Source organism: Pseudoclavibacter sp. RFBA6, assembly GCF_002931575.1.
Taxonomy (GTDB): domain Bacteria; phylum Actinomycetota; class Actinomycetes; order Actinomycetales; family Microbacteriaceae; genus Pseudoclavibacter; species Pseudoclavibacter terrae.
The window spans coordinates 227,093-284,763 of the sequence record NZ_PSUA01000011.1; the positions used below are offsets into that span (position 1 = coordinate 227,093).

General features: G+C 68.8%; 47 protein-coding genes and 1 riboswitch (2 of these 48 running past the window's edge). Of the genes, 16 read left to right on the forward strand and 31 right to left on the reverse strand.

Annotated features, from left to right (window positions below; all coding sequences use genetic code 11):
* The 5 genes from C5C17_RS09575 to C5C17_RS09595 all read right to left on the reverse strand — a co-directional run.
* Positions 1-104, reverse strand: partial view of an ATP-binding protein gene (locus C5C17_RS09575; RefSeq protein WP_258066127.1) — the 5' end (the start) only. It extends 448 nt beyond the left edge of the window; the window shows 104 of its 552 coding nt (coding positions 1-104); it begins with the start codon at positions 102-104; its stop codon lies beyond the left edge, outside the window.
* Positions 101-955 (reverse strand): energy-coupling factor transporter transmembrane protein EcfT, encoded by an 855-nt coding sequence (locus C5C17_RS09580; RefSeq protein ID WP_104253154.1) that lies wholly within the window; start codon positions 953-955, stop codon positions 101-103. The genes C5C17_RS09575 and C5C17_RS09580 overlap by 4 nt, the downstream gene beginning before the upstream one ends.
* Positions 952-2,478 (reverse strand): ABC transporter ATP-binding protein, encoded by a 1,527-nt coding sequence (locus C5C17_RS09585; RefSeq protein ID WP_104253155.1) that lies wholly within the window; start codon positions 2,476-2,478, stop codon positions 952-954. The genes C5C17_RS09580 and C5C17_RS09585 overlap by 4 nt, the downstream gene beginning before the upstream one ends.
* 5 nt (positions 2,479-2,483) lie before the next feature.
* Positions 2,484-3,137 carry an ECF transporter S component gene (locus tag C5C17_RS09590; protein ID WP_104253156.1) on the reverse strand — a complete coding sequence of 218 codons (654 nt, stop codon included), beginning with the start codon at positions 3,135-3,137 and terminating at the stop codon, positions 2,484-2,486.
* A gap of 51 nt (positions 3,138-3,188) precedes the next feature.
* A riboswitch (TPP riboswitch) is annotated at positions 3,189-3,298 on the reverse strand.
* A 24-nt stretch (positions 3,299-3,322) separates the two neighbouring features.
* Complete coding sequence (locus C5C17_RS09595; RefSeq protein ID WP_104253225.1) at positions 3,323-3,655, reverse strand: spore germination protein GerW family protein; 333 nt, start codon at positions 3,653-3,655, stop codon at positions 3,323-3,325.
* Positions 3,656-3,804: 149 nt separating this feature from the next.
* Here C5C17_RS09595 and glgX (C5C17_RS09600) point away from each other — a divergent pair, with 149 nt between their 5' ends.
* The 5 genes from glgX (C5C17_RS09600) to C5C17_RS09620 all read left to right on the forward strand — a co-directional run bounded on the left by glgX (C5C17_RS09600) (position 3,805) and on the right by C5C17_RS09620 (position 11,309).
* Positions 3,805-6,000: a glycogen debranching protein GlgX gene (gene glgX, locus C5C17_RS09600; protein ID WP_104253157.1), complete on the forward strand. Its 2,196-nt coding sequence runs from the start codon at positions 3,805-3,807 to the stop codon at positions 5,998-6,000.
* A 31-nt stretch (positions 6,001-6,031) separates the two neighbouring features.
* On the forward strand, positions 6,032-8,368 hold the full coding sequence (gene treY, locus C5C17_RS09605) for a malto-oligosyltrehalose synthase (RefSeq protein ID WP_308471310.1): 2,337 nt from the start codon (positions 6,032-6,034) through the stop codon (positions 8,366-8,368).
* Between the two features lie 43 nt (positions 8,369-8,411).
* On the forward strand, positions 8,412-10,208 hold the full coding sequence (treZ, locus tag C5C17_RS09610; protein ID WP_104253158.1) for a malto-oligosyltrehalose trehalohydrolase: 1,797 nt from the start codon (positions 8,412-8,414) through the stop codon (positions 10,206-10,208).
* Positions 10,209-10,358: 150 nt separating this feature from the next.
* Complete coding sequence (locus tag C5C17_RS09615; RefSeq protein ID WP_104253159.1) at positions 10,359-10,949, forward strand: dihydrofolate reductase family protein; 591 nt, start codon at positions 10,359-10,361, stop codon at positions 10,947-10,949.
* A 72-nt stretch (positions 10,950-11,021) separates the two neighbouring features.
* A complete protein-coding gene (locus C5C17_RS09620) occupies positions 11,022-11,309 on the forward strand; it encodes a DUF2277 domain-containing protein (RefSeq protein ID WP_104253160.1) in 288 nt (95 codons plus the stop codon).
* Between the two features lie 8 nt (positions 11,310-11,317).
* Here the strand turns inward: C5C17_RS09620 and dinB are convergent, their stop codons facing one another.
* Entirely contained in the window at positions 11,318-12,613 is a 1,296-nt protein-coding gene (dinB, locus tag C5C17_RS09625) for a DNA polymerase IV (protein WP_104253161.1), read from the reverse strand.
* An 83-nt stretch (positions 12,614-12,696) separates the two neighbouring features.
* Between dinB and C5C17_RS09630 the strand changes: the two genes are divergently transcribed.
* Positions 12,697-14,451: a long-chain-fatty-acid--CoA ligase gene (locus C5C17_RS09630; RefSeq protein ID WP_104253162.1), complete on the forward strand. Its 1,755-nt coding sequence runs from the start codon at positions 12,697-12,699 to the stop codon at positions 14,449-14,451.
* 69 nt (positions 14,452-14,520) lie between these two features.
* Here the strand turns inward: C5C17_RS09630 and C5C17_RS09635 are convergent, their stop codons facing one another.
* From C5C17_RS09635 to mnmA, 8 genes are all read right to left on the reverse strand, one after another.
* The gene (locus C5C17_RS09635) at positions 14,521-15,912 is read right to left on the reverse strand and encodes a hypothetical protein (protein ID WP_146079126.1); all 1,392 of its coding nucleotides are present in this window, start codon (positions 15,910-15,912) and stop codon (positions 14,521-14,523) included.
* Between the two features lie 108 nt (positions 15,913-16,020).
* The gene (gene gatB / locus C5C17_RS09640) at positions 16,021-17,535 is read right to left on the reverse strand and encodes an Asp-tRNA(Asn)/Glu-tRNA(Gln) amidotransferase subunit GatB (protein ID WP_104253164.1); all 1,515 of its coding nucleotides are present in this window, start codon (positions 17,533-17,535) and stop codon (positions 16,021-16,023) included.
* Positions 17,535-19,061 (reverse strand): Asp-tRNA(Asn)/Glu-tRNA(Gln) amidotransferase subunit GatA, encoded by a 1,527-nt coding sequence (gene gatA, locus C5C17_RS09645; RefSeq protein WP_104253165.1) that lies wholly within the window; start codon positions 19,059-19,061, stop codon positions 17,535-17,537. The genes gatB and gatA overlap by 1 nt, the downstream gene beginning before the upstream one ends.
* Positions 19,058-19,357: an Asp-tRNA(Asn)/Glu-tRNA(Gln) amidotransferase subunit GatC gene (gene gatC, locus C5C17_RS09650; protein WP_104253166.1), complete on the reverse strand. Its 300-nt coding sequence runs from the start codon at positions 19,355-19,357 to the stop codon at positions 19,058-19,060. The genes gatA and gatC overlap by 4 nt, the downstream gene beginning before the upstream one ends.
* Before the next feature lie 75 nt (positions 19,358-19,432).
* Entirely contained in the window at positions 19,433-21,529 is a 2,097-nt protein-coding gene (locus C5C17_RS09655) for a DUF6882 domain-containing protein (RefSeq protein ID WP_146079127.1), read from the reverse strand.
* A 118-nt stretch (positions 21,530-21,647) separates the two neighbouring features.
* A complete protein-coding gene (gene ligA / locus C5C17_RS09660) occupies positions 21,648-24,026 on the reverse strand; it encodes an NAD-dependent DNA ligase LigA (RefSeq protein ID WP_104253168.1) in 2,379 nt (792 codons plus the stop codon).
* Positions 24,023-24,499 (reverse strand): hypothetical protein, encoded by a 477-nt coding sequence (locus C5C17_RS09665; protein WP_104253169.1) that lies wholly within the window; start codon positions 24,497-24,499, stop codon positions 24,023-24,025. The genes ligA and C5C17_RS09665 overlap by 4 nt, the downstream gene beginning before the upstream one ends.
* On the reverse strand, positions 24,496-25,692 hold the full coding sequence (mnmA, locus tag C5C17_RS09670) for a tRNA 2-thiouridine(34) synthase MnmA (protein WP_258066132.1): 1,197 nt from the start codon (positions 25,690-25,692) through the stop codon (positions 24,496-24,498). Before mnmA ends, C5C17_RS09665 begins: the two co-directional genes overlap by 4 nt.
* 111 nt (positions 25,693-25,803) lie before the next feature.
* Between mnmA and C5C17_RS09675 the strand changes: the two genes are divergently transcribed.
* Positions 25,804-26,655 carry a DUF2690 domain-containing protein gene (locus C5C17_RS09675; protein ID WP_104253171.1) on the forward strand — a complete coding sequence of 284 codons (852 nt, stop codon included), beginning with the start codon at positions 25,804-25,806 and terminating at the stop codon, positions 26,653-26,655.
* Between the two features lie 32 nt (positions 26,656-26,687).
* Here C5C17_RS09675 and C5C17_RS09680 read toward each other — a convergent pair whose 3' ends face one another.
* Together C5C17_RS09680 and C5C17_RS09685 are read right to left on the reverse strand one after the other, a co-directional pair.
* Entirely contained in the window at positions 26,688-28,328 is a 1,641-nt protein-coding gene (locus C5C17_RS09680; RefSeq protein ID WP_104253172.1) for an MDR family MFS transporter, read from the reverse strand.
* Positions 28,325-28,939: a TetR family transcriptional regulator gene (locus C5C17_RS09685; RefSeq protein ID WP_104253173.1), complete on the reverse strand. Its 615-nt coding sequence runs from the start codon at positions 28,937-28,939 to the stop codon at positions 28,325-28,327. The genes C5C17_RS09680 and C5C17_RS09685 overlap by 4 nt, the downstream gene beginning before the upstream one ends.
* A gap of 76 nt (positions 28,940-29,015) precedes the next feature.
* Between C5C17_RS09685 and C5C17_RS09690 the strand changes: the two genes are divergently transcribed.
* Positions 29,016-30,284 (forward strand): CynX/NimT family MFS transporter, encoded by a 1,269-nt coding sequence (locus C5C17_RS09690; RefSeq protein ID WP_181028539.1) that lies wholly within the window; start codon positions 29,016-29,018, stop codon positions 30,282-30,284.
* Positions 30,285-30,309: 25 nt separating this feature from the next.
* Here C5C17_RS09690 and C5C17_RS09695 read toward each other — a convergent pair whose 3' ends face one another.
* Together C5C17_RS09695 and C5C17_RS09700 are read right to left on the reverse strand one after the other, a co-directional pair.
* Positions 30,310-32,181, reverse strand: coding sequence for an ABC transporter ATP-binding protein (locus C5C17_RS09695; RefSeq protein ID WP_104253227.1), 1,872 nt, complete (start codon positions 32,179-32,181; stop codon positions 30,310-30,312).
* An 87-nt stretch (positions 32,182-32,268) separates the two neighbouring features.
* On the reverse strand, positions 32,269-33,480 hold the full coding sequence (locus C5C17_RS09700) for a cysteine desulfurase family protein (protein WP_104253175.1): 1,212 nt from the start codon (positions 33,478-33,480) through the stop codon (positions 32,269-32,271).
* 137 nt (positions 33,481-33,617) lie between these two features.
* Between C5C17_RS09700 and glgX (C5C17_RS09705) the strand changes: the two genes are divergently transcribed.
* The 3 genes from glgX (C5C17_RS09705) (at position 33,618) to glgB (ending at position 40,372) form a co-directional block, all read left to right on the forward strand.
* The gene (gene glgX / locus C5C17_RS09705) at positions 33,618-35,750 is read left to right on the forward strand and encodes a glycogen debranching protein GlgX (protein WP_104253176.1); all 2,133 of its coding nucleotides are present in this window, start codon (positions 33,618-33,620) and stop codon (positions 35,748-35,750) included.
* Between the two features lie 81 nt (positions 35,751-35,831).
* Positions 35,832-38,111, forward strand: a complete 2,280-nt coding sequence (locus tag C5C17_RS09710; RefSeq protein ID WP_258066134.1) for an alpha-1,4-glucan--maltose-1-phosphate maltosyltransferase — start codon at positions 35,832-35,834, stop codon at positions 38,109-38,111.
* 56 nt (positions 38,112-38,167) lie between these two features.
* Complete coding sequence (glgB, locus tag C5C17_RS09715) at positions 38,168-40,372, forward strand: 1,4-alpha-glucan branching protein GlgB (protein ID WP_104253177.1); 2,205 nt, start codon at positions 38,168-38,170, stop codon at positions 40,370-40,372.
* A 77-nt stretch (positions 40,373-40,449) separates the two neighbouring features.
* On the opposite strand, the gene C5C17_RS09720 is transcribed toward glgB, so the two are convergent.
* Both C5C17_RS09720 and C5C17_RS09725 read right to left on the reverse strand, forming a co-directional pair.
* On the reverse strand, positions 40,450-41,430 hold the full coding sequence (locus tag C5C17_RS09720; RefSeq protein ID WP_104253178.1) for a tetratricopeptide repeat protein: 981 nt from the start codon (positions 41,428-41,430) through the stop codon (positions 40,450-40,452).
* Entirely contained in the window at positions 41,423-43,828 is a 2,406-nt protein-coding gene (locus C5C17_RS09725) for a hypothetical protein (protein ID WP_104253179.1), read from the reverse strand. The genes C5C17_RS09720 and C5C17_RS09725 overlap by 8 nt, the downstream gene beginning before the upstream one ends.
* Before the next feature lie 333 nt (positions 43,829-44,161).
* On the opposite strand from C5C17_RS09725, the gene C5C17_RS09730 reads away from it, so the two are divergent.
* From C5C17_RS09730 to C5C17_RS09740, 3 genes are all read left to right on the forward strand, one after another.
* Positions 44,162-45,655 carry a DivIVA domain-containing protein gene (locus tag C5C17_RS09730; protein ID WP_104253180.1) on the forward strand — a complete coding sequence of 498 codons (1,494 nt, stop codon included), beginning with the start codon at positions 44,162-44,164 and terminating at the stop codon, positions 45,653-45,655.
* A gap of 87 nt (positions 45,656-45,742) precedes the next feature.
* Positions 45,743-46,789 (forward strand): AI-2E family transporter, encoded by a 1,047-nt coding sequence (locus tag C5C17_RS09735; RefSeq protein ID WP_104253181.1) that lies wholly within the window; start codon positions 45,743-45,745, stop codon positions 46,787-46,789.
* A gap of 63 nt (positions 46,790-46,852) precedes the next feature.
* Positions 46,853-47,878, forward strand: a complete 1,026-nt coding sequence (locus tag C5C17_RS09740; protein WP_258066137.1) for a putative zinc-binding metallopeptidase — start codon at positions 46,853-46,855, stop codon at positions 47,876-47,878.
* On the opposite strand, the gene C5C17_RS09745 is transcribed toward C5C17_RS09740, so the two are convergent.
* The 11 genes from C5C17_RS09745 to rpsB all read right to left on the reverse strand — a co-directional run bounded on the left by C5C17_RS09745 (position 47,850) and on the right by rpsB (position 56,509).
* Positions 47,850-48,608 (reverse strand): alpha/beta hydrolase, encoded by a 759-nt coding sequence (locus C5C17_RS09745; RefSeq protein WP_104253183.1) that lies wholly within the window; start codon positions 48,606-48,608, stop codon positions 47,850-47,852. The genes C5C17_RS09740 and C5C17_RS09745 overlap by 29 nt on opposite strands.
* The gene (locus C5C17_RS18930; RefSeq protein ID WP_258066139.1) at positions 48,605-48,961 is read right to left on the reverse strand and encodes a hypothetical protein; all 357 of its coding nucleotides are present in this window, start codon (positions 48,959-48,961) and stop codon (positions 48,605-48,607) included. The genes C5C17_RS09745 and C5C17_RS18930 overlap by 4 nt, the downstream gene beginning before the upstream one ends.
* 104 nt (positions 48,962-49,065) lie before the next feature.
* Positions 49,066-49,824 carry a transglycosylase SLT domain-containing protein gene (locus tag C5C17_RS18770; RefSeq protein WP_219820497.1) on the reverse strand — a complete coding sequence of 253 codons (759 nt, stop codon included), beginning with the start codon at positions 49,822-49,824 and terminating at the stop codon, positions 49,066-49,068.
* Positions 49,825-49,964: 140 nt separating this feature from the next.
* Positions 49,965-50,618, reverse strand: a complete 654-nt coding sequence (locus C5C17_RS09760; protein ID WP_104253184.1) for a transglycosylase family protein — start codon at positions 50,616-50,618, stop codon at positions 49,965-49,967.
* Positions 50,619-50,699: 81 nt separating this feature from the next.
* On the reverse strand, positions 50,700-51,308 hold the full coding sequence (locus tag C5C17_RS09765; protein WP_104253185.1) for a hypothetical protein: 609 nt from the start codon (positions 51,306-51,308) through the stop codon (positions 50,700-50,702).
* A 94-nt stretch (positions 51,309-51,402) separates the two neighbouring features.
* A complete protein-coding gene (locus C5C17_RS09770; RefSeq protein ID WP_244296327.1) occupies positions 51,403-51,963 on the reverse strand; it encodes a DivIVA domain-containing protein in 561 nt (186 codons plus the stop codon).
* Between the two features lie 55 nt (positions 51,964-52,018).
* Positions 52,019-53,179, reverse strand: a complete 1,161-nt coding sequence (locus C5C17_RS09775; RefSeq protein ID WP_258066143.1) for a phosphatidate cytidylyltransferase — start codon at positions 53,177-53,179, stop codon at positions 52,019-52,021.
* 30 nt (positions 53,180-53,209) lie between these two features.
* Positions 53,210-53,764, reverse strand: a complete 555-nt coding sequence (frr, locus tag C5C17_RS09780) for a ribosome recycling factor (RefSeq protein ID WP_104253187.1) — start codon at positions 53,762-53,764, stop codon at positions 53,210-53,212.
* A gap of 120 nt (positions 53,765-53,884) precedes the next feature.
* Positions 53,885-54,610 (reverse strand): UMP kinase, encoded by a 726-nt coding sequence (gene pyrH, locus C5C17_RS09785; protein WP_104253188.1) that lies wholly within the window; start codon positions 54,608-54,610, stop codon positions 53,885-53,887.
* A gap of 150 nt (positions 54,611-54,760) precedes the next feature.
* Entirely contained in the window at positions 54,761-55,591 is an 831-nt protein-coding gene (gene tsf, locus C5C17_RS09790) for a translation elongation factor Ts (protein ID WP_104253189.1), read from the reverse strand.
* A 27-nt stretch (positions 55,592-55,618) separates the two neighbouring features.
* Complete coding sequence (gene rpsB / locus C5C17_RS09795; RefSeq protein WP_104253190.1) at positions 55,619-56,509, reverse strand: 30S ribosomal protein S2; 891 nt, start codon at positions 56,507-56,509, stop codon at positions 55,619-55,621.
* A gap of 309 nt (positions 56,510-56,818) precedes the next feature.
* On the opposite strand from rpsB, the gene C5C17_RS09800 reads away from it, so the two are divergent.
* Both C5C17_RS09800 and C5C17_RS09805 read left to right on the forward strand, forming a co-directional pair.
* Positions 56,819-57,361 (forward strand): murein hydrolase activator EnvC, encoded by a 543-nt coding sequence (locus C5C17_RS09800; RefSeq protein WP_104253231.1) that lies wholly within the window; start codon positions 56,819-56,821, stop codon positions 57,359-57,361.
* 54 nt (positions 57,362-57,415) lie between these two features.
* Positions 57,416-57,671, forward strand: the 5' end (the start) of a protein-coding gene (locus tag C5C17_RS09805; protein WP_146079128.1) for a hypothetical protein. 1,301 nt of this gene lie beyond the right edge of the window; the window shows 256 of its 1,557 coding nt (coding positions 1-256); the start codon lies at positions 57,416-57,418; the stop codon falls past the right edge of the window.

The window sequence follows — 57,671 nt, forward strand, 5'->3', positions numbered from 1 at the left end:
GCGAGCGTCGTCTTCCCCGAGCCCGAACCGCCGTCGATGAGGACCACCGGCCGCCTGCCACCCGCGTCGGCGAGCACCCGGTCGAGCAGCGCTGCCGCCCTCACGCGCTCCCCACCAGCCGGTACGAGCCCAGCGCGACTGCCACCGCGACGGCGACCCCGGCAATGCCCACGGCGGCGAGCACCAGCACGAGGTCACGCCAGCCGAGCCTCGATGGCCGCGCCCAGGTGCGTGCCACGTCTTCTGCCCCAAAACCGCGCGCCTCCATGACGGTGGCGAGCGTCCCCGCCCGCCTGATCGCGAGCGCGAGCAGGGCGAAGGCCATCGTCATCAGCCGGCGGACGGCCCCCGAGTCGCCCAGTCCGCGAGCGCGCCTGGCCTGGCTCATGGCCGTCCAGTCGTCACGGAACACCGCGAACAGGCGAATTCCGGCGAGCGCTGAGACGACGAACCTCGCTGGCAGGTGCGCGACCTGGGCGAGCCCGTCGGCAAGCCGCGTCGGGTCGATGCGGCTCAACGCGACGAGGGTCGGCACGCCGATCGCGAGGACGCGCACGCCGACGGCGATGGCGAGCTGGATGGAGTTGTCGGTGATGTTGGCGTACAGGAACTGCCCGTAGCTCTCGCCTCCCGGCTTCGCGTACAGCAGCATGCTCGTGGCCGAGACGGGCGCCGCGATGAGCAGGATCCAGCTCGAGCGCAGGATCTCCACGGGTCGCACGCCGGCGACCCCGAAGGCGATCATCGCGAGCACGAGGGCGACCAGCGCCGAGACGATGTCCAGCGTCGTGAGCAGCGGAATCGAGTACAGCACGGCGGCGAGGAATGGCGTGACGGGGTTGACGCGGTCGAGGAACCTGCCGCCGACGGGCAGCACCTCGAGCGGCACGCCGTCGCTGTCAACCGGCACCGACCTCGCCGGCTGAGCGCCCGCCGGGGCGATGCCGCCGCTCATGCAGGCACCTTCGCGTCCTTGCGGTCGTGCGCGCCGATGCGGATGCACTGGTCGCCGAGCACGCGCACGAGCTGTTCGTCGTGGGTCACGGAGACCAGCGCGTGCCCTTCGGCGACGAGGCGAGCCATGATGGCGACGAGTTCCGTCCACGTCCTGCGGTCCTGCCCGAAGGTGGGCTCGTCGAAGATGAGGATCCGAGGCGCCGTCGCGAGCACCGTCGCGACCGAGAGGCGGCGCTGCTCGCCGCCGGAGAGCGTGAAGGGGTGCGCTTCCGCGAGGTGGGTGAGGCGCAGCGCGGCGAGGAGCTCGTCGACGCGCTGGCTCGTCTCGCGCTTGCCTCGGCCCGCCGCATCCGGGCCGACTTCCAGCTCGCGGCGCACGGTCCCCGCGACGAACTGGTGCTCGGGCTGCTGGAAGACGGTGCCGATGCGCGTCAGGAGCTGCCGTGAACGCCAGGCGGACGGATGCGGGCCCGCCGGAGGAGCCGTACGGAAGCGGCCGAGCCCCCAGCCGCCGCGGCGCGCACCCGCGTCATCGCCCGCATCCCGGAGCGCCTGCGTCGCTCGCACCTCGCCCTCCACGGGCGTGAGCAGTCCGGCGAGCGTGAGCGCGAGCGTCGTCTTCCCCGCCCCATTGGGGCCCAGCACAACCGTCGACTCCCCCGCGCGCAGGGTCGCCGACAACTGCGTGTGCAGGGCATGGTCAGCCCGACCGAAGCCGAGCCCGTCGGCGATCAGCAGCTCCTCCCCAGGCGAGAGAAGGGCACGCGGCACGTGCGGTTCGTGGCCGCCGATCCACACGCCGGCGGCGAGCAGCGACTCGCGGTGCTGCTCGAGGACCAGGTCAGGGGTACCGTCGGCGAGGAGATGCTGCTCGCCCCCGAGCACGACGACCCGGTCGACGCTCGAGCGCCACACGTCCACCCGGTGCTCGATGACGATGAGCGTCGCGCCGGACGCCTCCGCGGCGCGGACCACCGCCTCGCGCACCTCGTCCACGCCGGCCGGGTCGAGGTTCGCGGTCGGCTCGTCCAGCAGGATGAGGTCGGGGCGCATGGCGAGGACCCCCGCGATCGCGAGCCGCTGACGCTCGCCGCCGGACAGCTGAGCCGTCGACCGATCGAGGGGCATCCGCAGCCCGACGGCATCGAGCGCCTCGCGCACCCGCGCCCACGTCTCCGCCCGTGGGACGCCGAGGTTCTCGCAGCCGAACGCGACGTCGTCGCCGATACGGGCGAGCACCGTGTTCGCCTGCGGGTCCTGCAGGACAAGACCGACCGTGCCGCGTGCATCGCTCGGGTGCTTGCCATCGACAAGCAGTGAGCCGAGCTCCTGCCCGTCATCCTCGTGATCGCCGAGCACCCCCGCCAGGGCGGCCAGGAGCGTGGACTTGCCAGCCCCCGACGGCCCAAGCAGCAGCACAGCCTCGCCGGGCTCGATCGTCAGGTCGAGCTCGGCGACGGCCAGCTTCGCCCGGTCGGCGTGGCGCCAGCCCCACCCCCTCGCCTCGACTCTCGCGCCCACGAGCGCTAGCCGATTCGCTTCGAGCTTCTACCCGCACCGAAGCGGTTCAGTGCACCGGTCGCCGCGAGCGCGCGCGTCAGGAGCCAACCGACGACGCCAGCGAGCACGGCACCCGAGAGGACGATCGAGACGAGGTAGATGGTGAGGAACTCCGGACCCTTCTCGATGTTCGCGCTGAGAAAGAGTTCGAGCGTCCACGCCGCGACCGCAGCCCCAGCCCCTGCCAGCATCGCGACGCCGAGGCCGAAGCGCTTGTAGAAGAACAGCAGGAAGATGAGCTCGGCGCCGAGACCCTGCGCGATACCCGAGTACACGGTCTCGATCGACCACTGGCTGCCGAGCAGCATCGAGACGCTCGCCGCGAGCACCTCGACGAAGAGCGCAGCGCCGGGCTTGCGAATGATCAGCCCGCCCAGCACTCCGCCGAGCAGCCAGATACCGACGGCGATACCGCCGACACCCGGCGTGAACGCATCCATGACCGTGAACCACGCGTAGCCCACGCTGTTCCAGACGATGAAGATGAGCCCCGTCGCGACGCCGAGAACGGCCGCCGTGACGATGTCGATGACCCGCCAGCGGAAGCGGCTCTTCGGCGACCTCGCCTGAGCCGGCCCCTGCGTCGAGGAGGTTCGAGATGGAGTTGAAGAAGTTGTCATGCGGTGTGCCCTTTCGAGTGAAAGTGCACGGGCGCAGAACCTGGGGTGGCTCTGCTCGGAGATGTGCCTCCCTGCGCTGGCATTACCCAGATCAGGTTTGACGGTCGAAGGCTTGTGCCTTCCTCTCAGCCCGGACTACCGGACTCCCGTGAACACCTCGAGTATAGGCCGAACCGCGCCCCGAGCTACTTCTTGAGCGCCTTGATGAGACGCGGAAGCGCGTGCCCGACCGTCCACACCAGTGGAATCGAGACGACGAGCAGCGTGATGATGTTCGGGCGGAAGCTCGTGCCGAACTCGTCATCGACGTACGCGCCGACGGGGACCGCCATGCCGCCACCGCCACCGCCGGACGAGTTCTCCTGTCCCTCCTCGTTGCTCTCGCCGCCGCCGTAGCCGTACGAGACGAGGGCGACGGGAAGGATGGTGGCCTTGCCAAGCTCCACCTTCTCGCCGTAGGCGAGCGTGACGCCGAGCTTCTTGACGGAATCGGTGAGGTTCTGCGTGAGGTTCGTCATGCGGCCAGCGTAGGTCGTCGACATGCCTGCCAACCAGGAGAACTCCTGTGTGCTGGCGGGCGAGAGCGCTCCCACCCTTTGGTAGCTTTAGTGCCTGCATCCACACGCGATGTTCTTCGGCGAAGCAAGATGAAGCAATAGGAGCGTGCATGAAAACGTGGCCCGGAAATGCCTACCCCCTCGGAGCGACGTTCGACGGAAGTGGCACGAACTTCGCGATCTTCAGCGAAGCCGCCCACAAGGTCGAGCTCTGCCTCTTCGACGACGACGGCAACGAGGAGCGAGTGAGGCTCCACGAGCGGGACGCGCACGTCTGGCACGCCTACCTGCCCCACGTCCAGCCGGGCCAGCAGTACGGCTACCGCATGCACGGCGACTACGACCCCGCGAGCGGCAGCCGCTGCAACCCCGCGAAGCTCCTCCTCGACCCCTACGCGAAGGCCACGACCGGAGACATCGACTGGGACCAGTCGCTGTTCAGCTACAACTTCGGTGACCCCGACTCGTTCAACGACCTCGACTCCGCGCCCCACATGATGAAGGGCGTCGTCATCAACCCCTACTTCGACTGGGCTGGCGACCGGAAGCCGGGCATCCCCTACAACGAGTCCCTCATCTACGAAGCCCACGTGAAGGGCCTCACCCAGCTGCACCCGGATGTGCCCGAGGAGATCCGGGGCACATACGCCGGCATCGCGCACCCCGCGATCGTCGAGCACCTCAAGCGGCTCGGCGTCACCGCCATCGAGCTGATGCCCGTGCACCAGTTCGTGCAGGACAGCACCCTCATCGAGAAGGGCCTCCGCAACTACTGGGGCTACAACACCATCTCGTTCCTCGCCCCGCACGCCGACTACGCCTCCCAGGGGACGGCAGGGCAGCAGGTGCAGGAATTCAAGTCCATGGTGCGCACCCTGCACGCCAACGGCATCGAGGTCATCCTCGACGTGGTCTACAACCACACGGCAGAGGGCAACCACCTCGGCCCGACGCTCAGCTTCCGCGGCATCGACAACGCCGCCTACTACCGCCTCGAAGAAGACGACAAGCGGTACTACACGGACTACACGGGCACCGGCAACTCGCTCAACATGCGCCACCCGCACTCGCTGCAGCTCATCATGGACTCGCTGCGCTACTGGGTCACCGAGATGCACGTCGACGGCTTCCGCTTCGACCTCGCCTCCACCCTCGCCCGCGAACTCCACGACGTGGACAAGCTCTCCACCTTCTTCGACCTCGTGCAGCAGGACCCGGTGGTCTCGCAGGTGAAGCTCATCGCCGAGCCGTGGGACGTCGGCCCCGGTGGCTACCAGGTCGGCAACTTCCCGCCGCAGTGGACGGAGTGGAACGGCAAGTACCGCGACACCGTGCGCGACTTCTGGCGCGGCGAGCCCTCCACGCTCGGTGAGTTCGCGAGCCGCATCACGGGCTCCGCGGACCTCTACGAGCACTCCGGACGGCGCCCGTTCGCATCCATCAACTTCGTCACGGCGCACGACGGCTTCACACTGCGCGACCTCGTCTCCTACAACGAGAAGCACAACGACGCCAACGGCGAGGACGGGAACGACGGCGAGAGCCACAACCGCTCGTACAACCTCGGCGTCGAAGGCCCGACGGACGACCCCGAGATCAACGCCATGCGCGCGCGCCAACAGCGCAACATCATCGCGACGATGCTGCTCAGCCAGGGTGTCCCGATGCTCCTCCACGGTGACGAGCTGGGCCGCACCCAGCTCGGCAACAACAACACGTACGCACAGGACAGCGAGCTCAGCTGGGTGCACTGGGAGAACGCAGACGAGCCCCTCGTCGAGTTCACGCGGGCCGTCGCCCAGCTGCGCGCCGACCACCCCACGTTCCGACGCCGCCGGTTCTTCAACGGCCGCGTCGAGAAGCGCGCCGAGGGCTCGGCACTGCCCGACATCGTGTGGCTCTCCACCGACGGCACGCAGATGGCCTCCGAAGACTGGAACGCCGAGTTCGTGAAGTCGATGGGCATGTTCCTGAACGGCAACGCCATCGCCGGCCGCGACGAGCGCGGCGAGGAGATCACCGATGTGAGCTTCATGGTCTACTTCAACGCCAGCGAGACCGTCGTCGAGGCGACGATCCCGAGCGTCGAGATCACCTCGCACTGGGACATCGTCATCGACACGTCCGGCATGCACACCGACCTCGAGGGCATCGAGCCGGGCGCGACCATCCCCCTCGAACCGCGCTCGCTGGTCGTGCTACGAGAGGCTGAGCTCAAGGAGAAGCCGGACCACTCCGTCGCCGCCTCGGTCGCCGCGATGACGACGCCCATCCCGATCATCACGCGGCCACCGCTCGGCAGCTGACGCCGCCCGCCCCCTCTCAGTAGCACCCGCCGTGACGGAGACCATGATGCGCATCCCATCCAGCACCTACCGCTTCCAGCTGACGTCGGAGTTCGACCTCGACGTGGCCGCCGAGCAGCTCCCCTACCTGGAGCGGCTCGGCGTCGGGTGGGTGTACCTCTCCCCCATCCTGCAGGCCGCGCCCGGCAGCACCCACGGCTACGACGTCGTCGACCCCTCGAAGGTGGACGACGAGCGGGGCGGGCGGGAAGCGCTCGAGCGCTTCTCCGCGAAGGCGCGCGAGCTGGGCCTCGGTGTGCTCGTCGACATCGTCCCGAACCACATGGGGGTCGACACGCCGCGAGACAACCCGTGGTGGTGGGACGTGCTCGCCCACGGCCGGGATGCGGCCCACGCCGAGTCGTTCGACATCGACTGGGAGGCCGGTGACGGCAAGCTGCTCATCCCAACCGTCGGCGATGACGACATGCCGCGCGAGCGCGGCGACGCGATCGCCAACGTCACCGTCGACCGCGAGGCAGGCGTGCTGCGGTACCACTCGACCGAGTACCCACTCGCCGAGGGCTCTGCGCCCGAAGGCGCGTCGGTTCGCGAGGTGCTCGACAACCAGCACTACCAGCTCATCCACTGGCGCCAGGGTGACAGCCGCCTCAACTACCGTCGCTTCTTCACCATCACCTCGCTCGCGGGCATCCGCGTCGAGGACGACGAGGTCTTCGAGGAGGCGCACGCCGAGATCCTCGACTGGATGCGGCACCGCCTCGTCGACGGCCTCCGCATCGACCACCCGGACGGGCTGCGCGACCCCGGCGGCTACCTTCGACACCTCGCCGATCGGACGCGCGGCGCGTACGTGCTCGTCGAGAAGATCCTGGAAGGCGACGAGTCGCTGCCCGCAGACTGGCGCACGGCCGGCACCACCGGCTACGACGCGCTCGGCCAGATCGACCGGGTGCTCGTGGATGCGGACTCCGAGGAGTTCCTCGACGAGCTCGCCGGAGTCGACGGCACCCCCGTCGACTGGGAACAGCTGATCCACGAGGCGAAGCGCGCCGTCGCGGACGTCTCGCTCAACGCCGAGATCCGCCGGATCGCGCGCGAACTGCGGTCGACGGGCCTCGAGGACGATCTCATCGAGGACTCGGTCGCCGAGATCGCCGCGCACTTCAGCGTGTACCGGAGCTACCTGCCCACCGGCTCCAACCACCTCGCCGACGCGGCAGATGCGGCGAAGGAGCAGCGACCCGACCTCGCCGCGTCGATCGCACGCATCCTGCCGTTCCTCGAAGCCCCTGAAGCTGAAGCCGCGCTGCGGCTGCAGCAGACGACCGGCATGATCATGGCGAAGGCCGTCGAGGACCGCTCGTTCTACCGGTACGCGCGCCTCACCTCGCTCAACGAGGTCGGCGGCGACCCCAACGTCTTCTCGATCACGCCCGAGCGGTTCCACGAGCTGCAGACCGCCCGCGCCCGCGACTGGCCGGACGCCATGACCACGCTGTCGACCCACGACACGAAGCGCGGCGAGGACACGAGAGCCCGCATCACGGCGCTCAGCGAGGTCGCGGAGTTCTGGGCCGAGAGCGTCGCCGAGCTGCAGAACGTAGCCCCCATCGATGACAACGCCTTCGCCCAGTTGACCTGGCAGGCGATCATCGGAGCCTGGCCGGCGTCCCGCGAGCGCCTCAACGCCTACCTCGAGAAGGCTGCCCGCGAGGCCGACCTGCACACGAGCTGGACCAACCCGAACGAGACCTTCGAGGAGCAGCTGAGCTCGGCTGTCGACGCGGTCTTCGACAATCCCGTCGCGTCGAACATCGTGCAGAACGTCGTCGCCGAGACGCAGGCGGCCGGCTGGTCCAACTCGCTCACCGCCAAGGTCGTGCAGCTCACGATGCCGGGCGTCCCCGACGTCTACCAGGGCACCGAGCTGTGGACCCGCACACTCGTCGACCCCGACAACCGGCAGAGCGTCGACTACTCGTCGCGCACCGCGGCGCTCGACGCGATCCTCCACGGCGCCGTCCCCGAGATCGACGACTCCGGCGCCGCCAAGCTGCTCGTCACGGCAGCCTGCCTTCGCCTGCGTCGCAGCCGCCCCGAGCTCTTCACCGAGTACGAGGGCATCACGGCCAACGGCCCGGCCGCCGAGCACGCCCTCGCCTTCTCGCGAGGCGGCGCGATCACCATCGGAACGCGCCTGCCCATCGGGCTCGAGCAGGGCGGCGGCTGGATCGGCACCACCATCCCCCTCCCCGAAGGCGAGTGGATCGACCAGCTCACCGCCGCCGTCTACACGGGCGGCAAGGACGTGCCACTCGCGGCGATCCTGCAGCAGTACCCCGTGGCCCTCCTCGCCAAGTCCTGACCAGCACCCGAATCCACCCTCGCCTGTCACCAAGGAGTTCACCGTGCGCGATTCCCGCTTCGACGTCTGGGCACCACACGCCGAGACGCTGACCTTGCACCTCGACGGGTCCGAGCTGCCCATGCGCCGCACCGACGGCGACTGGTGGGTGCCGGATGCCGCGCTCGAGCTCGACGAGGAGACGCACGACTACGGGTACCTCGTCGACGGCGCCACGACTCCGATTCCCGACCCCCGCTCGCGCTGGCAGCCCGATGGCGCGCACGGCCTCTCCCGCACGTTCGACCCGGCCAGGCAGCCGTGGACGGACGGCGACTGGACCGGCCGAACGCTCGCCGGCTCGGTCATCATCGAGCTGCACGTCGGCACCTTCACGCCAGAGGGCACCCTCGACTCCGCCATCGAGCGCCTCGACCACCTCCAGTCGCTCGGCGTCGACTTCGTCGAGGTCATGCCAGTCAACGCGTTCAGCGGCACCCACGGCTGGGGCTACGACGGCGTCGACTGGTTCGCGGTACACGAAGGCTACGGCGGCCCTTCGGCCTACCAGCGCTTCGTCGAGGCCTGCCACGAGCGCGGCATCGGCGTCATCCAGGACGTCGTCTACAACCACCTCGGCCCGTCCGGCAACTACCTCGGCAAGTTCGGACCGTACCTCTCCGACCACCACGCCACGGCGTGGGGCGACACCGTCAACCTGGACGGGGAGAACTCCGACGAGGTGCGCGCCTACATCCGCGACAACGTCGCCATGTGGCTGCGAGACTTCCACGTCGACGGCCTGCGACTGGACGCCGTGCACGCCCTCATCGACGACCGTGCCGTGCACATCCTCGAGGAGCTGGCACGCGACGTCGACGAGCTCGAGGCGCATGTGGGCCGTCCGCTCACGCTGATCGCCGAGTCCGACCTCAACAATCCCCGCCTCATCACCTCCGATGAGGCCGGTGGGTACGGGCTCGACGCGCAGTGGTCCGACGACTTCCACCACGCCGTGCACGTCAACCTCACGGGCGAGACAAGCGGCTACTACGCCGACTTCGTAGGCCTCGACGCACTCGCGAAGGTACTCACGAACGGCTTCTTCCACGACGGCACTGTCTCCACGTTCCGGGGCCGTCACCACGGGCGAGCGCTGCCCGCGCAGACCCGCACCTGGCGGCTCGTCGTCTCGTCGCAGAACCACGACCAGATCGGCAACCGCGCCATCGGCGACCGGATCACGGCGACGCTCTCCCCCGGCCAGCTCGCCATCGCCGCGACGCTCGAGCTCACCTCGCCCTTCACTCCAATGCTCTTCATGGGCGAGGAATGGGGTGCGACGACGCCGTTCCAGTTCTTCTCCTCCCACCCGGAGCCCGAACTGGCGAAGGCGACGACGGAAGGCCGCATCGGCGAGTTCGCGCGCATGGGGTGGGACGCGGCCGTGGTCCCGAATCCGCAGGACGTGGAGACGTTCACTCGATCGAAGCTCGACTGGACCGAGCTCGAGAAGCCCGAGCACGCGCGCCTCCTCGAGATCTACCGTGAGCTCATCGCGCTGCGCCGCCGCGAGGCCGACATCACCCTGCCGTGGCTCGACGCGAGCCGCGTCGATGTCTCCGAGGAGCACGGCACGCTGGTCATCACGCGCGGCAGCCTCGCAATTGCGGTGAACTTCTCCTCGCAGGAGCGCGAGCTGCGCGTCGAGCGCGCCACTGAGGTGCTGTTCTCGACCGACGAGCAGGCGGCGCTCGGTGAGACCACCGGAACGGTCACCGGCGCGCCAGTCGGCGCATCCGCCGTGCCGTTGCGCCTGCCAGCGCAGAGCGCCGCCGTCCTCCGCATCAGCCGCGCCTGACCCCGCCTGTCCAACTTCAGTGCAGATCTCGGCGTTACAGACCCAGAACGGCTCGAAGCGACGCATATCGCACTGAAGTTGGACACGCGGGCGTGGGTTTCTCACGCTTCGCTGGCTAGCATGGTGCTCCCGACGCGAAGGAGCGGTCCCATGGGCAAGGTCGTCATGTACAGCTCGGTCTCGGTCGACGGCTTCATCGCCGACGACAACGACGACCCCGGTCACCTCTTCGACTGGCTGACCAGCGGAGACGTCGCGCTCGACGACAGCGGCGTCCTCAAGGTCTCGCAGGCGTCCTACGACTACACCCGCCCGTACTGGGACGAGATCGGCGTGACGCTCGCCGGCCGACACGTCTTCGACTTGACGGACGGCTGGGATGGGACCCCACCGAGCGGCATCGACCACGTGGTCGTCGTGTCCCACCGGCCACCGCCAGAGGGGTGGAACACGGAACTGCCGTTCCATTTCGTCGAGGGTGTCGAGGCCGCCGTCGCCAGAGCCAAGGAGCTCGCGGTTGACCGTACCGTCGAGGTGGCCGCCGGCGACGTGGGCGGGCAGGCGCTCGCCGCCGGCCTTGTCGACGAGGTGCGGATGGATGTGGTCCCCGTGGTCTTCGGCGCAGGCAAGCGCTTCTTCGGGGAGACCGACGCCCAGCACCTGCTTGAGGACCCCGACGTCGTGCTGCCGGGCACCAGGGTGCTGCACCTCCGCTACCGAGTGCGCCGCCCAGCGAGCTAGGTCTCGTCTGCGGCGACCAGGCGAAGCCGGATTCGCTTGTCGCGTGCAGACCGTCGGCGTACCCTGACCGGCATGTGCAGAAACATCACCGAGCTGCGCGGGCTCGAACCGGCCGCGAACGACACCGAGATCGAGGCCGCCGCGCGCCAGTACGTGCGCAAGGTCTCCGGAATCACGCATCCGACCGACCGAACCCGCGAGGCCTTCGAGAAGGCGGTACGCGAGATCGCGCACATCACCGAGCACCTCCTCGACGACCTCCCCGAGCGACGTCAGCCGCCGAAGACAGTGCCGCCGCTGCGCCGCCCCGAGGTGCAGGCGCGCATCGCCGCGCGCGCGGAAGCGAAGACTGCCTCCTAGACGCACCCTCAGTGCTGGTCCTGGGCCTCGTCCTGCTTGCGGTTCGCCCGCTCGCTGAGGCCGACGGTGCCGTCGCTTCGCTCACCCCGACCGAGCAGCGAGGCCGGGCGCAGCGCGAACTTCCCGAAGCGGGCCACCGCCTGGTCGACGGCTCGTTCCGCCGCCTCCCAGTCGTCGTCCTCCTCAGCGCCGAAGAGCGACAGCTGCCCCGAGGTCCCCGCCTCCACGAGGCGCTCGGCGCGCACGCCGATGAGGCGCACGGGCCGCGGCGGCACGAGGGCCGCGCGCAGCATCTCGCGCGCCTCGAGGTACAGCGAATGCCCGACGTCGCTCGGCTCCGCGAGCGTGTGCGAGCGCGTGATCGTGGAGAAGTCGGACCAGCGCAGCTTGATACCGACCTGCCGTGCCTGGAGGCCCGCGCGCCGAAGACGGGTTGCCACCGCATCCGCCTGCGCCCGCACCTCCCGCTCGAGGAAGACGAAGTCGGCCACATCCTCGAAGAACGTCTGCTCGTGACTGATCGACTTCTCGCGGTGCGCCTCCTCGACGCCGCGCTCGTCCCTGCCCCACGCGAGGGCGCTGAGCTTCGCCGCCCCCGCCTTGCCGACTGCCCGCTCGAGCACCGGCACCGGCGTGTGGGCCAGGTCGAAGACCGTGTGGATGCCGATACCGCGCAGCTTCGCCTCGCTCTTCTCGCCGACGCCCCACAGCGCCCCGACGGGAAGATGATGCAGGAACGGAATGGTCTCCTCGTGCGGGATCACGAGCATGCCGTTCGGCTTGCACTTGCCGGAGGCGAGCTTCGCGACGAACTTCGTGGACGCGGCGCCGACGGAGCAGGTGAGCCCCGTCTGCGCCTTGACCCGTTCCCGCAGTCGCGCTGCGATCTCACCGGGCGAGCCGAACAGCAGACTCGCCCCGGACACGTCGAGGAACGCCTCGTCGATCGACAGCGGCTCGACGAGGGGCGTGAACTCCCGGAAGATCTCCATGACCTGCTGCGACGCCTCGCGGTACTTGTTCATGTTGCCCGGCAGCACAACAGCCTCGGGGCACCGTGCGATTGCCTGGTGCATCGGCATGGCGCTTCGCACGCCTCGCGCTCTGGCCTCGTAGCTCGCACTGGAGACGACGCCGCGCTCTCTCGTGCCACCGACGATCACCGGCTTGCCGACGAGGTCCGGCCGCTCGAGCAGCTCGACTGCGACGAAGAAGGCGTCCATGTCGACATGGAGGATGCTCGCAGACGCATCGCGGTCGGACGCCGCACCCGTCTGCCGCACACCCATGTCTTTCCTGGTCATGCCTCCATTGTGCGATGTCCCACCGACATCCGCAGGACGCACCCGGACATCTGGCCGACGCTCTGCGCGAATAGACTCTGCGCATGCAGCTCAACGAGTCTCGCGCCTGGACCGCCTTCTACGCCCCCGGGACACCGAAGGACATCGAAGTCCCGAACGGGTCGCTCCCCGACATGCTGTCGGAGATCGCCGAGCGGTTTCCCGACAAGCCCGCGATCGAGTTCTTCGCCGCGCAGACCACCTTCGCGGAGCTGCAGGACCAGGTGCTGCGGTTCGCGCAGGGGCTGCGGCGCATCGGCGTCAAGCGGGGCGACCGGGTGGCGCTGATCATGCCGAACGCGCCGCAGCACGTGGTCGCGTTCTACGCGGTTCTCCGGCTCGGCGCGGTTGTCGTGGAGCACAATCCGCTCTACACGCGTGATGAGCTCCGCACCCAGTTCGAGGACCACGGCGCCGAGATCGTGATCGCCTGGGACAAGGCCGCGCCGACGGTGCAGTCGCTCCCCCACAGCCTCGGCATCCGCCACGTCATCGCGGTCGATGTGACGAAGGGCATGCCGCTCAAGACGCAGCTGCTGCTCCGCCTGCCCATCGCGAAAGCCCGCGAGTCGCGCGCCAAGCTCAGCGCGAAGGCTCCTGGCACCGTCCCCTTCGAGAAGCTCGCGAAGCAGCAGCCGCTCGACGCGAGCATCCCCGCCCCGGGTCCCGAGGACCTCGCGAGCCTGCAGTACACGAGCGGCACGACCGGCAACCCGAAGGGGGCCATGCTCACGCACCGCAACCTGTGGTCGAACGCCCGCCAGGGTGCGGCGTGGATGCCCGAGTTCACGGCTGGCAACGAGACGATCTACGGCGTCCTGCCCATGTTCCACGCGTTCGGCGTGCTGCTGTCCGTCATCTACTCCGTGAGCGTCGGCGCGAAGGCGGTGCTCTTCCCGACGTTCGACCCCGAGCTGGTCATCGCAGCATCGAAGAAGTCGCCGGCGACCTTCATCCCTGCCGTGCCGCCCATGTACGACCGGCTCGCGCGCGTCGCGAAGGAAGGGAAGCTCGACCTCTCCGGCGTCATCTACGCCATCTCGGGCGCCATGACGCTGAACGACGCCATCGTGCACCGCTGGGAGGCCGTCGCGGGTGGCCAGCTCGTCGAAGGGTACGGACTCACCGAGACGTCGCCCGTCGCGCTCGGCAACCCGTTCACCGACAAACGGAAGACCGGAACGATCGGCATCCCGTTCCCGTCGACCTTCATCAAGGTCACCGACCCGAGCGACCCGAGCACGGAGGTCGGACTCGGCGACGTCGGCGAGCTGCTCATCAAGGGCCCGCAGACCTTCCAGGGCTACTGGAACCGACCCGAGGAGACCGCGGAGGTGCTCATCGACGGCGGCTGGGTGCGCTCGGGCGACCTCGTCGTGCAGGATGCGGACGGTTTCGTGACGGTAGTGGACCGCAAGAAGGAGCTCATCATCACGGGCGGCTTCAACGTGTCGCCTTCCGAGGTCGAGCGCGTCGTCACCGAGGTGCCAGGAATCGCCGAGGCAACCGTCGTCGGCATCAGGCGAGGTGGAGGCGCCGAGGTCGTCACCGCGGTCATCGTGCTCGACGAGGGGGCACGCTTCGACGAGGCTGCAGCGCGCGCGTTCGTCCGCGAGCGTCTCTCCGAGCACAAGGTGCCGCGGTCGTACGTCGTCTGGGAGGAGCTCCCCAAATCGCTCATCGGGAAGGTGCTGCGCAAGAAGGTCCGGGACGCGCTGCAGCAGAACCGCAACGCGACCGCTGCAGCCGCAGCGGGAGACGACGAAGAAACTGGCGGGGCGCGCCCCGGCGCCGAATAGGCCGAAGCGCGAGCGAGCCCGCCCCTGCAGCGCAGGGGCGGGCTCGAGGCGTCTCGGTCAGCGACTCGCTCAACCGCCGGTGACGTACTGCTCGCCAGCCGGAGTGAGGCGGGTGCCCGTCGGTCCCTCGAGGTCGACGAGGCCGGCCCTGGCCGCCTGACGCACCGAGGCGGCGACGTTCACCGGCACTCGCCACGTCATGCGCTCGAACTCGGCCGTGATCCTCGCCGCGGTGACCTCGGCCTCATCGCCCATGATCGAGGCGATGGCGAGCGCGATGCGCTGCCCGTTGTTCGTCGGCTTCAGCTCTTCGGCCAGCTCTTCGAGACTCCGGGCTCGTGATCTTGCGGCGCGGGACCTGGCCGCTGCGCTGCCTCGCGAACCGGCCCTCGTGCGGGATGCAATCGGGGCGGTGCCCGTGCGTTCGTCCGCGGCCGTCTCCGACGACATCTGGGAAGTCGAAGCACGCCCTTGGCCTGCTCGGGCTCGCGTTGAGGCGCGGACGGTGCTGCGGGGGCTGCGCACCTGGTCCCCATTCGAGCCAGAGCCCGAGGACGACGCTCTCTGGCTGGGCGGCGTCGGGGCGGGCGAAGGCCTGTCGACCGTCTCGGCGCTGTTGATCCCGGAAGGGCGGCGCCCACGGCCCGCACGGACCGGGCGCGCGGACTCCACGCCTGTGACCGCAGACTCGTCGTCCCGCGGTTCCGCGGCGACGGGCTCGCCGCCCTCCGCCGTTCTCGGCGCTGCCGTGCGGATGTCGATGGGGCCGAGGTCGGCGGCGTCGACGCCGTGCTCGACGACCGCGGTCACGAAGCTGTCGAAGACCGCACGATGCACCGCCGTCTCGTGCTGTTCGACGAGCGCGACGATCCCGGGCATGGCCCTGATGAGTCGAGCGAACCCGTGGGCGTCGTCGCCCTCATCGGTGAGGAGCGCCGCATCGCGCAGGATGTGCGTCCGTTCGCCCGCGCCCGACTTGCGGCCCTTCGTCGCACCGGCCTTCGGAGCAGCCTCGACCAGCCCGGAGTCCTCGGCCTGGACCGTCTCAGCCTTGGACTTCTCGTCGCCCTTCGGCTTCTTCTTCGCCTTGGACGTCTTGTCGTCCTTGGACTTCCTCTTGCCCTTGGACTTCTTCTCGTCTTTGGACTTTTTCTCGTCCTTGGACTTCTTCTCGTCCTGAGATGTCTTCGCGTCGCTGAGCTTCTTGCTGTCCTTGGACTTCTTGCTGTCCTTGGACTTCTTGTCCGTGGACTTCGTCTTGTCCGTCGGGTCCTTCTGCGTGGCCGGGTCCGCGGTGACGTTCGGTTCGAGCGTCGTCAGGAGCGACGGCGTGCCAGCTGAGGCCGGTCGCTGCACCGACGTCGGCGGCTGCACGCGCTCTTTCTTGACCTTCGCCCGAGGGCCGCCCTGCGTGGCGTCTGGTCGCTCGACCCGAGCCTTCTTGCCAGTCTTCTTGCCCATGAGATTCGCTGCTCCGTTCACCGAGGCCCTGTGGCTCTGACGCTATCGTCAGAGCCACAGGGCCGCCTAGGTCCTGCCCGACAATTCCCCGGTGTACGAGTTCGAGCTCTAGGAGCTCTGGGCGCGCTCGAGAACGAGCTCTCGCACGCGCGCGGCGTCTGCCTTGCCCCGCATCGCCTTCATCACGGCGCCGATGACCGCACCTGCCGCCTGCACCTTGCCGTCGCGGATCTTCGCGAGGACGTCGGGCTGCTGCGCAAGTGCCGCATCGATGGCCTCGATGAGGGGTCCGTCATCGCTGACGACCGCGAGGCCGCGCGACTCCACGACCTCGGCCGGTGAGCCTTCACCGGCGAGCACGCCCTCGAGCACGTCACGCGCGAGTCGGTCGTTGACCGTGCCTGCCGTGATCAGACCGTCGAGCTCGGCGATCTGCTGCGGCGTCGCGAGGTCGGTGGCCTGCACGCCCCGATCGTTGGCGATGCGCGAGAGCTCGCCCATCCACCACTTCTTGGCTCCAGCGGCCGTCGCGCCAGCTGCGACAGTCGCATCCACGACCTCGAGAAGCCCCGCGTTGGCGATGTCCTGGAACTCCTGGTCGGCGAAGCCCCATTCCGCCTTGAGGCGGCGCCGACGGGCGACGGGCGCTTCGGGAAGCGTCGCGCGGAGCTCCTCGACGAGCGCACGGCTCGGGCGCAGCGGCATGAGGTCGGGCTCGGGGAAGTACCGGTAGTCGTCGGCGTCGGACTTCGGTCGACCGGACGAGGTGCGTCCCGTGTCCTCGTGCCAGTGACGGGTCTCCTGCGTGATGCTCCCGCCTGCCGCGAGCAGCGCGGCCTGGCGCTGGATCTCGTACCGGACTGCGCGCTCGATCGACCTGAAGGAGTTGACGTTCTTCGTCTCCGTGCGCGTGCCGAGCTTCTCCTCGCCGCGCGGGCGGAGCGAGACGTTGGCGTCGCAGCGGAGATTGCCACGCTCCATGCGAGCCTCGGAGACGCCGAGCGCGCGGACGATGTCTCGGATCGTCGAGACGTACGCCGCCGCGAGCTGCGGTGTCTGCGCCTCTCCGCCGAAGATAGGCCGTGTCACGATCTCGACGAGTGGCACGCCGGCGCGGTTGTAGTCGACCAGCGAGTACTCGGCGCCCTGGATGCGGCCGGTCGAGCCTCCGACGTGCGTGAGCTTGCCCGCATCCTCTTCCATGTGCGCGCGCTCGATCGGAACGTGGAAGACGGTGCCGTCCTCCAGCTCGACCTCGACCTCTCCATCGAAGGCGATGGGGTCGTCGTACTGCGAGATCTGGTAGTTCTTCGGGTTGTCCGGGTAGAAGTAGTTCTTCCGCGCGAAGCCCGAGACCTCGGCGATCTGGCAGTTGAGGGCGAGTCCGAGCGCGATCGAGTAGCGCACAGCCTGCTCGTTGACGACGGGCAGCGTGCCGGGAAGACCGAGGTCGACCGGCCCGATGTTGGTGTTCGGCTCGCCGCCGACCTCGTTCCCCGAGTGGTTCGGGGTGTCGGAAAACATCTTGGTCTTGGTGCCGAGTTCGACGTGCACCTCGAGACCGATGACGGGCTCGTAGAGTTCGAGCGCGCGGTCGTAGTCCATCAGCTCTGGCTTGGCCATCAGCGTGCACCTGCCTTCAGCTGGGGGGCCTGCGCGAGCAGGGGTCCGCCCCATCGGTCTTCGAGAGTCTGTTCGAGCGCCGCAGCCACGGTGTAGAGGCGTGCGTCGTCGCGGGCGGCCGCCATGAACTGGATGCCGACCGGCAGCCCGTTCTCGGGCGCGAGTCCGCCGGGCACGGAGATGCCGGGGACGCCAGCGAGGTTGGCGGGGATGGTCGTGAGGTCGGCGAGGTACATGGCCGTCGGGTCCTCGGCCTTCTCGCCGAGCTTGTAGGCCGTGGTCGGCGACGTGGGCGCGGCGAGCACGTCGACTCCGGCGAAGGCGGCGGCGAAGTCCTGCTGCACGAGCGTGCGCACCTTCTGGGCTGACCCGTAGAAGGCGTCGTAGTAGCCGGCCGAGAGCGCGTAGGTCCCGAGGAGGATGCGGCGCTTGGCCTCGTCGCCGAAGCCCTTGCTTCGCGTCGCGGACATGACCTTCTCGACGGTTGTGGCGGAGGCGTCCGTGACCCGCAGCCCGAAGCGCACGGAGTCGTAGCGAGCGAGATTGCTCGATGCTTCCGCGGGCATGATCAGGTAGTACGCGGCGACGGCGTACTCGAAGTGGGGCGTCTCGATCCACGAGATGACGGCACCGCGTTCCTCGAGCGCGGCGAGCGCCTCTTGGAAGCGCTGGGTGACCCCGGCCTCGAAGCCCGCCCCGTCGGCGATCTGCTTGGGGACGCCGATGCGGAGTCCGCGAACGGAGTCCTCCTTGCGGCCCGCGAGGGCTGCGTCGGTGAACGACGGCCATTCCCCCGTGAGCGACGTGGAGTCGCGGCGGTCGTGGCCCGCGAGCACGTCGTGCAGGGCGGCCGTGTCGAGCACGGTGCGTGCTGCCGGTCCGATCTGGTCGAGCGAGGATCCCAGGGCGAGCGCGCCATAACGGCTGACGCCGCCGTACGTGGGCTTCATGCCTACGGTGCCGGTGACGGATGCGGGCTGACGGATGGATCCGCCCGTGTCAGTTCCGAGCGCGAGCGGCGCCTCGTAGGCGGCCACGGCGGCGGCGGAGCCTCCACCGGATCCGCCGGGGATGCGCTCGAGGTCCCACGGGTTGTGAGTTGGGCCGTACGCGGAGTGCTCCGTGGAGGAACCCATCGCGAATTCGTCGAGGTTGGTCTTGCCGATGATGACGAGGTCGTCGCCGCGGAGGCGCTCGACGACGGTCGCGTCGTACGGCGGCACCCAGCCCTCGAGGATGCGGGAGCCGGCGGTCGTCGGCGTGCCCTTCGTGGCGATGTTGTCCTTGACGGCGACGGGAACTCCAGCCAGCGGTGCGAGCTGCTCGCCGGCCTGCCGCTTCGCGTCGACACGTCCCGCGGCGGCAAGCGCAGCGTCGGCGTCGACGTGGAGGAACGCGTGGACGTCACCGTCGACAGCCTCGATGCGCTCGAGGTGCGCGGTCGTCGCCTCGATGGAGCTGATGGTGCCGGCCGCGATCGCCACCGCCAGGTCGGTCGCGCTCAGGCGCGTGATGTCGGCGGTCACTGCTCTTCTCCCAGGATCGCGGTGACACGGAAGCGTGTCCCGTCGCTGTCCGGTGCTCCTGCGAGCGCAGCATCGCGGTCAAGCGGTTCGCCGACCTCGTCTGCACGCGTCACGTTGTGCATGGCGATCGGATGCGTCGTCACTTCGACGTCGGGGGTCGCCACCTCCTGCACTTTCTGGATCAGGTGCTGGATTTCGATGAGTTCGCCGGTGACGCGCTCGATCTCGCCGTCTGCGAGGTCGATGCGTGCGAGCTGAGCGAGGTGCTCAACGTCGGCGGCAGTGATGTCGGTCATTCGTCTCCGATAGTGCGTCGGCCAGGGCTGGACAAGTCTAGGCCGCGCACGGGGCGCGGCCGTGCTCGCTGCCAGCTATTGGCGGGGTGGCTGCTGCTGGGGTGGCCAGGGCGGCTGGCTGTTCCCCGGTCGGCGTGGGTCGTAGCCGGGCTGGCCCGGCTGAGGGTGCTGCCCCTGGTTCGGCCCGTGCTGCGGAGCCTGGCCCGAATACGGGCCCTGACCCTGCGGGTTCTGGCTGTACGGCGGCTGCCCCTGCGGCGCCTGACCGAAGGGGGGCTGGCCTTGCGGCGCCTGACCATACGGGGACTGGCCGTTCCAGCCACCCTCCTGCGGACGCTGCTGCGGCGCGCGTGACGGTGGGAACTGCTGCGGCTGGCCCTGCTGCCTGGGGTCGAAGCTTCCCGGCTGGGCCGGGTACTGGGTGCCGGGATACGGACCACCGGGAGCCTGCTGCTGGCCCGGCTGCCACTGGGGCGGCTGGCCCTGGTGCTGCTGAGCACGCCCCTGCTCGTTGCCGTACGCGGGCGGCTGAACCTGCGGGCGCTGCTGCCAGGAGGCGCCCTGCTGAGCTTGGCCCTGCCACGGCTGCCCCTGCGGGCCCGCGCTCCCGGGCTGGCCTGGCTGCCCCGTGTGCGGGAACTGCTGCTGGGGCGGCGCTTGCCAACCGGCTTGCGGTGGCTGGCCGGGCTGCCCGGGCTGTGGATACTGCTGGCCCGGATGCCCCACGGCGCTCGGCTGGCCGTACGCGCTCGGCTGGCCCTGCTGCGTGGGCTGCTGGTTGGACTGGCCGAAGTGGTTGGGCTGGCCGTACTGCGCGGGCTGGCCGTACTGTGTGGGCTGGCCGTGCTGCCCCTGCTGCGGAGGACGCCCGAAGGGAGCTGACGGGCCTGCTTGCGAGGTCGGGACAGGGTTTCCGCCTTGTGCACCCTGGGGCGGGTTCACGAGGTGCGGCGGGAGGAAGCCCCGGGCTGCGCCCTCACCTGGTGCAGGCGCCGGAACGGGAGGCGGCCCGCCGACAGGCGGCGCGACGGCCGACGGCGGGGTCCGCTCCCAGCGGGGCGAAGCGTCGAACGGCTGCCAAGGGGCTCCAGGAGCCGCAGTCTGAGCCGACGCCGATGGAAGCCCCACGGACGGGGGCACAGCGGTTTCTGCCCGCTGCTCTGCGCGTTGCGGCGACTGGACGTACGGGGCCGATGCGGGAACGACGGGCGGAGGCGGTGTCGGGAGCCCGGCCGGCGGTACGACAGGGACGGGCGCAGGCTGCGCCTCCGAGGTCTGCAGCTCTTGCAACGGCGCAGGGGGTGCATCGTTCGGTGCGTGATCGAGTTTCACCCCCGGTTCCGGAGTAGGCGTGTGCTCGATCTGCGGCTCGGGCTCAGCCGTCGGCTCCTCCTCGGAATGAGCGTCGCTGAACGGTTGCTCTTCGGACGACACCTGCCCCGGTTCAGCTGGCGGAGTGACGTCAGGCGTGCGCTCGGACGCCGCCTCGGGCTCGCTGGTGTCGGCTGCCGCCTCCGGAGACACGCGAGCGACAAGGATCCGCTGCGCGTCGTCGAGGGTGACCTCGACGTTGCCGTCTCTGGTGGAGAGCTCGTAGCTGGACGCGCCCGTGCGGCTGAGCTGCGACTCGCTTCGTGCCGCATAGGAGTGGAGCGCACGCACGTGGTCGCCCAGGACCCCCGCGTCGAGGGCATCCAGGATGGCGCGCGTCGCTCGCTCGGCGGTCGTCGACGTGTCTGGCCCCGCTTGCACCATGAGGTGCACGTGAACGCCCGGCGCGGCCTCGAGAACAACGCTGTCACGCGATCGGGTGAGGGCCTTCGCTGCGAGGACCAGCAGAAGCGGCGCGGTCTCGTCGGTCTTCACCACCGAGGACGAGAGCTGCTCCGGCCCGCCATCGAGCACGAACGAACGCACCCGTCCGGCAAGCGCGATGGCCTGCTCGGGGAAGTTGTTGACGTTGTTCCAGCCCCACATCCACGTGCCCGCGCTCTGCGCGACGCTCCCGATGAGCTGGACCGGGAGCACCGTCTCGCTCGGCTGGGTCTGGTAGGTGATCGACGGAGCAGTCAAATCGACATCCCATCCGGCGTCGCCGAGCTGCTCCGTGAGCTGCGCCTGCGCGTCGAAGTGGAGGATGGCGGCGTCGTCCGCCAGATCTTGCAAGCTCACGCTGAGCATGGTTCCCCGTTCCTCCGCGGCGAGCCGATGCCACGGCCTGCACACTGTAGCCGAGCGACCGGGCCGCAGCCTCGGAGTCCGCTCCTGGTCATCGGACCCTCCGGGTCGCTCATTCTGCTTCTGCTCGCAGGTGCTCCACTGCGCTCGGGCCACCCTCGAGCAGCAGGCGGAAGCCGTCGGCGTCGAGGATCGGAATGCCGAGCTCCTCCGCCTTCGTCAGCTTCGAGCCAGCACCGGGGCCCGCCGCCACGAAGTCCGTCTTCTTGGAGACGCTCCCCGCGGCCTTCCCGCCCGCCGCGATGATCGCCTCCTTCGCGCCGTCGCGCGTGAACCCCTCCAGGGTTCCCGTCGCTACGACGCTCAGTCCGGAGAGCGGACCATCCGCGCTCGACATCGCGCCGGGTCCGGGGTGGTTCGGAGTCGCGAAGCGAACGCCGGCCGCCCGCCAGGCGTCGATGATCTCGCGGTGCCAGTCTTCTGCGAGCCACTCGACGATCGCGTCGGCGATCGTCGGCCCCACGCCTTCGACCTGAGCCAGCTCCTCGGCGGGAGCTGCCTCGATGGCCTCGAGCGAACCGAACCAGTCAGCGAGCGCCCTCGCCGCGACGGGACCGACGTGGCGGATGTTCAGGGACACGAGCTGACGCCAGAGGTCCTTGGTCTTGGCGACTTCGAGCTGCTCGAGGAGCGTCGTCGCCTGCTTCGACGGCTCCACGAGCCGGAAGTCCTTCTTGATGCCGACCTTGCGTCGCTCGGCCGGCGTCATGTCCTCGGAGCCTGGCGGGTACACCAGCGAGACCTTCTGGAACGGGGCGCGTCGCACGAGCTCGCCCGTCTCCTCGTCGGTCTTGGGCTCACCCGTCTCAGAGTCGCGGACGACGACCTCGATGGGCACGATCTCCTCGAGCGTGAGCGCGAAGAGCCCCGCCTCGGTCTCGAGTGGTGGCCGCTCGGGCACGGTCGGCTGGGTCAGCGCGGCAGCGGTCACCTCGCCGAGGGCATCCACATCGAGTCCTCCCCGCGAGCCGATGTGCTCGACGCGCCCGCGAACCTGGGCGGGGCACGACCGGGCGTTCGGGCAGCGCAGATCGACGTCGCCCTCCTTCATGGGCCGCAAGGGCGTGCCGCATTCCGGGCAGTCGCTCGGCATCACGAAGTCGCGCACGTCATCGCCGCGCAGCTCCAGGACGGGGCCGAGCACCTCGGGGATCACGTCTCCCGCCTTGCGCAGCACGACGGTGTCGCCGATCTTGACGCCCTTGACGCGCACCACGTCCTGATTGTGGAGCGTGGCCATGCGCACCACGCTGCCCGCGACCTTGACGGGCGCCATGATCGCGAACGGCGTCACGCGCCCGGTGCGGCCGACGCTGGCCGCGATGTCGAGGAGCTTCGTGTGCACCTCTTCGGGAGGGTACTTGAAGGCGATGGCCCAGCGGGGGGCACGGCTCGTCATGCCGAGCTCGTCGTGCAGGTCGAGCTCGTCCACCTTCACGACGATGCCGTCGAGCTCGTGCTCGACGGAGTGGCGTTCTGCGCCGTACTGCTCGACGAACTCCACGACCTCGTCGACGGATGCGGCGACCTTCGCGTACGGGGTGACGGGCAGCCCCCAGCCTGCGAGGAGCTCGTAGACCTGGCTCTGCGATTCGACGGGGGGCGACGGCCAGGCACCGATGCCGTGCACGTACATCTGGAGCGAGTGGAGGCGCAGCTCACCGGCCTCACGTTCCAGGCCGCTCTTCTTCTCGAGCTGCTGGCGCAGGCCTCCGCTCGCAGCGTTGCGGGGATTCGCGAAGTCCGGGAAGCGCTTGGTGGCGCGGGCGAGCTCGGCGTCTTCGTCGAATACTCCGCGCGACGCGGCCGGGCGTGCTTCCCACCTGGCCCGGTACTCTTCAACCGCACGGGGCCGAAGGGAAGCCTGGAACTCGTTGAGCTCCTTGAACGCGGCAACGGGGATGAACACCTCGCCGCGCACCTCGACGATCGGCGGGTGCCCCTCGCCTGCGAGGACAGCCGGGATACCGTCGATCTGCAGCGCGTTCTGCGTGACCTCCTCGCCCGTGCGCCCATCGCCACGGGTCGCCGCAGTCACCAGCTTCCCGTGCTCGTAGCGCAGCGCGATGGCGAGGCCGTCGATCTTCAGCTCGGTCAGCCAGTCGACGCGTCGGCCCGCGGAGGCTGCCGTCTTCGCGCACCATTCCCGGAGCTCGTCGATCGAGAACACGTTGTCGAGCGAGAGCATCCGTTCGGCGTGCTCGATGGGTCGCAGCCCCTCGGCGACACCGCCGCCGACCGTCTGCGTGGGCGAATCCTGCGACTGCAGCTCCGGATGCTCGCGCTCGAGCTCGTCGAGCTCGCGGACCAGGGCGTCGTACTCGGCATCGGAGACCAGCTGCACGTCTCGCTCGTAGTACGCGGCCTGGTAACCGGAGACGAGCTCCCGCAGCTCCTCGACGCGAACTCGCGCGTCGTCGAAGGTCGTCATGCTGACGCCCCGGAGCGCGAGTTGAGCGTCGCCATCGCGGCCTTGCGGCTCACATTGAGCAGCCATTCGTTCTTGGCGGCCAGACGTTTCGCCGCGCGTTTCTCGCTGGTCGTCTCGAGATAGCTCTGCACGATGCCCACCACGGCGATCAGGCCTGCGAACACCGCGAAGACGATCTGCCAGGTCGGCTCGAGCTGCATGAGGAAGCTCGAGGCGAGGAACACGGTGCCGCCGATGAGGAACCAGAGCACCAGGGCGAGGATCCAGTCTTTCGCGCCGAAGTTCCGAGCCTCGAGGGTGCAGCGCTTGGCGAGCTGCAGCGCGGGAGCAGCGAAGTGCGCGTCGTAGTCAGCGCGCCACCGATCGGGATCGGACAGGTTCCTGTACTGCGCCGCCCAGCGCTCCGCGCGGTCGGTGAGCAGATCCATCGCTTCGCCGTCCTTGAGCGGGCCGCCCTCGGTCTGCTTGCTCATGCTGCCTCCTGCCCGTCTGCGCTGCGTGCCTGGGCAGCCCCCGCAAGGGTCTCGGCGGTCTGCACGGCACTCACTGTGCGGTCGATCGTGAACTGGCCGAGCACGCGCGTGCCGACGTAGACGACGGCCGTCTGGCCCGGGGCGACGCCGACGAGGGGCTCGTCCACGCTGACACTCCACTCGACGCCCGGGACGGTCGCATCGTCGCGGGTACTGGCCGCGCTGGCGTGAATCCGCGCGGTCGCGGGCACCGGGTCGGCGTGCGCGCGGATCTGCACGTCGCAGCGGAACTCGCCGTCGCTCTCCGACGTCGCGGCACCGGTCCAGCTCATCCGCTGGCCTGCGATTTCCGCGATCCTCAGCGCTTCCTTCGGCCCGACGACGACTTCATTGGTCTTCGGACGGATCTCGAGCACGAACCGAGGCTTGCCGTCAGGTGCGGGCACGCCGAGACGGAGCCCCTTGCGCTGGCCGACCGTGTAGGCCGTCGCGCCGTCGTGCTCGCCGAGCTTCGCCCCTGCACTGTCGACCACCTCGCCCGTCGCGGTCCCGATGCGGTCGCCGAGCCAGCCCCTGGTGTCGCCGTCAGGGATGAAGCAGATGTCGTGCGAGTCAGGCTTCTGGGCGACGCTGATGCCTCGCTCGGCGGCCTCTGCGCGGACCAGGTCCTTCGAGGGCGTGTCTCCGAGCGGGAAGTAGCAGTGCTCCAGCTGCTGCTGGGTGAGCACGCCGAGCACGTAGGACTGGTCCTTGGCCCAGGCGCTCGCCCGGTGCAGCTCGACGAGCCCGTCCTCGCCCGTCTCCAGCGTCGCGTAGTGGCCGGTGCAGACGGCATCGAATCCGAGATCGATGGCCTTCTCGAGCAGGGCCGCGAACTTGATCTTCTCGTTGCAGCGCATGCAGGGGTTCGGCGTACGACCCGCGCTGTACTCGGCGATGAAGTCGTCGACCACGTCGAGCTTGAACCGCTCGGAGAAGTCCCAGACGTAGAACGGGATGCCGAGGAGGTCGGCGGCACGGCGCGCATCCATCGAGTCCTCGATCGTGCAGCACCCACGCGAGCCTGTGCGGAGCGTGCCGGGCATTCGGGAGAGCGCGAGGTGCACGCCGATCACTTCGTGCCCTGCCTCGACGGCCCGGGCTGCTGCGACGGCGGAATCGACCCCGCCGCTCATGGCGGCTAGAACTTTCACCGGATAAGTGTACGTCGGGCCTCCGACAACGCTTCTGAGGAGTTCCGGGACTCTGGTATTTTGACCGTGTCCAGCGCCAACGACCGAAGATGCTCACAAGGGAGGCCGCGCGTGAGCGACATCCGAGACTCCCCTGCCCGGTTCGCGTCCGACCTCCAGTCACTTCGCGAACAGGCGGGCAGACCCACCATCGTGAGGCTCGCCGAGTCGGCCGGGATCTCCAAGAGCGTGGTGGGAGACGCCCTCGGCGGAAACCGGCTGCCCACGGCGAAGACCGTGGAGCGGCTGGTCACGGCGCTGGGTGCCGACCCAGCCCCTTGGCTCGAGCGTCGCAGCGAGCTCGTGGCCCCTCCGAGGGTCGAGCTCCCGCCCGCGATCATCGAGCAGACGGAGGACTGCCCCTCGCCTGTGGCGTCCGGCACCCAGGATGCGAGCGCGGAGGCTCGACTGCCCACCTCTGAGGCGCCGACGCCCCTCCCGCCTCCCATCACGAAGCGCAGGCTCGTGTCCACCGCCGCAGCAGCCGCGCTCGTCTCAGCGGCCGTGACGAGCGGCGTCTGGTTCGGCATCGGCCAGCTGCAGACTGCGGACGACCCATTCGCCGGCATCTCCGACGGGCTGGACCCCATGCAGACGGTGTGCCGCGATGACGCGGTGGTCGCAGCCAGCGAGATGCGGGAGCGCGAGACGCAAGTGCAGCTGATGTACTCGACGAGCTGCAAGGCCGTGTGGGGCCGAGTCACGAGGTACGACGGCGAGGCGGCAGGAAACGAGCTCACGATGTCGGTGTACCCCGCCGTCGACCGCGACTCGGAGCGCCGCCAATCGGTCTCGGCCTACGACGTGCAGTCCGTCTACACGCCGCTCGGCATCAGCCCTGCGACCAGCGCGCGCTGGTGCGGGCTGGCGATCATGACCGCCGACGGGCAGACGATCGACCTCGGGCCGGAGCTCTGCATCTAGCGAGGCCCCGAGAGCCCGGGCCCGGAGCCGATTCAGCCGACGTGCGTCGCTGATGTGGTCGTCGCCGGCTCCTTGCCAGTCGCCAGGGGCTTCTCCTTGAGGAACGACAGCGCGACGATGGAGATGACCGTCAGTGGCACGAGCGCGAGGAAGATCGGGATGAGCGCCTCGTTGTACGAGCCGACGATGATGGCGCGCAGCTGGTCGGGGAGCTGCGCGATCGCGGCGGGCGTGAACGAGCTCGCGCCGTCTTCCGGTGCAGCACCGGCGGGCAGCCGGTCGGCCACCATCTGCGTCAGGCGTGCGGCGAACACGGAGCCGACCACCGCAGAGCCCAGCGTTGCGCCGACCTGCCGGAAGTAGTTGTTGGCGGCGGTCGCCGTTCCCACGATGCGAGCCGGGAACGAGTTCTGCACGATGAGCGTGAGCAGCTGCATGCTGCCACCGAGCCCGATGCCCATGATGCCGAGGGCGACGCAGATCATCCACACGGGGCTCTCGACGGTGACGAACGACAGCACGACCAGGCCCGCACCGAGCACGGCGGCGCCGGCGATCGGCACCCACTTGTACCGACCCGTGCGAGACACGTACTGCCCGCTCAGGATGGACGTGATGAGGAGCGCGCCCATCATGGGCGTCATGAGCAGACCGGACACGGTCGGACCGGAACCCGTCACCATCTGCAGGTACGTGGGCATGTAGCCGAGCGTGCCGAACATGATGACACCCGTGGCGAGGCTGGCGATCGTGGTCAGGATGAAGTTGCGGTCCTTGAACATGCCGAGCGGCATGATCGGGTTCGCGGCGCTGCGCTCGACGAAGACGAAGCCGACAGCGGAGACCACCGCAAGCGCGGTGAGGAGCAGGATCGTCGGCGAGGTCCACGCGTACTGGGACCCACCCCAGGTGCCGACGAGCACAAGGGCGGTCGTGGCGAGCGAGATGAGCGCCATGCCGCCGACGTCGATGCGCGTGCGCTCGTGGACGGGGCGCTTCGGCAGCCGGAGCAGGAAGATGGTCGCGAGGAGCGCGAGGGCGCCGAGGGGCAGGTTGATCCAGAACACCCAGCGCCATCCCGGGCCCTCGGTGAACCAGCCGCCGAGCAGCGGGCCGGCGACGGACGAGAACGCGAAGACCGCGCCCATGACGCCCATGTACTTGCCGCGTTCACGAGCCGGGACGACGTCCGCGATGGCCGCCTGGGAGAGGATCATGAGACCACCGCCGCCGAGGCCCTGCACGATGCGCGCACCGATGAGCAGCTCGATGGATGGGGCCAGGCCGCCCAGCACGGAGCCCACGATGAAGAGGCCAATGGCGATGAGCAGCAGCGGCTTGCGGCCGAAGAGGTCGGAGAGGTTCCCGTAGACCGGCATCATGACCGTCGAGGCCAGGATGAAGGAGGTCACGACCCAGCTCATATGCTCGACGCCGTGCAGCTCCCCGACGATGGTCGGCATGGCGCTCGAGAGCACCGTGTTGTTGAGCGATGCCATCAGCATCGTGACCATGAGCCCCAGGAAGAGCGGCACGATGCTGCGGCGGTGCGCGCTCGCTGCGCCCGCGCCGGTCGCTGGCGTGGCGGGCCGCGCCTCGGCCCTGGTCCGGGCTTCTGCGCCGGGGGCAGCGTCGGCGCGAACCTGCGAATCGATGCTGGGGGGAGTCGTCATAGGGCTTCTGAGATCGCTTTCCGGAAGATGTCGATGGAGTGGTTGATGGCGGCTTCCCTGTCTGCCAGAACTCCTTGGGGGTCGTTCCTGCTCGTGAAGCGCAGGATGGTCGCGGCGAGCGAGAGGAGCGCCTTCGCCGACTCGATGCCGTCTGGCAGCGACTCCGTGGAGCTGTCGCCGCCCTGCTCGGTCAGGATCGAGAGGACGATGTCCTCGGCCGCGCTGATGTGGCGCCTGAGTCGTTCCTCGAGCACGGGGTGCTGGTCGGCGAGCGTGCGTCGGCGTGGGAAGTCGTCGTGGTCGGGAATCGCCGAGTCGAGCACCGCGAGCATGAGCCGCATGGTGCGACCGAAGGAATCGCCCTCGCCTGCCCGGAAGTCGTCGAGCGCACCCTCGGGGAGCGTGGGCGCCTGCATGCCGAGCACCGCGTCCTCTTTGCTCGGGAAGTAGTTGAAGAAGGTCCTCCGCGAGACACCCGCACGCTCGCTGATGGCGTCGATCGTCGTCTCGTCGAGGCCGCGCGCGATCGTCAGATCGGCGGCGGCGTCGTGGATGGCATGCCAGCAGTCGATGCGGTTGCGTTCGCGAAGGGAGAGAGCTGGGTTCGACACCCCTCAACAATATGCATGAGTGCAAACTTTCACAAGTGCAAGAATCCTGGGGAGCTGCTGGGTACAGTTGCACCTCGTGTCATCTCTCCCCTCCCAGAACCCTTCGGAAAGCGCCCGGTCACCGTGGATCTGGACGGCCGTCGCCGTCCTCGCGCTTGTCCTCCTCGCTCTGAATCTGCGGACGGCCGTCACCAACGCCTCATCGATCTTCGACCTCATCTCGGTCGACCTCCCGCTCGAGGGGACGACCACCGGCGTGCTCACGATGCTGCCCCCTGTGGCCTTCGCGATTGCGGGCCTCATCACCCCGTGGCTCCTCCGCCGGGTCCGCCTCGAGCTGCTCATCGTCGTCGCGCTCGCCGCGATCATCGCCGGCCACCTCCTCCGCGGGGCCGCCCCGAACCTGCCGACGCTGCTCGGCGGCAGCGGCATCGCACTGCTCGGCATGGGTATCGGCAACATCCTCCTGCCGCCGGTGGTCATCACCTACTTCCGCTCGCACATCCCCGTCATGACCTCGACCTACGCGATCATCGTGGCGCTGGGCACGATGCTGCCGCCCCTCGTCGCGGCGCCCGTTGCCCTGGCCAGCGGATGGCGGACCTCGCTGTCCATGTGGGCGATCGTGGCGGCTTCCGCCGCAGTGCCGTGGATCGTGCTCCTCGTGCGCGCACAGGTACGCTCAGCCCGCGGCCACGTCGCCCCGACGACCGGGGCGGTGACGCTGCCCGACGGCACGCGCGCCAAGCCCGCCAAGTCCATCTGGCTCTCGAAGCGGGCGTGGGCGCTCGCGACGACCTTCGCCGTCTCATCGATGAACGCCTACTGCTGCTTCGGGTGGCTGCCCACGATCCTGCAGGAGCGGGCGGGCGCCGACACCGTCGCAGCGGCCGGCTACCTCTCGCTGTTCGCAGCCATGGGCATCCCGCTCTCCCTCGCCACGCCGCTCGTCATCAAGCACCTCGGGACGACGTGGCCCCTCATCACCGCCGCCGCCGGCTTCGCGCTCGGCTACGCCGGCCTCATCTTCGCTCCAACCGCGGCTCCCGTCCTCTGGGTCGTCCTCATCGGCTTCGGGCAGCTCATCTTCCCGATCTGCCTCACGCTCATCGGTCTGCGCGCGGCGGGTCAGCGGGGCTCGGCGATCCTCAGCGGGTTCGTCCAGCTCGTCGGCTACGCCCTCGCGGCCCTCGCCCCACTCACAGTCGGGGTGCTGGCGACGGCAACCGGCAACTGGTCGATCTCGCTTGGGCTCCTGGCCGTGCTCACGCTCGGCGTCATCCCGCTTGCCCCGGCGCTCGCCGGCACATGGAAGATCGAGGACGAGATCCAGCTGGCTCGGTAGACGAGCGCCGCCGCGTCAGCGCGACTCAGGTCTCGAGCTCGGGCTGGACGTCGGTGCGCTGCTCCTCGTGGAGCGCCGCGTAGAGGCCTCCCCTCGCCATGAGCTCGGCGTGGTTCCCGCGCTCGACGATGCGGCCTTCGTCGACGACGCAGATGAGGTCGGCGTCCTTGACCGTCGAGAGGCGGTGCGCGATGGCCAGAACCGTGCGGCCGCGTGAGGCCTCGTCCAGGGCACGCTGCACGAACCGCTCCGATCTCGTGTCGAGCGCGCTCGTCGCCTCGTCGAGGACCAGCACGGCCGGATCCTTGAGCAGGACCCTGGCGATGGCGACGCGCTGCTTCTCGCCGCCGGACAGACGGTAGCCCCGCTCCCCCACGAGCGTCTCGTAGCCGTCGGGGAACTTCGAGATCGTCTCGTGGATGTTGGCCTGCCTGCAGGCCTCCTCGATCTCGGCCTGCGTCGCGTCCGGCTTCGCGAAGCGCAGGTTCTCGGCGATCGACGCGTGGAACAGGTAGCTCTCCTGGCTCACGATGCCCGTGTTGGCGATGAGCGCGTCGTGGTCGAGGTCGCGCACATCGGCGCCCGCGAACCGCACGGCACCTGACGAGACCTCGTAGAGCCTGGGTACGAGGTAGCCGATCGTCGTCTTCCCGGCACCGCTCGGCCCGACGAACGCGACGAACTCCCCCGGGCGGACCGTGAAGGACACGTCGTCGAGCGTGGGGGCCGAGTCGACCTCCGCGTCCGGGTACCGGAACGAGACGTGCTCGAACTCGACCTCGCCGAGCCTCGACTCGTCGAGCGCGATGGGCGCAGGCGACGGCATGATGGCAGGCCTCAAGTCGAGGTACTCGAAGATGCGCGCGAACAAGGCCTTCGACGTCTGCACCTCCAGGCCGATGCGCATGAGCCCGATGAGCGGCATTGTGAGCCTGGTCTGCACCGTCGTGAACGCGACGATCGCACCCGCCGTGAGGTCGACGCCGCCGGTGATGAGGTAGGCGCCGACGATGTAGACGGCCGCGGGCACCAGCGAGAACACGATGGACACGAAGGCGAAGAACGTCTGCCCGCTCATCGTCTGCTTCACCTGCAGCCCGATCTGCCGGTCGTTCTCCGAGCGGTACCGCTGCCCTTCCGCCTCCTCGCGCCCGAACGACTTCGCGAGCAGGATGCCGGAGACGCTCAGCGATTCCTGCGTGATGGCGGTCATCTCGGAGAGCGACTCCTGCGTCTTCGTCGCGATGCGGGCGCGCACCTGGCCGACCCGCCGCTGCGCCCAGACGAGCGCCGGCATGAGGACGAACGCGATGATGGTCAGCTGCCAGGAGAGCAGCGCCATGGCGACGACCGCCGCGAGGACCGTCACGATGTTGCCGACGACACTCGTGATCATCGACTGCAGCGTGGACGCCACTCCGCCGACGTCGTTCTGGAGGCGGGACTGGATGACCCCGGTCTTGGTGCGCGTGAAGAACGCGAGCTCCATGCGCTGCAGGTGATCGAAGAGGCGCACGCGCAGGTCGCCCATGACGGAGTTGCCGACGCTGGCGGTGAAGTAGGTCTGCACGACCCCGAGCGCACTCGAGGCGACCCACAGCACCGCCATGAGCCCGACGATCTTCCACAGCTCGCCGATGTTCGGCCCGGTGCCTCCCGGCGGGAAGAGGCCGACGTCGAACGCCTGCTCGGTCAGCAGCGGGGGCAGCACCGAGATGGCCGCCGTGATGAGCACCAGCACGAGCGCGATCGCGATCTTCCCGCGGTAGGGCGAGAACAGGTGAAGCACCCGCTGCCAGAGGCCGTCGATCTGCGGGGCCTGCTCGTTCGCTGCCCGGATCACGGATTCGTCCCGCATACGGCCACCGGCGGGTGGCCCGCTTCCTGCACCTCGCATCGTCATGGCGTCAGCGTAGGCGCATCCGCCGACACTCCGACGCGCGTCGGGGGCGGATGCGCTGCAGGCGGAGAAAGCGCCAGGACGCTACACGGTCCGGTCGGAGAACCCGGCCGTTCGCGCCTGCTCCACGATCCTCGGCAGGACGTCGAGGAGTGAGACGATGTCGGCGTCGCCGGTCGACGCGCCCAGTGTGAAGCGCAGCGCGCTCAGCGCCGTTCGCTCGTCCAGGCCCATGCCGAGCAGGACATGCGATGGCTCGGCGATGCCGGCCTGGCAGGCGGAGCCGGTGGAGACGGAGAACCCAGCCATGTCGAGGAGGAAGAGCAGGGAGTCGCCCTGGCAGCCGTCGAACGTGGCGTGCACGTTGCCAGGCACCCGTGCCCGCACGTCGACTCCTGCGTCCTGGAGGACGCCGTCGATCGGGGCGCCGCGCAGCTCGGCGCCCGGGATCCGCGCGAGGCCATCCGCCAGACGGTGCGCGAGCGCGTCGAGGCGGGCGCCCTCCGTGTCCATTCGCGACATCGCCGCGTCCGTCGCAGCTGCGAACGCGAGAGCGGCCGGCACGTCCTGGGTGCCAGAGCGCACGCCCCGCTGCTGCCCACCCCCGTGGATGAGCGCCTCGACGGTGTGTGCGCGGGCGAGCGCGAGCGCGCCCATGGCCACCGGCCCGCCGATCTTGTGCGCCGAGACGCTGAGCGCGGCAACGTCGAGATCCCGCAGCGAGACCGGGATGTGCCCGAAGGCCGCGACGGCGTCGACGTGCACTGGGATCCCGTGCTCGGCCGCCAGCGCGGCGAGCGAGCGGACCGGCTGCACGGAGCCGACCTCGTTGTTGGCGAGGATGACCGTGATGAGCGCCACGTCGTGCGCGTGCTCGCGCATCCGCTGCCCGGCGACCTCGAGGTCGACGACGCCGATCTCGTCGACCGGCAGCCAGTCGACGACGGCCCCCTCATGGGCGGCGAGCCACTCGACGGCGTCGACGGTCGCGTGGTGCTCGCCTCGAGGTGCCATGATTCGGACACGAGCCGCGTCCTGCTGCCGCCTCGCCCAGTACAGGCCCTTGACGCCGAGGTTGATGGCCTCGGTGCCACCAGATGTCAGGACAACCTCGATCGGGTCAGCACCGAGCGCCGCGGCAACGCGCTCCCGTGCCCCTTCGAGCAGCCGCTTCGCGGCCTGCCCGTGGCCATGAATCGACGACGGATTCCCCGTCAGGTCCAGGCCGGCGAGGAGCGCCTCCCGCGCCTCGCGGACCATCGGGGTCGTCGCGGCATGGTCGAGGTAAACGGCCATTACACTCCCCGCCCTGCCCTGGATACGGGCATTCTCGACATAGACTTGCGCGATCCGTGCGCACCAGAGCGCGCACGCACACGGTCCGTGCAGCCGCCGTGCGGCGCCGACCATTCAATTCGAACAGTTTAGGCCTCATGCTCGACTCACAGACCCGCTCCGACCTCGGCGTCACCCACCATCAGGGGATCGCGCGCCTCCGCGTGTTCTCGGCGCACGCATCCGCGATGACCCTCTGCCTCATCGACGCCGACGGCACCGTCACGCGAACCGTCGAGATGGCCAGCATGCCCGGCGGCATCTGGCAGGCCGAGTGCGACGAGCTCGTGAACGGCCAGCGATACGCGGTGCGCGCAGACGGGCCGACGACCGGCACCAGCGCCTTCGACAAGCACCGACTGCTCGTCGAGCCGTACGCCAGGCAGGTCTCGAATGTCGGCACCGTCGCCGTGCCCATCTGGACGGCGCAGGTCGTCGAGTCTGAGCCGTTCGACTGGGGAACCGTGCGTGCGCCCCTGCTGCCGCTGCGCGATGTCGTCGTCTACGAGGCGCACGTCAAGGGGTTCACACAGCTCGCCCCGCACATGCCGGACCACCTGCGCGGCAGCTACGCGGGCCTCGCGCACGAGGACACGATCGCCTACCTCCAGTCCGTCGGCATCACGGCCGTCGAACTGCTGCCGGTCCACGCGTTCGCCTCCGAGTCGTTCCTTCGACGCCAGGGCATGGCGAACTACTGGGGCTACAACACGCTCGGCTTCTTCGCCCCGCACGCCGACTACGCCTCCCCCGGCGCCCGCGCCGCGGGCCCGCATGCCATCTCCCGCGAGTTCAAGGGCATGGTCAAGCACCTCCACGCCGCCGGCATCGAGGTCTACCTCGACGTGGTCTACAACCACACGTCCGAGGGCGGCCGTGGCGACGAGACGTCCATGTTCCGCGGTCTCGACAACGCCACCTACTACCGCCACGACATGCACGGCAACCCCGTCGACCAGACCGGATGCGGCAACTCGCTCGACACGTCTGAGGCGATCGTGCGCGAGCTCATCATCGACTCGCTCCGCTACTGGGTCGAGGAGTTCCGCATCGACGGCTTCCGCTTCGACCTCGCGGCGACACTCGGACGCAACGCGCACCACGCCTTCGAGCGCCACCACCCGCTGCTCGAGGCCATCGTCAACGACGAGCGCCTCTCGGACACGAAGCTCATCGCCGAGCCGTGGGACGTCGGCATGGGCGGCTGGCAGACGGGCAACTTCCCGGAGGACTGGTCTGAGTGGAACGACAGCTTCCGCGACCACGCCCGGTCGTTCTGGGTGCGCGACATCGCCGAGGCGCGCAGCTCAGGCGTCCACCCCGAAGGTGCTGGCGCCTTCAGCACGTCGCTCGCCGGCTCCTCCAACATGTTCAGCGATGACCGCGGCCCGCTGGCCTCGGTGAACTTCGTGACCGCGCACGACGGCTTCACGCTGCGTGATCTCGTCTCCTACAACGTCAAGCACAATCTGCAGAACGCGGAACTCGGTCGCGACGGCACCGGCGACAATCGCTCGTGGAATTTCGGAGTGGAGGGGCCGAGCGAGAGCAGCAGCATCGAGACGCTGCGCCGCCGCTCGATGCGCAACCTGCTGAGCACGGTCCTCCTGAGCGCGGGCGTCCCCATGCTCACAGCCGGCGACGAGGTCGCGAGGTCGCAGAAGGGCAACAACAACCCCTACAACCAGGACTCGCCGCTCACCTGGTTCTCCTGGGACCTCAGCGAGATCCAGCTGGCTCAGCTCGCGCACACGCGGCGACTCATCGAGCTGCGGGGGAAGCACCAGGTGCTGCGCCCGAGCAGCTTCAACCACGGGCACGCGCTCAGCGAGCACGGGACGAGGCGACGGTGGTTCGACGCGCTCGGCAATCCCATGGGCGACGGCTCATGGCAGGGGCCGGGCGGCCGCACCCTGCAGGTGCTGCTCGACGCCTACATCCCCGAGGCCGACGCCGACTTCACGGGTGACGCGGTCCTCGTGGACGGCGAGCGGATGCTCGTCGACCGGCTTCTCCTCGTCATCCACGGCAGCGAGGATGACGCGGCGCTGCGGGCTCCCGCCGTCGACGAGGTCACGGGCTACCGTCTGCTCTGGGATTCGACGCACGAGCACCCAGACGAGGCGCTCAGCTCGAGCCGCGTGCTGGTCCCAGGACAGCTCTCCGGTCTGGCGGGTCCCTCGGTGCAGGTGTACGCGGTGGATGTGGAGCACGCGCACCACCACATCTGATCGGACACCGTGCGGGACGACGTTCACATTCCGTGACACGCGGACAGCCCCGTTGCGGGTGGGTGTTGGTAGCGTTCGGTTGTGGCAACGACACCAGCGTCAGAAGACCAGATTCCACCGAGCCGCCCGCGTCGGGCGACCGCCAAGCGAGTGAGCGCGTCGGCGACGGCTGCCCCGACTCCGGAGGCGGCGTCGGCTACGAGCGAGACCGCCGCGTCGACCGGCGAGCCAGCGCCGGTCGTGCAGGCTCCCGCCAAGGTGACGCGTGCGCGCAGACCGAAGGCGCCGGCGGCGAAGCCCGCGGCCGCAGCCGCCGTCGCGACGGCGCTCCCGCCGACGGGCGACCAGTTCCCCGGCTCCGGGTACGTGCCAGCGATCGGGCGCATCCCGATCCTCGACCTGCAGCCGCAGCTCGTCGACAACCTCTTCCCCACGAAGGGATACGTCGGAGACGTCGTCCCGTTCTCCTGCGTCTCCTTCCGCGAGGGGCACGACATCATCGGCGTCGAGCTCGCGCTGACCGCACCTGGCGCACAGCCGGATCGCATCCGCATGCGCCCTGGCCCCAAGGGCACCGATTCCTGGCTTGCCGAGGCGCAGGTCACGGTGGCGGGCACCCACGAGTGGTGGATCGAGGCCTGGAACGACGACTTCGCCACCTGGCAGCACAACGCGGAGATCAAGATCCCCGCCGGCATCGACGTCGACGTCATGCTCGAGCTCGGTGCGCAGGTCGTCGACCGCGCTGCCACCAACCCCGAGCTCACCAGCCATCAGAGCGCCGTGCTGCGGGATGCGGCGACCGCGTCGCGCTTCACGTCGCGTTCCGCGTCCTTCCGTCTCGCGTCCCTCCTCGCCGACGACGTGCTCGAGGTCATCGAGGCGCACCCCGTGCGCTCCCTCGTGACGAGCTCCGCCAAGCGCAGCATCCAAGTCGACCGCGCCCTCGCCGGGAACGCGGCCTGGTACGAGTTCTTCCCGCGGTCGGAAGGGGCGACCCAGGCGGCGGACGGCAGCTGGACCTCCGGCACCTTCCGAACCGCAGCCGAGCGGGTCCCCGCAGTCGCCGCCATGAACTTCGATGTGCTCTACGTGCCCCCGATCCACCCGATCGGCCGCACCAATCGCAAAGGCCCCAACAACTCGCTCACGACAGAACCCGGCGACCCCGGCTCGCCGTGGGCAATCGGCGCCGCAGAGGGCGGGCACCGCGACATCCACCCCGACCTCGGCACGGTCGAGGACTTCCGGTACTTCGTCAGCGAGATCGAGAAGAGCGGCATGGAACTCGCCCTCGACCTCGCGCTGCAGGCGACGCCTGACCACCCCTGGGTCGCCGAGCACCCGGACTGGTTCACGCAGCTGCCGGACGGCAGCATCGCCTACGCCGAGAACCCGCCGAAGAAGTACCAGGACATCTACCCGATCAACTTCGACGGAGACCGCAACGGCCTCTACGCCGAGGTCCTCGAAACAGTCGAGTACTGGATCGAGCTCGGGGTGAAGATCTTCCGGGTCGACAACCCGCACACGAAGCCGCTGCAGTTCTGGGAGTGGCTCATCCACGAGGTGAACGCCAAGCACCCGGAGGTCATCTTCCTCGCCGAGGCATTCACCCGCCCGGCCATCATGCACGCGCTCGCGAAGGCAGGATTCCAGCAGTCCTACACGTACTTCACGTGGCGCAACACGAAGACCGAGCTCGAGGAGTACCTCACCGAGGTCTCGAAGGAGTCGAGCGATTTCCTTCGCCCGAACTTCTTCGTCAATACCCCGGACATCCTCACCGAGTACCTGCAGCAGGGCGGACGGAACGCTGCCAAGATCCGCGCCATCGTCGCGGCCACCTCTTCGCCGCTCTGGGGCGTCTACGCCGGGTTCGAGCTCGCGGAGAACGTGGCCCGTCCCGGCTCGGAAGAGAACATCGACAACGAGAAGTACGAGTACAAGCAGCGCGACTGGGCCGCCCAGGAGGCGAGCGGCTACTCGCTCGCCCCGCTCCTCACGAAGCTCAACGAGCTGCGGCGCGCGAACCCGGCACTGCAGCAGCTGCGCAACTTCGAGGTGCAGTTCAGCGATAACGAGAACGTGCTCGTCTTCTCCAAGCACCTGTCGGCCGAGTACTCCCCAGACGGCGTCTCCAACACGGTCATCGTCGCGGTGAACCTCAACCACTCCGGCATCGAGGAGGCGACGGTCTACATCGACCAGACCAAGTTCGGCTTCGCGGCCGACACGGAGTTCGGCGTGGAAGATCTCCTCAGCGGGCACGAGTGGATCTGGGGCGGCGCGAACTACGTGCGCCTCGACCCCTCCACCCTCCCTGCGCACATCCTGCGCGTCAGGCACTCGGCACTCTGACCCGTCGTTCGGCCGCGCCCGAGGCGCGGCCGAACGATCTCGAGAACGGAAACACCATGACCGACGAACTCCAGCCAGCGGCCCCAGTGACGACCAGCATCCCCGATGGTGAGCTACGCGCAGTCGCCGACGGCACGCACTCGGGACCGCACGCGATCCTCGGGCAGCACCTGCAGGGAGACGGGCGCACGGTCATCCGCGCGCGACGCCCCCTCGCCGAGCGTGTGACCGCGATCCTCACCTCGAGCGGCGAACGGGTCGAGCTGCACCACCTCGCCCACGGCATCTGGCAGGGCGCACACGAGCACGGCCTCGACGACTACCAGATCGAGACGGTCTACACGGACGGCGTTCCCCACACGGTCGACGACCCGTACCGGTTCCTCCCCGTCGTCGGGGAGGTCGACCAGTTCCTCTTCGGTGAAGGTCGCCACGAGCGGCTCTGGCACGTCTTCGGCGCCCACCACCGCGAGCACTGGGGCACCCACGCACCCGTCCGCGGCACCTCGTTCGTCGTCTGGGCACCGCACGCCCAGGCAGTCCGGGTCATCGGCTCCTTCAACGGCTGGGACGGGCGAGCCCACGCGATGCGCCGCCTCGACGCCCTCGGCATCTGGGAGCTCTTCGTGCCCGGCGTCTCGCCGCACGAGACCTACAAGTTCCAGATCCGCACCGCGTCAGGCGAATGGGTGGAGAAGGCAGACCCGCTCGCGCTGCACGCCGAGCAGCCACCGCAGACCGCATCCGTCATCGCGACCCCCAGCACCTACGAGTGGGGCGACGGCGACTGGATGAGCGCCCGCGCGCAGAAGGACCCGCACACGGGCCCCATGACCACGTACGAGCTGCACGCGATGTCCTGGCGGCCTGGCCTCGGCTACCGCGAGCTCGCCGACCAGCTCGTCGAGTACCTCGACGGCCTCGAGTTCACGCACGTCGAGTTCATGCCGCTCGCCGAGCATCCTTTCGGCGGCTCGTGGGGCTACCAGGTCACCGGGTACTATGCGCCGACGTCGCGCCTCGGCTCGCCAGACGACCTGCGCTACCTCATCGACCGACTGCACCAGGCTGGCTACGGCGTCATCATGGACTGGGTGCCAGGGCACTTCCCCAAGGACAGCTTCGGCCTCGCGGAGTTCGACGGGCAGGCGCTCTACGAGCACGCCGACCCGCGCCTGGGCGAGCAGCTGGACTGGGGCACCAAGGTCTTCAACTTCGGCGACTCCCAGGTGCGCAACTTCCTCGTCGCCAACGCGCTCTACTGGCTGGAGGAGTTCCACATCGACGGGCTCCGGGTCGACGCCGTGGCATCCATCCTGTACCTCGACTACTCGCGCGAGGAGTGGGTGCCGAACATCCACGGCGGACGCGAGAACCTCGAGGCCATCGCCTTCCTGCAGGAGGTCAACGCGACCGCCTACAAGCTCTACCCGGGCATCGCGATGATCGCTGAGGAGTCGACGAGCTGGGCCGGGGTGACCAAGCCGACCGAGTGGGGCGGCCTCGGCTTCGGGCTCAAGTGGAACATGGGCTGGATGAACGACAGCCTCCGCTACGTCGAGCGCGACCCGATCTACCGTTCGCATCACCAGGGCGACCTGACCTTCTCGTTCGTGTACGCATGGAGCGAGCGCTTCCTGCTCCCCATCAGCCACGACGAGGTCGTCCACGGCAAGGGCTCCCTGTACTCGAAGATGCCGGGCGACGAATGGCAGAAGCTCGCAGGCACGCGCCTCTTCCTCGCCTACCAGTGGGGCCACCCGGGCAAGCAGCTGCTCTTCATGGGGCAGGAATTCGCGCAGCAGACCGAATGGAGCGAGTCCCGCGGCCTCGACTGGTGGCAGCTGGACAACCCGGGCCACGCCGGTGTGCAGCGGCTCGTGGGCGACCTCAACCGGCTCGCGAAGAACGAAGGCGCGCTGTGGCAGCGCGACGACGACCCCGCCGGCATGGTGTGGCTGAGCGGCGACGACGCGGCCAACAGCGTCCTGGCATTCGCGCGCCGCGGCTTCGACGGAAGCCCCGACGTCGCGATGATCTTCAACTTCTCGAACCAGGTCATCAGCGGCTACCGCCTCGGACTGCCGCACGCCGGTCGCTGGTCCGAGGTCCTCAACACCGACGCCGAGACCTACGCGGGATCGGGTGCAGGCAACTACGGCTCCGTCACGACCGAGGAGACCCCTTCGCACGGGTTCGCGCAGTCGGCCACCGTCACCGTGCCCCCGCTCGCCGCGGTCTGGTTCAAGTACGAGGGCTGATCGGCCCGCGCGCAGCGACGACGAGGCCCGGATGCGATCTGATCGCATCCGGGCCTCGTCGTCGTCTCGCCGCGACGTCAGAACAGCAGGTTCGTGAGCCTCGCACGTGCCGCGCCGACGCGCGGGTCGGCGACACCGACGACCAGGAACAGGTCGAGGAGGCGCTCGCGAACGGTCGTCTTCCCCTCGGCGTCGAGCTTCGGGAACAGCGTGAGGAGGCGATCGAAGGCGTCGTCGATGTGCCCACCCGACAGGTCCAGGTCGGCGACGTCCAGCTGCGCGTCGAGGTCGTCGGGCGCGGCTGCAGCGCGCTGCCGGATCTCTTCGAGCGTCTTGCCCTGGAGGCGCACGAGGAGCTGAACCTGCGCGAGACCAGCTCGAGCCTCGTCGTCGGCGGGGCGCTCAGCGAGAGCGCGCTCGTAGGCGTCCACGGCGGCCGCGTAGTCGCCGCGCTCGAGCGCCTCGAAGGCCTCCGCGTGCAACGGCGGCAGCGGCGGCGCGGCAGGCTCCTGCGCCTCCGCGTCGTCCTGCGGTGCCCCATCCACGGCGACATGGCCGGTCAGGCCCTGCTGGGCTGCGACCTGCAGGATCTCGCCGACGATCTGCGTGATCTGCTCCTCAGGCGGGTTGCCGGAGAACAGCTGCAGCGGGCGACCGCCGATGATGGCGATGACCTGCGGCTGCTGACCGAGCTGAGGGTGAGCATCCAGGTCGACGCGCACGAGCACGACCCGCCCCTCAGCCCCGCGGACGATCTTGGCGAGCACCGGCGAGAGCGCCTGCGCATCGCTGGACCAGGCCGCGTGCATCTCGACGATGACGGGCAGGAACTGCGAGAGCTGCATGAACTGCTCGAGCGTCTGCTCGTCGGCGTCGACCACGATGTCAGGCAGGGTCGCAACGGGCTCTCCGGCGGCGGGTGCGGCGGCCTGGCCAGGGGTCCCACCGGCCTGGGCTTGCGGGGCCTGACCCGCCGGAGCGCTCGCGCGCTGCACGAGCGAGGAGAGATCAACTGCTCCGTAGAGACTTGCTGGGTTGAGCGGTGGGGTTTCAGCCATAGGTAACCTCGTTCGCGTTGAGCTGGCGTGCGCCGGTCATGGTGTTGGCGAAGCCGAGCAATTGGACTGCGCCGCCTGTCGCTTCAGACGGCACGTAGAACATGAGCTGGTTCGTGTAGAGGGTCTCGAATCCCAGTGAGGAGGAGCTTGCGCCTGCCAGGGCCGCGGTGCGTCCCTGCACGCTGAGGGTCGCGAGCTGGGTACGCGCGCTCAGCTTCTCGACCTCCTCGATCGAGACGGCGACGATCGCCCCGCCGTCGAGCGTCTGCACACCGAATGGCGGGTCGTCGGTCGGCCGCGTCTGGAACTCGATGCGTGCGGCGTTCGCGTCGATCTCGCCGGAGACCGCCGCACGAGCCTCGGAGATCTGTGTGCGCAGCGAGTCGCCGTCAGGAGAGAACAAGGCGGCGAACTGGGAGCCGTCACCGTTGCTGATGACATCTGCGTAGGCCGCGGCGAGCTCCTCCGGTGCGATGACGAGCGGCTGCTCGAGTCCGTCGATGCCTGGGGCGCCGATCTCAGCCGGAGCGGCTTCCGGCAGCGTGACATCAGGGGTGAGCTGAACGATGGAGGCGACCTTGTAGGTGTCGCGCGCGCTGGACTGCGTCAGCATGATCCCGAACGGTGCCGTCGGGGTCTCTCCCCCGGCTTCGCGAACCACGAAGATCGACTTCGGCCAGGCGTCTGACGCCTGCGGAACGGCGTAGACGACCTCGCCAGTGGGGAACGCGACTGGGCCCGGGAGGGCGTTGTCTGCCGCTTTGGCCTGGTACTCGGCCGCTCGCTCCTGGTACGCGGCCTGCGTGAAGCGTGGCTTCAGCCCGTCCGGGTTGTTGGCGGCATCACCCTCCTGGGCGAGGCGCGCGGCGTCGTCGAGAATCTCGGTGAGCTGCTGCGCGTTCACGGCCGGGAGGGCTTCGCCCTCGGTGAGGAGCGCCTGGTCGATGGATGAGGTCGGGGTCGGGGTCGTCGGTGCGCTGGTGGATCCACCGAACTGCTCCGGCCACAGGTCGGCCGAGCAGCCGGTGAGGGCGATCGACCCGACGAGCAGCACCGGGATGAGCCTGAAGAGGCGCTTCGGGGCCTGGCTGCGGTCCCGCCCGCGGGGCCGGCGCCACTGCTGGGGCTCTGCGGCCGGCGCGCCGTCTGCAGAGGCTTCAGGGTTTGACCCGGAGGCGCCACCCGATGGCGGCTCTCCCGCATCCGAGGAGTTGTCGTCGTGCTCGTCCCCGTCATCCTTCGTGGATGGCTCGGGTCGGTCCTCGCCCGTCGACGCAGCCGCGGGTGCTGCCTCGGCGTGAGCGTCTGGCTGGGCGAGCGGAGCGGCGTCGACAGTCTCAGCTTCATGCTCGGAGGGCGTGGATGGGGCGCTCCAGCTGAACGGGTCGTCGACGGCCACCGGCGTTCCATCGGCCGCAGGTGCGGAGACAGGAACGGGAGCTTCTGCGCTCGGAGCCCGGAACGAGGGGAAGGCGGGTTCGTCTGTCTGGCGCGATGGCTCATCCGCAGCCGTGGGAGGTGCCCAAGCGTGGACGGGCTGCTGGTCTGCTGCGACGGCAGCGGAGCTCTCGTCTGCGGGCTCGGTCTGGTGGCCTTCGGAGAGCCTGACCGAGGCCGCGACGACGCTCTGCGATTGCTCGACCGGGTCCACATCCACGGCATCGAGCCCGTCGTCGGCGCTCGGAGCCGAACGCCCGAAGGCGAACGCAGGCGTCGTTGCGGCCTCGCCGACCGCGGGAGCCTCCGAGGAGACCTCCGGTTCGAGTTCCTCGTGAGCCTGGCGCTGGGGCTTGGAGCGCCGGCGCATGCTCAGCAGTGCCCAGAGCAGGAGGCCGAGGGAGATCAGCAGGAGCACTCCACCGCCGAGCAGGAGCGGACCGGCCATGGGCGCGCGTCCGTCGAGCGGCCAGGAGATGGAGACCTGGCTCGGCGCAGGCGACTCGCCGTCGGACTGCACGAGGAGCGCGAAGCCGACCGGCAGGGTCTGCTGCAGCTCGAGTTCGCCGTCACCCTCGTACTCCTGGAACCAGAGGTCGTTGCCGAGGATGCTCGGCGCTGTCGTCTCGTCAGCCGATGCCTCACCGGGGGTGAAGACCAGCGCGCCGCTCGTGTCGTCGAGCGTGACGATCTCGTGCTGGGTCGTGCCGACCCAGCCTGCGATGTCGGCCTGACGTCCGATCGCGACGCGGATGGGCCCGTCGCCGCTGATCGTGATGGTCTGCGTGCCGGCATGCTCGATGAGCGTGTCGCTCGGGATGACGAGCAACGGGGACTCCTGGGTCAGCGTTCCGGCCGCCTCGACCGAGTCGGCGGCCCTCGCTTCCGTGACCTGCAGCCAGCCGACGACAAGCAGCGCCGCACTTCCGAGGAATGCGATCGCGGCTAGGATGAATCTCACTGAGTGACTCCTTCTCGAGTGATTGCGCCGTGCATCGTTTGTGCGCTCGACGTGCTCCTCTCGCGAGGGTGCCGTCGTCGTCCATGTGGTTCATGGCGACTCTCGACCCCTCAATCTAACGCACCGTGTCCGCACTTCCCCTGGAATACGCCGGTGTCAGCCGGGAAAAGGGCCAAAGTCCGGTCTCGCGGAGAGCGAACCTCGAACTTTCCGAGCGGGTTCCAGCCGCCATTCCGTCCCTCATCAGGCTCCGTCACCCACCCGCCGTCTAGACTTCACCACGTGCGCACGCGGTGGTCGCGCACGTGCAACCTGACTCACGCGGAGGCGTTCTTGGCATTCGACGACATCAACTTCAACACAGCGATGCGCGGTTACAACCGCGAAGAGGTCGACGAGGTCATCAGGTCGCTGCGCACCCAGCTCGCCCAGGCCGGGAATCAGGATTCCGGCGCGAGCCGTGAGATCGCCGCCATGCGCACCCGCATCAAGCAGCTGGAGACGGAGCTCAACGAGGTCGGCAACCCCACGTACTCGGGGCTCGGCACGAAGCTGGCCGGCACGCTCGCGACGGCTGAGCAGCAGGCGCAGAAGCTCACCGCCGAAGCCCAGCGCGAAGCGGACAAGATCCTGAGCGAGGCCCACCGGAACGCCGCACGCATCCACCAGGAGGCGAACGACTACGCAGAGCGTGTCACTCGGGAGGCCGATGTGCGGGCTTCACGCGTCCTGAGCGACTCCCGCTCGGAAGCTGACAGCCTGCTCGAGAACGCGAAGCAGGAGGCCGACCTCACCCGCACCAACCAGGAGCGCGAGATCGAGACCGTCAAGGATCAGGTCACGACCGAGCTCCGCGAGCTGCGGCACTCCACCGACCTCGAGATCAGCGCGCTGCGCGCATCCGTCGACGAGGAGCTCGCGACCAAGCGCCAGGCTGTCGAGAACGAGATCGCGGAGTCCGCGGCGCGACTCGCCGAACGCCAGCGCGAGATGGACAAGGTGCGGGCCGACTTCGAGCGCGAGGCCGCCGCTCGTCGCACGCAGATGGAGCACGAGCAGGAGGCCGCGCGGCAGCTCGCGAAGGGTGAGATCGATGCACTCCGCGAGGGCTCCGTGCGGGAGCTCAACGCGAAGCGCACGGAGCTCGATGTCGAGCTCTCCAAGCGACGCAACGCGTTCGAGCAGCAGCTCGTCGCCGCCGGCCGGAAGGCGGAGGCCGCGGCGAAGAAGCTCATCGACGATGCCACCGAGCAGCTGGCCGATCTGAACCAGCGCAGCGAGCAGGTCCGCCGCGAGGCGGGCAAGATCATGGCGGATGCACGGCGCCGGGCGCAGGAGACGCAGGACCAGGCGGAGCGCAAGGCAGCCGATCTCCTCGAGACCAGCAACAAGCAGGCTCGCGAGCGCAACACCGAGGTGGAGCAGCACACGAAGAGCCTGCTCGACAACGCCGAGCAGCGCCTCTCCGAGCTCCGCGAGGAGCGCGACCAGGTGCAGAGCTACCTGGACCAGCTCAAGCGGGCATTCTCGCGCACCGATTTCAGCCTGCCGGAGGCGGACGAGCAGATCACGAAGCGTCCTGCAGAGGCGGCGCACGAGGCTCCGGCCTCGGGTGACGACGCAGCCGGGGCCGAAGCCCACGCGTTCGCGCTGTCCAGCGGCGGCGCGCAGCAGGAGTCGGACGCAGATGCGGAGGGCACATCGGACGACGCGGACGCGTCGGCGGACGAGGCCACCGATCAAGAGGCCCCGGTTGCTGCCCAGGCCGGCGGCCAGAACCGCGGCCAGACCGCCAACCAGAAGCGCGGCGCACCCCGCCAGCGCTGACCCGCGCGCGGCGCGAGCTGAGGCGGCACCGCGCGTCTAGAATCGGATCCCGGTCTCCGGCCGGGATCCGATCAGGGGGAACACCGCATGCGCATCGAGAATCCGTTCAGGCTCGGCTTCATCGCCACGATCGGCGTCCTGGTCGCCCTCGTGCTCGGCGGGATGATCGCCTCACTGAGCACGATCCTCACCTACATCGGCGCCGCACTGTTCCTCGCGCTCGGCTTCGAGCCGATCATCGCCTTCCTCGAGCGCCACCGGTGGCCGAGATGGGCTGCGATCATCTCGTCCCTCGGCGGTGCCGCGATCGCGCTGGGGCTCGTCGTCTGGGCCCTCATCCCGAGCATCTCGACGCAGGTCGAGCAGCTCTCGGCCCGCTACACGTCCATCGTGAACGACCTCGCGGGCTCGAATGTCATCGAGTGGGTCGACGAGCGCTTCCCTGATCTGCAGGCGCAGGAGTTCGTCACCGACGCACTCGAGTGGCTGCGCAACAACCTCGCCACCATCGGCGGTGGCGTGCTCGAGGTCGGCTTCGGCATCGTGAATGCCTTCTTCGGCGTGCTCATCGTCTTCATCCTCATGCTCTACTTCGTCTCGAGCATGAACAGCATCAAGCGCGGCTTCTACCAGCTGCTGCCGGCCTCTCGCCGGGCGCGCACGGCTGAGCTGACCGAGCAGATCACCGCGTCCGTCGGGAAGTTCGTGCTCGGTCAGCTGGCGCTCGGCCTTGCGAACGGCATCCTGTCCTTCACGTTCCTGTCGATCATCGGCGCTTCGATGCCTGCGGTGTTCGCGGTCATCGCGTTCCTCGGCTCGCTGATCCCGCTCGTCGGCACGCTCTCCGCATCGATCATCATCGTGCTGCTGCAGCTGGCGCTCATGCCCGTCGACAGCAGCGTCTGGTGGATGGCGGCCATCTACTACGTCATCTACATGCAGGTCGAGGCCTACCTCATCAGCCCGCGCATCATGAGCTCGGCCGTGCAGGTGCCTGGAGCGATCGTCGTGATCGCAGCCCTGACCGGCGGCACGCTGCTCGGCCTGCTCGGAGCCCTCGTGGCCATCCCGATCGCCGCAGCGATCCTCCTCATCGTCAAACAGGTCTGGATCCCCGCACAGAACGAGCGATAGCTCCGTCGGCGAGTTCGGGCGCACATCGAGGCGACGGCTCCTCGCGGGCCTATGATTCGAGGCGTGCAGAGCATCAAGTGCCCCCGTTGCGCGTCGCTCGTGATGCTCGAATCGCTGTCCTGCGCAGCGTGTGCGACACCCATCGCGTTCCACGACGAGACCCAGGTCTTCGTCGACGTGAGCGGCGGCCCCGTGCTCATCGAGGGCAGGCTCTGGCGCACATGCGGCAACCGAGACTGGCAGTGCAACTGGCTCGTGGAGGACGGGATCGCCACGGCATCATGCCTGTCATGTCGTCTCGTTCGCAGGCGCCCGGATCTCGACGACACGCTTGCGCTCGAGAAGCTCGCGGAGGCCAACGCGGACAAGCGTCGCCTGCTCGCGCAGTGTCTGCACCTGCGGCTGCCCATCGAGAGCTACGCGGAACGCGAGGGCGGCCTTGGCTTCGACCTGCTCTCCAGCCGGAGTTCAGGCCAGCGGGTGACGATCGGGCACGCGAACGGCATCATCACAATCGACCTGGCCGAGACACTGGATGCGCACCGTGAGGCGCTCCGCGTACGTCTCGGCGAGCCGTACCGCACCCTGCTGGGCCACTTCCGGCACGAGATCGGGCACTACTACCAGTCGATCCTGCTCGATGACGAGGTGCTGCTCTCCGAGTGCCGCGAGCTCTTCGGCGACGAGCGAGCGAGCTACCGTGAGGCGCTCGACCACCACTACCGGCTCGGAGCACCGGAAGGGTGGTCGGCGTCGTTCATCTCCGAGTACGCGACGATGCACCCCTGGGAAGACTTCGCGGAGACCTTCGCGCACTACCTGCACATCCTCGGCTCACTGTGGACGGCGGCTGCGTCGAACGTGCACCTGCAGCCGTCGACGACGCCCCTCATCGACTACACCGAGGAGCCCATCGAGCGGGTTCTCGCCGACTGGCACGAGGTCTCGCTCCTGCTCAACCGCTTCAGCCGGGCGATGGGCCAGAACGACCTCTACCCGTTCGTGCTGAACGCCCCAACCGAGGTCAAGCTCGGCTTCATGCACCGCATCGTGACGCGCATCACTCGCCGCTCGGCCACAACGAGCTGAGCGGAAGGGCAGCGGGGTTCGTGCGCTGCACGATCTCCGTCAGCACGCGCTTCGTCTGCTTCTCCCCCACCCACAGGTGCCGTCCCTCGTCGACGGGCACCAGCTCCAGGTTGGGGAGGTGGGCGATACGCTCCGCCGCCTCATCCGGCTTGAGGAAGTCGTCATGCTCCGGGACGACGAGCACGACGGGAATGGTCGCGTCCGCCCAGCGGTCCAGCTCGGTCTGACTCGTGCGGCGCAGGGGCGGGGAGAGCAGGATGAGCCCCTGGACATCGGGGTGCTCGCGGCCGTGCTTGAGCGCCAGCTCGGTGCCGAAGGACCAGCCGACGAGCCACGGGTTCGGCAGCCCACGCTCGCGGACGAACGTCATCGCCGCCTCCACGTCGGCTCGTTCCGTCTCGCCATCCCCGAACTCCCCGTCGCTCGTGCCGCGGGGAGACGTGGTGCCTCGAGTGTTGAAGCGGAGCACGGCGAGGTCCGCCTGGGCGGGGAGTCGAAGGGACGCCTTGCGGAGCACGTGCGAGTCCATGAACCCGCCGGCAGTCGGCAGCGGATGCAGGGTGACCAGTGTGGCGACCGGCGCCCGGTCGAGCGGCAGCGCCAGCTCGCCGACCAGCGTGAGGCCGTCGCTCGTGCGCAGCTCGATCTCCTCGCGGCGTGCGGGGAGTTCCGTGCCGCTCCTGATCTCGACCGTGGTGGCTTCCGTGGGGGTCTTCGATGCTTCAGTCACGCCATCCTCCAACAGTGGTTGTGCCAGTGGCGGCGCGCCGCCAGGGCTTGCTCGTCGCCGAGGATGCCCTCTGCGCGCCAGACGACGACGTGAGCGACGCCGGCTTTGACAGGGTTCGGGCAGCCGGGGCAGACGTAGTCCTTGACGGCTCGCACTGCGGAGATGGGCTGCACGGTGTATGGGACGCCACGGCGCACCTCGGTGCGCCGCCACCCGTCGCGCAGGTGCTCGAGCTCGTCAGCCGCCCCTGTGGCTCGATCCGCGGCGGCCTGCTGCCGCTTCGCCGCCCGCCCGCCCCTCGCTCGGGACGAGGATTCCCCGCCTTGGCGGCGGGAGCGGTTCGAGCGGGGCATGCCGACCATTCTAGGAAGTCGGCCCGCACCGGACCGACAGACAACGCCGCGTGACCCGGAGGTCACGCGGCGTCGTCTGCTGTGCGCTCGGGGCGCCGGGCGTCTCAGTACCAGTTCTTGGCTTCGGAGTGAGCCCAGGCGCCGCACGGCGTGCTGTAGCGCTCCTTGATGTAGTCGATGCCCCAGCGGATCTGCGTCGCGGGGTTCGTGCGCCAGTCGGAACCGTGGGTGGCCATCTTGCTGCCTGGCAGCGACTGCGGGATGCCGTAGGCACCGGACGACGGGTTCTCGGCGGCGGCGTTCCAGCCGGACTCTCGCTGCCACAGCTTCTCGAGGCACGCGAACTCGCCGGTCCCCCAGCCCATCGACGCGACGATGTTGGCGGCCACGGCCTTCGACGTGCCTGGATCCGGTGCGACGTAGTCGGGGCTGCTGTACGAGGAAGACGAGGAGGAGGATGACGACGACGAGGAGCTGGACTCCTCTTCAGTCGGCGTCGGGGTGGGAGTCGGCGTGGGCGTCGGGGTGGTCACGACGATGCCGGCAAGGTCGTTGCTGCGGGGTTCAGCGTTCGGGGCTGCGGTGCCCTCGTCAGCAACTGCTTCCTCGCCCTGAGCCTCGACTGCCGATACGAGGCTGACCTGGTATCCCTGAGCACCGGCAGCGGTGAGATCTGCGACGCTCGGCGCGATCGCCAGCGCCGGCGAAGCGCCTCCGGCGACGCCAGCCTGCAGGACGGCGGTGAGCGCCAGTGCACCGACTGCGGTGCTCGCTGCGATAGGGACGATGATCTTCGCCCGTGAGCGTCGTGCGGCTGTCGGACGCGCTGCTCGCGTCGAGCCGGTTCGCTGCAACGTGGTCATTGATCTCCCGGGGTTGGAACTAGGGACTCACCGAGGATAACGGAATGGTCACGGAATGGCAACGAAAGCGGCGTCAGCCGGTCGGGCACGCGCTGGCCGAGTTGCGACGCTGCGGGAGTCGCGCAAGGCTGACTGGCAGCCTAGTAGCAGCTCCACTGACCCCAGCCGGCCTTGGCCTGCAGCATCTTCGCGCGCATCGTCTGCTCTTCGACGGAGGCCTCAGATGGGAGGCCCGTCCCGCCAACGGACTGCCAGGTCGGGATCGAGAACTGGTAGAGGCCGTAGTAGCCGGCAGGGTTCACGGCGGCCGGGTTTCCGCCGGACTCACACTGCGCGATGCGCGCGAGCGTCGCATCCACGCTGGGGTCGGACGACACGTTCGCTTCTTCGTACGAGCTGCCGCCGGACGAGCTGGTGTCCGGCGACGGTGCCTTGGGCGCCGGAGCGGGCTCGGGCTCGGGCTCCGGCGTGGGGGTCGGTGTCGGCGTGGTCACGACGATGCTCGCGATGTCGCTCGTGCGGGCGTCGGAGGCCTGCGACTCATCGACTGCCGAGACGAGACTCACGGCGTATCCCTGTGCGCCCGCCACGGTGAGCTCGTCGACGGATGCAACGGAGAGCACCCCGCTCTCACCATCGTTCTGGGCGCCCAGCTGCACCGTCGCGGTCACCGCGAGGGCCGCGATCGCGAGCCCGGCCAGGGTCGGCACGACGACACGAGCGCCGATGCGGCGGCCGAGGCCGGCGGGCCGAGAGGCCCGGGTGGAGCCGGTGCGGATTTCAGTCGTGGTCATGCGGGTACTCCCAGGTGGTTCGCGTGTGCGCGGTCTTCAACTGCGGCGGTGCTGCGGCCAGGCCGAGCAGCTCCCCAGGACTCAGTAGGAGCCGTTGTGCTGGTTCCAGGCTGCGCAGGGGGTGCCCCACGCTCGGTCGATGTAGTCGATGCCCCATTTGATCTGCGTGATCGGGTTCGTCTTCCAGTCGGCTCCCATGGTGGCGAGCTTCTCGGCGGGCCAGGACTGGGGGATGCCGTAGGCACCGGATTCGGCGTTCTCAGCCAGGTAGTTCCAGCCGGATTCCTTCATCCAGAGCTTGTCAAGGCAGGACATCTGGTCGGGGCCCCAGCCGTACTGGGACTTGACCATCTCCTCGGTGATCTTCTTGAGCGACGCTGGATCGGTCGGCACGACGTCGATGCTGACTCCCAAGCCCCGGTCGTCGATGGCGGTGCCCTGCGAGGTCTCGCCTGAGACAGCCAGGACCGCGTACGCCTGAGCCTGCTCCTGCGACAGCTCCTGCAGGTTCGGGCCGATGGAGGCATCCGCTGAGGCGGTGGCTCCTGCGCCCGTGAGCGTCGTTACGGCGATCGCTCCGACTGCGACGACGCCGAGGGCCGCGGACCCGAAGATCGCGGCGCGGCGCTTCGCGCGCTGCTGTCGCCGCTGGCGCGCACGCTCACCGCGCGTTGCAGTGGGTTCCGGCATGGAGCTCCATCCGACGGGTCAAGGGGACCCGGCAATCGTAACGGGAAGGTCACGATTTGACAACGCTCAGGCCAAGTGGAGGTGCGAGGAGAACCTAACGAATCGCCAGCATGACATCGATGACCGCGTCGATGAGAAGGTCGACCTGCGTCTCCTTGTAGCCGTGGCGCTTCGGCGTGAACGCCACTCCCCTGACCTCGCGCAACGACATCGCCGTGCCGCCACGCAGGAAGTCGGCGAGACGACCCGAGAACTCGTCCACCTCTTTGACGTCGTACCCGCGCTGCAGGACGGAGACGCGGTCGAAGCGCTCACCGTCCTCGCGGCGCAGTCGCGCGAGCACCGCGCGGGCCGTCGTCTTGGTCTCGCGGAGGAAGACCTCCCGGCCGACACGCTCGATGTGCTCATCACGTTCGCGGATGGCGACGGCGTCTTCGAGACGCTCGAGCGCCGCATCCACGTGTGGGGCGGAGTACCCGCCCTTGCGCATCGTGAACGCCGTGTGGCGGATGCTGCTCGTGGACAGGCGCTTGCCCTGCGTGCCGTTGTCGAAGTTGTCGTAGCGCTGCCGGGCGACGCGGAATGCACGGTCGACCTCTTCGGCGTCGTAGCCGAGGGTGCCACGAGGTGCCAGAGGGAATGAAGTGCTGCTCACGCCGACCATTCTGCCGCATCGTGGGCGAACATGGCGCAGGCTCCCCGGCGGGGCACTACCAGAGCGTCGAGTCGGCGCTCCAGAAATACAGTGCGAAGGCCATAGCCCCCGAGGGGAGGATCGAGTCGATGCGATCGAAGAAACCGCCGTGACCCGGCAGCCAGGAGCTCATGTCCTTGATCTTCAGGTCGCGCTTGATCATCGACTCCGTGAGGTCCCCGGCGGTGGCCGTGATCAGGAGCAGCGGGCCCATGATCAGGCCGAACCACCACTGCTGGTCGAGGAGGAACAGGCTCACGAGGATGCCGACGACCACGGAGGTCAGCGCCGCACCCGCGAACCCTTCCCAGGTCTTCCCTGGGCTGATCTTCGGCGCGAGCTTGTGCTTGCCGAAGTTGAGCCCGAAGACGTACGCGCCGACGTCGACCGCCACGACGATGATGAGGAAGCCGAGCACCCACCATTGGCCGTCTTCCTGAGCCGTCAGGAGCACCGTGAACGAGCCCAGGTACGAGACGTAGATGAGGATCAGCGCAGCGGCCAGGAAATCGGCCCAGACCGCCTTTCGAGGCGGACGATCCCTGGAGACGGAGGCTTCGACGAGCCGCCACAAGGTGACGACCAGCACGCCGACCAGCAGCGCGATCCATTGACCGACGACCTCGAGGAAGTAGGCGGCCGGGATGATGGCGACCGCCGCGGCGACGAGCGGGATGCGCGGCACGTCGCGACCGGCTCCGCGCATCGCGCTCGCCAGCTCGATCGTCGCGAAGACGACCATGGCGATCGCGAACGGGATGAACAGCTCTTTGATGAAGATCAGGCTCGACAGCAGCAGCCCGCCGAGGACCACCCCGAACAGCACCGCGAAGGCCAGGTTGCGCCCGCTGCGGGCGTTGATCGCGTCGTTGCGCGCGCGCAGCTTGTCGCGTTGCTCTCGCACCTGCGTCCGCGCATTCTGGGCTCTCGACTCCAGGTCGTGGAGGATGTTCGCGCCGGTGTCACCGAGTCGCGACTGGGAGCGGAGCGGCGCCAGCGGCGGGGCCAGCTCACCGTCAGAGAGGGTGGGGAGCTCACGCGATGCCACCGGTTCCCCGACGACGGGCTCCGCGCCGCCCTCACCGGCAGCCGGGCCGAAGGCGCTGGACGCCTCATGCGCTTCGGACTCCGTCGCCGAGTCCCGGACCTCCGGGTCCGGACGTTCGCCGGGGTCCACCCCGTCACTCCCAGTCGTCGACACGAGCGATTAGACCTCGAGGAGCTCGGCTTCCTTGTGCTTGGAAGCCTCGTCGATGCGGTCGATGTGCGCCTTCGTGAACGTCTCGAGTTCCTTCTCGCCGCGGGTGATGTCGTCTTCGCCGACTTCGTCCTTGAGCGCTTCGAGGTCGGTCTTCGCCTTGCGGCGGATGTTGCGGACAGCGACGCGGGCTTCCTCGGCCTTCGTCTGAACCAGCTTCACGTACTCCTTGCGACGGTCTGCCGTGAGCTCCGGCATGACGACTCGGATGAGGTTGCCGTCGTTGCTCGGCGTCACGCCGAGGTTCGGGCGGGAGACGATCGCCTTCTCGATCTCCTTCAGCGCCGACTTGTCGTAGGGCGTGATGACCAGCACGCGGGCCTCAGGCACCGCGATGGAGGCGAGCTGCTCGAGCGGCGTGGCCGTGCCGTAGTAGTCGACGGGGATCTTCGTGAAGAGCTGCGGGTTCGCACGCCCGGTCCGCACCGTGGAGAAGTCTTCCTTCGCGTGGTCGACAGCCTTCGCCATCTTGTCTTTGGTCTCAGTGAGCACGTCGTTGATCACGGGGTGTCCTTTCCAGGGCGTTCTGCATCATCCTACCGAGGTGGTGGGATGCGCACGCTACGCGCGAGGGCGCGGCGTGCTGACGAAATTGTCGCGGGCTGGCGGTGCCTGGCGCGGCGGCTAGTCCAGGCTCGACGTGACGAGCGTTCCGATGTCCTCGCCCAGGATCGCGCGGGCGATGTTGCCCTCGGGGCTCATGCCGAACACGCGCATGTCCATGCCGTTGTCCATGCAGAGGCTGAAGGCCGTGGAGTCGACGACCTTGAGGCCACGCTGGAGCGCATCCTGGTAGGTGACCGAGTGGAGCAGCTCCGCAGTCTCGTCACGTCGGGGGTCCGCGGTGTAGACACCGTCGACGCCGTTCTTCGCAACGAGCACCACGTCAGCTCCGACCTCCAGGGCGCGCTGAGCGGCGACCGTGTCGGTCGAGAAGTACGGGAGGCCTGCACCCGCGCCGAAGATGACGACGCGACCCTTCTCCATGTGACGCTTCGAGCGCAGCGGGATGTACGGTTCTGCGACCTGCCGCATCTCGATCGCCGACTGGACGCGGGCGGGGGTTCCTGCCTGCTCGATGAAGTCCTGCAGCGCGAGGGCGTTCATGACGGTGCCGAGCATGCCCATGTAGTCAGCTCGTGCGCGGTCCATGCCGGCGTTGGCGAGCTGCGCGCCGCGGAAGAAGTTCCCGCCTCCGACGACGATGGCGACTTCCACGTCGCGTGCAGCAGCGGCGATCTCCTTGGAGATGCTCGTGAGCACCTCCGGATCGACACCCATCTTGCCTGCACCGAACGCTTCGCCAGAGAGTTTGAGGAGAACGCGTCTGCGCGGGGCCTGTGGTGACATGTGTGCTCCTTGTGGGGTCGCTGATCGTCCACGAGCCTACCTTGTGCCGAGCGGGCACACGTCTCAGGCGGGCTCCCGCCCTGCTGGCCAGAGACGCGAAACGGGGCCGGATGCAGTTGCATCCGGCCCCGAATTCGTGAACGTCTGGCGTTACGCGCCGACTCGAATGCGACCGAAGTCGACGACGTTGACGTTTGCGGCGTCAGCGATCTTCTTCACGGTCTGCTTGTTGTCGCGAGCGTAGTCCTGCTCGAGGAGCACGATCTGCTTGAAGAAGCCGGTCAGGCGTCCTTCGATGATCTTCGGCAGGGCAACCTCAGGCTTGCCCTCGCTCCGCGAGATCTCCTCGACGATGACCCGCTCCTTGTCGATTGCCTCGGCAGGGACGTCCTCACGAGTGAGGTACTGGGGGTCGAACATCGCGATGTGCTGGGCGATGCCGCGAGCCGTAGCCGCATCGTCGCCCTCGTACGCCACGACGACGCCGACCTGCGGTGGCAGGTCCTGCGAGGTGCGGTGCAGGTAGATCTCGAAGTTGGCTCCCTTGAGGAGAGCCACCTTGCGGAGCTCCATCTTCTCGCCCAGGATCGCAGCGACTCCGTCGATGGTCTCCTTGACGGTCGTGCCATCGACGGGGGCGGCGAGCGCCTCCTCGAGGGTCGACGCGCCAGCGGCGGCCACAGCATCGAGCACCTTCTCGGAGAGGGCGATGAACTTGTCGCCCTTCGCCACGAAGTCGGTCTCGGTTGCGAGCTCGATGAGCGTCGCGGTGCCGTTTCCGTTGTCCTTCGCGGCGACGAGGCCCTCACTGGTGGAGCGGTCAGCGCGCTTCGCGTTGCCCTTCGCACCCTTGAGGCGGAGGATCTCGACGGCCTTTTCCTTGTCGCCGTCGGCCTCTTCGAGCGCCTTCTTCGTGTCGACCATGCCAGTACCGAGCTGCTCGCGCAGCTCCTTGACATCAGCGAGGGTGAAGTTAGCCATGTGTGGGGTTCTCCCTAGTGCTTGAAGTTACTTGGACTCTTCGACGGCTTCGACAGCCTCGACCGCTTCAGCGGACTCGGTCGCCTCAGCGGGCTCAGCTGCTGCTTCGGCCTCAGCGGCCTCGGCAGGTGCCTCGACGACCGCTTCAGCAGCAGGAGCGTCGCCCTGCAGCAGGTCGCTCTCCCACTCGGCGAGCGGCTCGACCTCGGCCTGACCCTCGGTCGGCTTCTGGTGGCGCTGGATCAGGCCCTCAGCCGCGGCGTCGGCGATGATACGCGTGAGCAGTGCAACGGAGCGGATGGCGTCGTCGTTGCCCGGGATCGGGTAGTTGACGTCGTCCGGGTCGCAGTTCGTGTCGAGAATCGCGATGACCGGGATGCCGAGCTTCTTGGCCTCGTCGATCGCGAGGTGCTCCTTCTTGGTGTCGACAACCCAGAGCGCCGAAGGCGTCTTCGAGAGGTTGCGGATACCACCGAGCGACTTCTCGAGCTTGTCACGCTCGCGACGCTGGATGAGGAGTTCCTTCTTGGTGAAGCCGCGCGTGGTGTCGTCGAAGTCGACGAGGTCGAGCTCCTTGAGACGGTTGAGGCGCTTCTGGACGGTGCCGAAGTTGGTGAGGAGGCCACCGAGCCAGCGCTGGTTCACGTAGGGCTGGCCCACGCGCGTCGCCTGCTCGGAGATCGACTCCTGTGCCTGCTTCTTCGTGCCGACGAAGAGGATGGTGCCGCCGTGGGCGACCGTCTCCTTGACGAAGTCGAATGCAGCATCGATGTAGCCCAGCGACTGCTGGAGGTCGATGATGTAGATGCCGCTGCGCTCGGTGAAGATGAAGCGCTTCATCTTCGGGTTCCAGCGACGGGTCTGGTGCCCGAAGTGGACGCCGCTGTCGAGCAGCTGGCGAATGGTGACGACTGCCATGGTCGTTCTCCCTTGTGGAATGCGCATTGCTGCGCGCGGTTGTTCTCTGCGACCGGCGGCCGCACAGCCTGGTACCCAACGCGCATCCGCTCTCACACCGCAATGCGAGAGACCGATGGATGCACGCCTCGATGGGCACGCGAAGTCAGCCCGCTGGGCGGGCTGCTGGGCACAGTCTACACACGCGGAGTGTCGCGCGGAACAGCGGGGCACGCTCGACTCCGTTGTTCCCGCGCCTGGGGACAGGTGTCGTCCACAGGCAGCTGACGTCACCCGTCGAGCTGCTTCGTGGGCAAGCACCATGACTGCATGCACCGCCCATCGCCGCTCCGACAGATCACCACCCGCAGGGCCCGGATCCTCCGAGTGCTGTTCATCACGGTGCTCATCGGCAGCACGAACCTGATGACGGCACCGCACGTCTCGGGCGAGCCGGGCGGGTGGCGGTGGCCCGTCGAGGCCTCACCCCAGGTCACGCGCCCGTTTGCACTCGACACCCCGTATGGCCCCGGTCACCGCGGCATCGACATCGCCGCCGAACCCGGGAGCGATGTCGTCGCCCCGGCGGCAGGGGTCGTCAGGTTCAGCGGCTTCGTCGTCGACCGCCCGGTGCTCTCGATCCAGCATGCCGATGGAGCGCTGACGAGCTACGAGCCGGTCGTCTCCGACCTCCACCCGGGGGCTCCGGTCCTGGCCGGGCAGCGCATCGGCACGCTCAGTCCCGATCACCGACATACGCCGGACGGCTCACTGCACGTGGGCCTGCGCCTGGCGGGCGTCTACCTCGACCCTGGGCCGTCCTTCGATGCCCTCCGCCCGAGGGCCGCGGTCCTGCTCCCCCTCTCCCGTTGAACAGCTGCCGGTGAACAGCCGGCGACCACACCATCTCCACCAGAAAGGCACCACATGTCTCCTATTCCTCGACGCCGCTCGCGAACCGCGGACGGCATCTCCCCTCACCCGCATCGAGCGGCGCGCGCCCTCCTGGGCTGCCTGTCGCGAGCCGGAGCCGGAATCGTCATGCTCGCGATGGCCGCGACCTTCCTCGTCTTCTCGGGGGCGCAGTCGGCGAGCGCGGCGGCCTACGGCCCGGGCTTCGACGATGCTCAGAACGGTGGGCAAGGGCGGATCGGCGCCTACAGCTTCGAGGGACACAACGTGT

Excerpts from the sequence above, each read along its gene's own strand:
- C5C17_RS09580 (WP_104253154.1), bottom strand. The coding sequence starts at position 955 with ATGAGCGGCGGCATCGCCCCGGCGGGCGCTCAGCCGGCGAGGTCGGTG.
- C5C17_RS09590 (WP_104253156.1), bottom strand. The coding sequence starts at position 3,137 with ATGACAACTTCTTCAACTCCATCTCGAACCTCCTCGACGCAGGGGCCG.
- C5C17_RS09595 (WP_104253225.1), bottom strand. The coding sequence starts at position 3,655 with ATGACGAACCTCACGCAGAACCTCACCGATTCCGTCAAGAAGCTCGGC.
- glgX (WP_104253157.1), top strand. The coding sequence starts at position 3,805 with ATGAAAACGTGGCCCGGAAATGCCTACCCCCTCGGAGCGACGTTCGAC.
- C5C17_RS09615 (WP_104253159.1), top strand. The coding sequence starts at position 10,359 with ATGGGCAAGGTCGTCATGTACAGCTCGGTCTCGGTCGACGGCTTCATC.
- C5C17_RS09620 (WP_104253160.1), top strand. The coding sequence starts at position 11,022 with ATGTGCAGAAACATCACCGAGCTGCGCGGGCTCGAACCGGCCGCGAAC.
- dinB (WP_104253161.1), bottom strand. The coding sequence starts at position 12,613 with ATGACCAGGAAAGACATGGGTGTGCGGCAGACGGGTGCGGCGTCCGAC.
- C5C17_RS09630 (WP_104253162.1), top strand. The coding sequence starts at position 12,697 with ATGCAGCTCAACGAGTCTCGCGCCTGGACCGCCTTCTACGCCCCCGGG.
- C5C17_RS09635 (WP_146079126.1), bottom strand. The coding sequence starts at position 15,912 with ATGGGCAAGAAGACTGGCAAGAAGGCTCGGGTCGAGCGACCAGACGCC.
- gatB (WP_104253164.1), bottom strand. The coding sequence starts at position 17,535 with ATGGCCAAGCCAGAGCTGATGGACTACGACCGCGCGCTCGAACTCTAC.
- gatC (WP_104253166.1), bottom strand. The coding sequence starts at position 19,357 with ATGACCGACATCACTGCCGCCGACGTTGAGCACCTCGCTCAGCTCGCA.
- ligA (WP_104253168.1), bottom strand. The coding sequence starts at position 24,026 with ATGACGACCTTCGACGACGCGCGAGTTCGCGTCGAGGAGCTGCGGGAG.
- C5C17_RS09665 (WP_104253169.1), bottom strand. The coding sequence starts at position 24,499 with ATGAGCAAGCAGACCGAGGGCGGCCCGCTCAAGGACGGCGAAGCGATG.
- C5C17_RS09680 (WP_104253172.1), bottom strand. The coding sequence starts at position 28,328 with ATGACGACTCCCCCCAGCATCGATTCGCAGGTTCGCGCCGACGCTGCC.
- C5C17_RS09695 (WP_104253227.1), bottom strand. The coding sequence starts at position 32,181 with ATGCGAGGTGCAGGAAGCGGGCCACCCGCCGGTGGCCGTATGCGGGAC.
- C5C17_RS09700 (WP_104253175.1), bottom strand. The coding sequence starts at position 33,480 with ATGGCCGTTTACCTCGACCATGCCGCGACGACCCCGATGGTCCGCGAG.
- glgX (WP_104253176.1), top strand. The coding sequence starts at position 33,618 with ATGCTCGACTCACAGACCCGCTCCGACCTCGGCGTCACCCACCATCAG.
- glgB (WP_104253177.1), top strand. The coding sequence starts at position 38,168 with ATGACCGACGAACTCCAGCCAGCGGCCCCAGTGACGACCAGCATCCCC.
- C5C17_RS09720 (WP_104253178.1), bottom strand. The coding sequence starts at position 41,430 with ATGGCTGAAACCCCACCGCTCAACCCAGCAAGTCTCTACGGAGCAGTT.
- C5C17_RS09735 (WP_104253181.1), top strand. The coding sequence starts at position 45,743 with ATGCGCATCGAGAATCCGTTCAGGCTCGGCTTCATCGCCACGATCGGC.
- C5C17_RS18930 (WP_258066139.1), bottom strand. The coding sequence starts at position 48,961 with ATGCCCCGCTCGAACCGCTCCCGCCGCCAAGGCGGGGAATCCTCGTCC.
- C5C17_RS18770 (WP_219820497.1), bottom strand. The coding sequence starts at position 49,824 with ATGACCACGTTGCAGCGAACCGGCTCGACGCGAGCAGCGCGTCCGACA.
- C5C17_RS09760 (WP_104253184.1), bottom strand. The coding sequence starts at position 50,618 with ATGACCACGACTGAAATCCGCACCGGCTCCACCCGGGCCTCTCGGCCC.
- C5C17_RS09765 (WP_104253185.1), bottom strand. The coding sequence starts at position 51,308 with ATGCCGGAACCCACTGCAACGCGCGGTGAGCGTGCGCGCCAGCGGCGA.
- pyrH (WP_104253188.1), bottom strand. The coding sequence starts at position 54,610 with ATGTCACCACAGGCCCCGCGCAGACGCGTTCTCCTCAAACTCTCTGGC.
- tsf (WP_104253189.1), bottom strand. The coding sequence starts at position 55,591 with ATGGCTAACTTCACCCTCGCTGATGTCAAGGAGCTGCGCGAGCAGCTC.
- rpsB (WP_104253190.1), bottom strand. The coding sequence starts at position 56,509 with ATGGCAGTCGTCACCATTCGCCAGCTGCTCGACAGCGGCGTCCACTTC.
- C5C17_RS09800 (WP_104253231.1), top strand. The coding sequence starts at position 56,819 with ATGCACCGCCCATCGCCGCTCCGACAGATCACCACCCGCAGGGCCCGG.